Here is a 56,803-nt window from a genome sequence, read left to right on the forward strand (position 1 = left end):
CGCGCTCGCCTACGCCGATGCCGACCTGCGCGAACGCGTCGGCGAGCTGCGCGAGGCATCCCACGAGCGCACCGCGGCACTGACTCGCGTGCTGGACATCGCCGACGGCGAGTCTCTGGTTCCGGCCGCCGGCTACGAGTTCGCCGAGGGCTACACCGAGCCCGCAAATGCAGAAGAGGCCGCCCAGCTGGTCAAAACCATGCAGAGCGACCTAGTCGCTCAGTGGCGCTACGCCGCCGCGCACGCGGAATCGGCGACCTGGCGCGAAGACGCCATCAGGCTGGCCGCCCACGCCCAGCGGGTCTAGCCGAGGCGCTCGGCGACGAGCTCCTGCACCTTCGCCACGATCTCGTCGGCCGGGACCTCCAGTGTCTCGCCGCCGCGGATGCGCAGCTCCACGATGCCGTCGGCGAACGCGCGGCCGAGAATGACAATGAACGGCATGCCGAGCAGTTCGGCGTCCTTGAACTTCACGCCCGGGGAGACCTTTGGTCGGTCGTCGAAAAGCACTTCGAGCCCGGCGTCGGACAGCTCGGCCGCGATGCGGTCGCCCGCCTCGAGGGCTGCGGCGTCCTTGTTCGCCACCGCGACGTGCACCTGGAACGGGGCGATCTCCACGGGCCAGACCAGGCCCTTGTCGTCGTGGCGCTGCTCCGCGATCACCGCGAGCATGCGGGAGATGCCGATGCCGTAGGAGCCCATGGTGGGCACGGCGCGCTTGCCGTTTTCGTCCAGGATCTGCACGTCCATAGCCTCGGTGTACTTGCGGCCGAGCTGGAAGATGTGGCCCAGCTCGATGCCGCGAGCGAGTTCGACGGTGCCGTTGCCGGACGGCGACGGGTCGCCGGCCTTAATCTCGGCGGCCTCGATGAAGCCGTCGACGGTGAAGTCGCGGCCGGCGACCAGGCCCACCACGTGCTTCTGCGGGGCGTCCGCGCCGGTGATCCAGGCGGTGCCGTCCACCACGCGGGGGTCCGCCAGCACGCGCACGCCGTTGGCCGCGAGCGCGCGGGGGCCGACGTAGCCCTTGACCAAAAAGTCGTTCTTGGCAAAGTCCTCGTCGCTGGCCAGCTCGAACGTTGCGGGCTCAAGCGATGCCTCGAGGCGCTTCTCGTCCAGCTCGCGGTCGCCGGGGATGAGCACGCCGACCAGCTGCGGGCCGACCGGCTCGCCGTCCTCATCTACCTGACGCGGGTCGTTGACCTTCACCATCATGCATTTGAGGGTGTCGGCGGCTTCGGCGGAGCGGCCGTCGATAAGCACGCCAGCCCCCTGCGCCCACTCCACGAGCGCCGCGATGGTCTCGGACGCAGGGGTGTCGTGCTCGACCGCCTCCGGCAGCCCCTCAAACGGGCGCGGCTCGGGCGCGACGGTGGTCACTGCCTCGACGTTCGCCGCGTAGTCGCCCGCGGTGGAGACGACGAAGGTGTCCTCGCCGTTGTCCGAGTACGCCAAAAACTCCTCGGACGCGGAGCCGCCCATGGCGCCGGAGGTGGCCTTGCAGATCTCGTAGCGCAATCCCACGCGGTCGAAAATGCGCTGGTAAGCCGCGCGGTGGTTGGCGTAGGACTGGTCCAGCCCCTCATCCGACATGTCGAAGGAGTAGCTGTCCTTCATCACAAACTCGCGCCCGCGCAGAATGCCGGCACGCGGACGCGCCTCGTCGCGGTACTTGGTCTGGATCTGGTACAGCGTGACCGGGAAGTCCTTGTAGGAGGAGTACAGGTCCTTCACCGCGGTGGTGAACATCTCCTCGTGCGTGGGGCCAAGCAGCATGTCCGCGCCCTTGCGGTCCTTCAGGCGGAACAGGTCGTCGCCGTACTCCGCCCAGCGGTTGGTGGCCTCGTACGGCTCGCGCGGCAGCAGCGCCGGGAAGAGCAGTTCCTGGCCGCCCATGGCGTCCATCTCCTCGCGGACCACGCCCTCGATCTTGCGCAGCGCGCGCAGACCCAGCGGCAGCCAGGAGTACACGCCCGGCGCGGCACGGCGCACATAGCCTGCGCGCACCAGCAGCTTGTGGCTGGGCACCTCGGCATCGGCGGGATCTTCGCGCAGCGTGCGCAGGAACAGCGTGGACAGGCGTGTAATCATGGTTTGGAAGTTTACCGCTAGGGTTTTGCGCATGCTGATCGTGCTCCCGCCTTCTGAAACCAAAGCCCCCGGCGGCACCGACGCCACCATGTCGCTGTCGTTTCCCTCCCTCGACGCCGTACGCACATCGCTTATCGACGTCCTCACGGCCACCGACGTGAACATCCAAATGCGCGAGCTGAAAGTCCCTGCCGGCAAACGCGCGGAGGCCGAGGAGAATCTGGCGCTGCGCACGGCTCCGGTGATGCCGGCGATCCAGCGCTACACGGGCGTGCTGTACGACGCCCTCGACGCTCTGTCCCTGCCCGATGAGGCTCTGTCCCGCCTGGCCGTGGGCTCCGCGCTGTTCGGGGTGGTGCGCGCAGGCGATCTGATCCCCCGCTACCGCGTTTCCGGCGGCTCAAAGGTCGGCGGGAGAACGATGAAGGCGTGGTGGCGCACGTCGATAAGCGATGTGCTTGGTGAGCAGGGATTCGTGGTGGACATGCGCTCCGGCGCCTACCAACAGCTCGGGCCGGTGCCCGGAGCGCTGACGGTGCGCGTGGAGCAGGCCGACACCGGCAAGGTGGTTAGCCACTTCAACAAGCAGTACAAGGGCGAGCTGGCCCGCGCGCTGGCGCCTCACGACGCCACGTCCGCCGAAGATGTCGCCGACATCGCTTCCGCCGCCGGGTTCGACGTTTCGGTCGACGGCACACTGCTCACAATGCGTGTGTAGGTTGAGCTCCATGCCATCCCAGTACCGTCGCTACGCCCTGGCCGCGCTGATCTACGCCGCCGGGTTCGCCTACATCCTGCTGCGTTGGGACGCGATCCCCGACCCTGTGACGGTGCACATCGGCCCCACCGGCGAGGCGGACGGCTTCGCGCCGAAGACGCTGCTCAGCACGACCCTGCCGATGATCATCGGCATCGCGGTAACGCTGATCCTGCCGCTGTTTCTGCCGCCGAGATCGCTTGCCCGGCACACCGTCGACGTCCCGGCCGACGGCGCGTTGCCGTTTTCGGAGACGGTGGCCCGGCGCGTCGAGAAGCTTTGCGACGCCTCCGCAGACATCGTCTCCAAAATAATCCTCGCGATGGCCGCACTGTTCGCGGTGATGAACATCTCCATGGTGGTGCCGGACGTGAAACTGCCGTTCTGGCTGGAGATTGTGCTCTGGATCGGCTTCATCATCTATGTGGTGGTGATCGGCATGCGCGTGACCTCAAAAAAGGACGGGATCGAACCGGACGCGGACGAACAGGCCCGCAACGAGCAGTTGCGCTACCAGGGCGGCATGGGCACCTATTCGGCGCCGAACGACCCTATGGTCGCCGCGGTGCTGCCGTCGAACCCGGGCAAGATCGCGGTGAACACCGCCCACGCGCCGGGCAAGCGCTACTTGCGGCGGGTGGTGGTCGGCATAGCTTTGATCCCCATAGTGTGCGTGGCGCTGTCTTTTGCGGTCTAGCTCGGTCCTGCCCTCGCGCCGGCGAAATTTATCGGTTTATCGGCCGAGTGGAATTTATCGGTTTATCGGTTGCACCCCTTCTACCTGCGCTAACTCGCCGCCTTCTCAACCATCTCCGCTAACGCGAGAAGCCGGCGCACATCAGCCACAAACTCATCTTCTCTGAACAACAAATCGACCGGCGATGGGCGCAGTAGCTTGACGCCGGCCTTCAGCAGGTTCTTTTCGCGGCGGCGTTCTTTCCGCAGCGTCTCGTCGGTGGGTTTGAACGTCACTCCGTCGTATTTGTAGTCGCCGTCTATCTCCGTCACGAACATCCCGCGGCGAAGATCCACCTCATAGCCGGCAAACATGCCGTTGACGATCCAGTGCTCCGCCACCCGCTCAATCAGAATCGCTCTTCCGTACGACTCGAACGGCGAGCGCGAGTTGTCCACCGCGAACCTCACTACTTTCCGCAGCGTGTCAATGCCTCGCACCCTGCCCAGCTTCTCCATCTCGGCCTCGACCGTGTCTCTGTCCGCGTAGAACTTCAGTATCCAGTCCATGGCGACGAGCCCCTCCCGGAAACCATGTCGCAGCGCGATTTCGAACGCCGTGGTCAGTTCATCCGTGGCACGCAGTGTGTCGAAGCGCCGGATTGTCGCTGGCCGCTTCCTTGCCCGGTGATAGACCGTGTTCGCCGGCTGCTGCTTCTTCGGCGGCGCTTTGCCGTTTGGCAGAAGTAGCTCCACTGGCTCGTTGACCTCGGTCGTCACCACCCACATATCCAACGCCCTTGCAGCTGATCGCCCGGCCAGTGCTGCTTTCCTGGCGGCTTTCCCCGCAGCGATGGCCTGGATCCACCGCCTCTCATAGAACGCGAGCCCCGAGAAGTCGGCCCGCGACATGCAGTGCTTCGATGACAGGATCACTGCACCTGCGTTGTCGTTGACGTTATCCCGATGGCGTAGTTTGCGCACAATCTCTGCTTGTCTCCCCCGATCCATGCCGCGATACTGACAGAGGTTCACGCAAAATGGAAGGGCTCTTGCTCATCTGTGGATAACTCGCCGCCATCGTTATCCACAGTTCAGGTACTTGGGAACCTCTCTGTACAAAAGACGATATCGGCATTTACCGTCCCGACCCGACCGCGACCAGGGCTTTTACCGCCGCGTCAGCCCTAAATGCCGATATCGTCGTTAACACCGCCCCCTGGCCCCCGCCCCACAGGTACCGTCGCACCCATGACCGCCTCCTCCACCATCGACACCGCCCGCGCCCTTATCGCAGACGCCTCGCACATCGAGGTCTTCACCGGCGCCGGCATGAGCGCCGACAGCGGCATCGCCACCTACCGCGACGCTCAGACCGGCCTGTGGGAAAACGTGGACCCGCAGGACATGGCGTCCATCGACGCGTGGCACGACGACCCGGACACCATGTTCGCCTGGTATCTCTGGCGCGCCCACCTCGCGCAGCAGGCGGAGCCGAACGCGGGCCACGTCGCCGTCGCCAAGTCGCAGAAGACAACGGTGACCACGCAAAACATCGACAACCTCCACGAGCGCGCAGGCAGCAAGGAGGTCGTCCATCTGCACGGCTCGCTGTTCGACTTTCGCTGTACGCTTTGCGACGAAAGCTTCGCCCAGCCCATCGATCTCCCCAAAGAACCCGTGGCAGCAATTACTCCCCCGGCTTGCCCAGAATGCGGAGGACCAGTGCGCCCCGGCGTGGTCTGGTTCGGCGAAGCCTTGCCTGAAGCCGAGTGGAAGGAAGCGGAGCGCCGCATGCGCACCGCCGACGCGCTGGTGATCGTGGGCACCTCCGGGGTGGTCTACCCCGCCGCCGGCCTACCGCTGATGGCCCACGCCCGCGAGATCCCCATCATCGAGGTCACCCCCATGCGCACGGACCTGTCGCACCTGGCCGACGTCGTCATCGAGGACACCGCCGCCAACGCGCTGCCCGCCCTCCTGGGCTAGTAGTGATAGCGGGCCTGCAGTATCACTAGGTCTCCATCCGCAAGCATGTAAACTAATCGGTGTTCTTGGGTTATACGCCTCGACCAAGCACCATCCGCGCCATACTTCAACGGTTCAGGCTTACCAATCCCCTCGAAGGGATCTCGCAACACGTCGCGGAGAAGCTGGTTCACCCGCTTCAGCATCTTCCTATCAGTGGTTTGCCAATAGAGGTAGTCGCTCCACGCATCGGCAGTCCAAACGAGGCGCATTACTCATCCAGATCGAGATCATGCTCAACGAACTTGCCGTTGAGGGCATCCTCATAGGACCGAGTCAACCTGCGCCTGTTCTCCCGCGATTTAAACAGGTAAGCGGTCTCTACCCATGACTCATAATCTTCTGCTGCCATGAGCACGGCATTGCCATTGCGCGACACAATTTCAACCGCGTCGCGGTCGTTGTTCACACGCTCGATGAGCGGATATAAGGTCCGGCGAGCTTCCGATGCACTGATGGACATTTGCCCCTCCTTTATGTGGTACCACAAAACGGTACCACATTTACGAGCTGGCGCGGAGCACCGTGAAGGTCCTATCGCGCGCGACCTGCTCCACGGACGCGAAGCGACGCTCCACCTCGCCGCGGTAGCGCAAGTGCGAGTTGTGCACCAGGTACAGCGCCCCGCCGGGGGCGAGCAAACGCACGGAGGCGTCGAGGAGGTGCTGCACTAACGTGGCGTCGACGGTGGTGCCGTCGTGGAACGGCGGGTTCAGCGCGATTGTGTCGAAGGACGCGTCCGGCAATCGGGAGCCGGCGTCATCCCACGTCGCCTCCAGCCCGATGGCGCGGGCGGAGAGCACCGCATCGGCGTCCGCGTCCGTGGCGACGCCGCCCAAGCCCCGGGTGACGGAGCCGTTGCCGCAGCCCAGGTCGAGAAGCCGGCCGGGCTCGGCGGGCAGGCAGGAGCGAAGCAGCTCCCCGCCCCGGTCCGGTTTTGCGCCGGAGAAAACTCCGCCGACGGCGACGAGGCCGTCGTAAAGCTTTGGCGCATACGACACCTCGCGGGGGCCGGAGGCGACCAGGCAGCGAAACTTGCCGCGGCCGAGCGAGGCAGAAACGTCCTCGAACGACTCCCCCAACGTCGCGTTCATGCTGCGTGCGAGGTGTTTATTGTTCGCGCCGAGCACGAGGCGCACTTCGTCGAAGCCTGCGCCCGCGATAGAACGCGCCAGGTAATCCAGCCGCGCCAGGGACTTCGGCATCTCTCCGACCGCAACGGCAGCCCCGGTCGCGCCGGCGAGGTACTCGTCCAGGCGCACGTCCCCGGCCACCTCGGCGCCGAGCGACCGGGCCTGCTGGCTGCGCGTGTAGTCCGATTCGCAGAACACCACCGGAGCACCCGCAGCGACCGCCGCGCGCGTGAGATCCAGGGTCGGGTCGTGGCAGATGAGCACGGTCCTCTGACCACCGTCAGCCGCGCCGAACGCGACATCCCAGATCAAGCTATCCAGCGTGCGCAAGGCCAGCGACCTCCCCCACCACGTACACGGCCGGTGCGGCGACGCCTTCGGCCTCCATCACGTCGGCCAAGCTCGCCGCGGTGGCGAAGTACACGCGCTGCGCGTCGGTCTCGCCCTCCTGGATCACGGCGGCGGGAGTGTCCCCGGACAGCCCGGCCTCCACCAGCGCCGCCGTGATCGCGCGCACGTTGCGCACGCCCATCACCACCACGATCGTGCCACCGACGCGAGCGAGCGCACCCCAGTCCACCAGCGACTTCTCGTGCCCGGGCGGCAGGTGCCCGGAGACCACCGTGAACGCGTGCGTCACCCCGCGCTGGGTCACCGGCACCGAAGCGGCGGCCGGCACGGACACCGCAGAGGTCACGCCCGGCACCACCGAGCACTCCAGCCCGGCGGCGGCGCACGCCTGTAGCTCCTCGAAACCGCGGCCGAACACGTACGGGTCGCCGCCTTTGAGCCGGACCACCTGCTTGCCTTCGTGCGCGTAAGCGACCAGCATCTCGTTGATCCGCTCCTGCGCCACCTGCCTCGCGTACGGCAGCTTCGCCACGTCCACGACTTCCTTGCCGGTCAGGTCCAAGAAGCTCTCCAGCTCGGCGGAGGGGCCGAGGTGGTCGGCGAGGATGACGTCGGCAGCCTCGAGGGCGCGCAGTCCGCGGATGGTCAGCAGGTCCCACGCGCCTGGGCCGCCGCCTACGAGTGTGATGTGGCCGGTAGTCATAGCCAATCAGTTTAGGGTGGAGCCATGAATCAACCCCAGCTCGCCCACACGCTCGCAGAGGCCCTGCCGGAGCTCGCGCACGCAGAGCCCGGCACGGAGTTTGAGAACCCGCAGCTTGTCGCACTGAATGAGCCGCTTGCAAAGGAGCTCGGCCTCGATGTTGCGTGGCTCAAGTCTGATGACGGCCTCAAGTTCCTCTCCGGCTCCCACGGCGGCCACGCCATGGCGTACGCGGCGCACCAGTTCGGCCAGTTCGTGCCATTGCTTGGCGACGGCCGCGCCCTGCTGCTCGGCGACACCGCCGGGTATGAGATCCAGCTCAAGGGCTCAGGCTTGACCGCGTTTTCGCGCCCGGGCACGGACGGGGTGGGGGCGATCGGGCCGATGCTGCGCGAGCACCTCGTCTCCACGTTCATGCATGCGGTCGGCGTGCCTACCACCCGCTCGCTTGCGGTGCTGTCCACCGGCGGCACCGTGATCCGCCAAAACGGCGCGGTCCCCGGCGGGATCGTGGTGCGCGTGGCGAAGAGCCACCTGCGCGTGGGCACGGTGCAGTACGCGGCGACACAGTCGGAGGAGCTGACGCAGAAGGTCGTCGCCGCCGCGGGCTTCGCCGATGCCGAGGAGATGCTGCGCACCGTCACCCGCCGCCAGTTCGACCTGGTGGCGCACTGGATGCGCCTGGGTTTCGTCCACGGGGTGATGAACACCGACAACGTGGCACTGTCCGGAGAGACCATCGACTACGGCCCGTGCGCGTTCACCGAGCGCTTCGACGGCACCGCGAGTTTCTCCTCCATCGACCGCCAGGGCCGCTACGCATTTGGCAACCAGCCCAACATCATCGCCTGGAACATGGCGCGGCTGGCGGAGGCGCTCTACCCACTGCTCGGCGCGGAGAAGGTCGACGCCTACGTCAAAACTGTCCAGCCAGCCTGGGACGAAGCCTGGGCGACGTGGATCGGAGGCGACCACGACGGGCTCAACGCCGCCGCCGACATCACCACCTACAACCGCGAGCACGGCATAAACGGAAGCGAGGGTCCCGTCTTCATCCCCCGCAACCAGATGCTGCAGGAGGCTATCGACGCCGCCGAGCTGCGCGGCGACTACACCGCGTACAACGAGCTGCTCTCCGCGGTGAGCGACCCGTACAACGAAAAGGCCGGGCCCGAATGGATGGCCCGGCCTGAGGGGCAGCTGCCCTACGTCACCTTCTGCGGGACGTAAACGCTGCTACAGGGTGTTTTCGCCCGTGTCCAGCTTGAGCGTCTTCTGCGTCCACGCCCACTGCTCGTCGTAAGCGTCCTTGTCGCGCTTGAGGGACTTGCCGTAGGTGGGGAACATCTCGTGCAGCTTGTCGGCCCAGTCGATCATGTGCTCGCCGAAGCAGCGCTCGAGAAGCTCGATCATGGCGGCCGGGGTGATGGACGCACCCGGGGAGGCGCCGAGCACGCCGGCGATGGTGCCGTTCTGGTCGTTCACCAAGGCGGTGCCGAACTCCAGGGTGCCGAAGCGCGGGGCGGCAGCCGGCTTGATCACCTGCACGCGCTGGCCGGCGACCACGACCTCCCAGTCCTTGCCGTCTGCTGCCGGGTAGTACTCGTGCAGCATGTCCACCTTGCCGTCGAAGTCGCGGAAGACTTCCTGCACCAGGTACTTCACCAGGCCGATGTTGGTGGCGGCCACGCCGAGGTAGGACGGGATGTTGTCCGGGCGGATGGACTTGAACAGGTCCAGGTAGGAGCCTTCCTTGAGGAACTTCGGGCTCCAGCCGCCGTAGGGGCCGAACAGGAGGGATTCCTTGCCGTCCACGACGCGCAGGTCCAGGTGCGGCACGGACATCGGCGGGGCGCCGACCTTGGCCTTGCCGTAGACCTTGGCCTTGTGCTGCTGCACCAGTTCCTGGTTGTCGGTCTTGAGCCACATGCCGGAGATCGGGAAGCCGGCGTAGCCGTGGACCTCGGGCACACCTGCGTTGCGCAGCAGGTCGAGGGCGTAGCCGCCGGCGCCGACGAAGACGAAGCGGGCGCGCACGACCTGCTTGTCGCCGGTGTGGGCGTTTTTGACGGTGACCTTCCAGAAGTTGCCTTCGCGCTTGATGTTGGTCACTTCGCGGCCGTAGCGGATCTCGGTGCCGTTGTTCTTGGCGGCGTCGAGGAACTGCTTGGTCAGCGAGCCGTAGTTGATGTCGGTGCCGACGTTGGTCCAGGAGATGGCCACCGGCTCTGCGTCGAAGTCGCGGCCCTGGGACATCAGCGGCAGCTTCTCAGCGAAGGTGTCGCGGTCGTCCGCGAACTGCATGTTGGGGAACATGTGGTTTGCGGAGAGCTTTTCGTAGCGCTTGCGCAGGTAGTTGATCTGGTCTTCGCCCTGGGCGAAGGACACGTGCGGCACGGGGTTGATGAAGGCGCGCGGGTCGGTCAGCACACCGTTTTCCACCTGGTAGGACCAGAACTGGCGCGACAGCTGGAACTTCTCGTTGATGTTCATCGCCTTGGAGACATCAATGCGGCCCTTCTTCTCGGGCGTGTAGTTCAGCTCGCACAGGGCGGAGTGGCCGGTGCCAGCGTTGTTGAAGGGGTAGGAGGACTCCTCGGCAGGCCCGTCAAGCCGCTCGAAGATCATCTGGGACCACTCGGGTTCCAGCTCGTGCAGCATCGAGCTCAGCGTGGCGCTCATGATGCCGGCGCCGACGTGCAGGATGTCCACCTCGTCCGCGTACTTCTTACCACCGTTGTCAGACATGCGTAGTCATCCTTTGATGTTTATCGACTTTTGGGAGTGGTGACTATATTACGTCCCCTTCATCGCCAAGGTGCAAAGGCTTGTCGACGACCACAGGTCCGAACCGTCCGCAGAAAAGTATCATCGGCCGCATGAATGAGCTTGATTGGCAACCCGACCCGCTGGGCGACGGATTCGAGCAGGCAGCGCTCCCGCAGGGGAAGGACCCGGACAGTAGAACCCGCGTGGATGCGGTGCTGGTGCGGGACGTGCGCGCGTCGAGAAGCACAAAGCCCGAAAAACCTGCAGTGCTGTGGGTGCACGGCATGTCTGACTACTTCTTCCAGGCCCACGTCGCCGACGAGTTCACGCGGCACGGGTACCCGTTTTACGCGCTGGACCTGCGGCGTTGCGGGCGCGCGCTGAAGAAGGGGCAGCGCGCGCACTTCACGCTGTCGATGAGCCGGTACTTCCCCGAGCTCACCCAGGCGCTGGATATTCTCGCCGCGGAACACGGTTCGGTGGTGGTGCTGGCGCATTCCACCGGCGGGCTGATCGTGCCGCTGTGGGCGGACCACCTGCGCCGCGAGAAGCCCGCGGAGCATGCAAAGCTCGCCGGGGTGGTCCTCAACAGCCCGTGGCTGGACATGCAGTTTCCGAAGTGGCAGGTGGCAGCGCTCAAGCCGCTGCTGAACTTCTTCGGCACGATCTTCCCGTCGCTGCCGCTGTTGCAGCGCGGGGAGGGCACCTACGGCAAGTCAATCCACCGGGACTTCCACGGCGAGTGGGAGTTCAACACTGAGTGGAAGCCGATCGACGGGCACCGCAAGTACCTGGGCTGGATCCGTGCGGTGATGCAGGGACAGGAACAGATCCACGCCGGAAACGTTGACACTGGTGTGCCGACGTTGACGCTGTGCTCGTCGCATTCGTACCTCGGCGAGGAGTACTCCCCCGCCGCCGACACCGCCGACACGGTGCTGGACGTCGACCAGATCCAGCGCTGGGCGCCGACACTGTCCGACGAGACAGAAGTGCAGGTCATCGACGGTGCACGCCACGACGTGTTCCTGTCCGAGCGCCACGCCCGCGAGGCCGCATTCAAGGCTGTTTTCCAGTGGTTAGACGGCCAACATTTCGCCCAGTAACGTCGATACGCAAAACAGACATATATATATAGAGGAGAAGACCATGCCCGCTCACGGAAGCGATTTGCAGGACGCCACACGCTACGACCTGATCATTGTGGGAACGGGTTCGGGCAACTCCATCCTCACCCCGGACTTCGACGACAAGAACGTCGCGATCGTGGAGAAAGGCGCGTTCGGAGGCACGTGCTTAAACGTCGGTTGCATCCCCACCAAGATGTACGTGCTCGCCGCGGAGCAGGCGTACGCGGCGCGCGAGGCCGGAAAGCTCGGCATTGATCTCGAGTACAAGGGCGCGGACTGGCCCGGGATCGTCGAGCGCGTCTTTGACAACCGCATCGATCTGATCGCCAAGGGCGGCGAGGACTACCGCCGCAACGGTTGCCCCAACGTCACCGTCTACGACGTGGAGGCGTCCTTCCTCGGCCCGAAGACGCTGAAGACCGGCCGCGGCGGGGCCGAAGAGTTCATCACCGCCGACACGATCATCCTCGCCGCCGGCGCCCGCCCGTTCATTCCGGAGTGGGCCAACGACGTCACGTTCCACACCAACGAGGACATCATGCGCCTTGAGCGCCAGCCGAAGTCGTTGACCATCGTCGGCGGCGGCTTCATTGCCATGGAGTTCGCGCACGTCTTTGACGCCTTGGGCACCGAGGTGACCATCATCAGCCGCTCTCAGCTGCTTCGCCAGCTGGACCCGGACCTCGCGGAGCCGTTCAACAAACTCGCCGCCGAGCGCTACACCGTCCACATCGGCCGCACGGTCACTTCCGCCACCGAGAACAGCGAGGGTGTCACGCTCACGCTTGACGACGGCACCACGGTCAGCTCCGAATCCCTCCTCATCGCCACTGGCCGCATCCCCAACAGCGACACCCTCGATGTCGCCACTGCAGGGATCGAAACGCACGAAGGCGGCCGCGTCGCCGTCGACGAGTTCGGCCGCACCTCCGTGGACGGCGTGTGGTCGCTCGGCGACCTGTCTTCCCCATACCAACTCAAGCACGTGGCGAACGCAGAACAGCGAGCCGTGACACACAACGTGCTTCAGGCATGGGCGGGCAACGACGACTCCGCGATGGTGCCGATGCCGCACGATCACGTCCCGTCGGCGATCTTCACCCACCCGCAGATCGCGACGGTGGGCCTGACTGGACAGGAAGCAGCGGACGCGGGCTTCGACGTCACGGTGAAAGTGCAGAACTACGGCGATGTCGCCTACGGCTGGGGCTTGGAGGACTCCACCGGTGTGGTGAAGCTGGTGGCGGACCGCGAATCCGGCCAGCTGTTGGGCGCGCACTACATGGGTCCGCAGGCGTCCACGCTTATCCAGCAAATGATTACCGTGCTCGCATACGGGCTGGACCTGCGGGACTTTCCTCGCTCGCAGTATTGGATCCACCCGTCGCTGGCGGAGGTGACCGAAAACGCGATCCTCGGCCTCGACCTGACGTTCAAAGAAGTCTAAACCCCTACTTTACCCCCTCTTTCGGGGGACCGGGTTAAAAGGCATGACCTTTTCCGCACAGGTGCCGAAAAGAGCACGTGAGAGATATTTGGTCTAGCCCAATTTTTTCAGTGAACGCCAAGCTTTCCAACCTTTGGTTGAACTTTTGAAAAATTTTAAGCGTCAACTTGCATACGGCTGGAAGTGTTCGGCTATTGTCAGTGCAGACACCGGGACCGAGCCCACCGGGCTTGCTATCGGTCCTAGGAGCTCAATGCCCCTGGGATTCTTTGAATTCCACCCGGACGTCGTGCAAGAACTATCAGAGAAGGATTTCGTTTCATGCGTAATTTCCGTAAGGCAGCCCTCGCCGGCGCAACCGCCGTCGCTGTGGCATTCGGCTCCACCGCAGTCGCAACCGCAGCAACCGAAGGCACTGAGGCACCGGAGGCTCCGGCCTACACCGCACCGGTCCGCCCGGTTGAGGACAAGGACAGCAAGGACGGCGTCGAGCCGGCTTCCTCCAACAAGATCGTCCAGTCCGAGTGGCTCGAGTTCCGCGACAAGGACGGCAACCTGCGCGGCACCGACGGCGAGCAGATCTTCGGCAGCCAGAAGGACAACTTCGGTGACCAGCCGCGTTACGCTCGTCTCGCGTACGGCGCAACCATCTTCACCGCTGTTTCCGCAGTTGTCGGCCTCATCGTTGGCCCGCTGTACAACTACTTCGTCCACGGCGATTTCCAGTTCTAAGTTCGCGGATTCCCGCAAACCAATTCCAACTCATTTTTCGAAAGAAGGAACACGATGCGTAACTTCCGCACCGCTGCAGTTGCTACCGCAACCGCTCTGACCGTCGTTGCTGGTGGCACCGCAATCGCCTCCGCTGAGGAAGGCACCACCGAGACCAACTCCAAGGACAAGGCCGTCGTCTTCGTCGGCAAGCAGAAGGAGACCGATAAGGACTTCGGCGAGGTTGTCAGCGACGGCACCAAGGGCCTGTTCGATGGCAAGGGTTCTTCCCACTACTTCAACGACGCGAAGGATCCGTTCTACCCGACCGATGCTTTCGGTAACACCACCAACGCTGAGGACGTCCCGCAGTGGGCTCGCTACTGGATCGACGGCTCCATCGTTGCCGCCATCGGCGCCCTGGTTGGCCTGGTCATCGCTGGCTTCAACTTCGCCTTCTACAACGGCTGGCTGCAGCACCCGCTCAGCAAGTAATTCTTGCTGCTGAGACACGTAACCCCCATCTGCACGTAGCAATGGGGGTTTCGTTCTGTCTGCGGTCCGTCCGTAGACGTAAAGCGGGCCCGTACGGAATAGATCCGTACGGGCCCGCTTTACCTTCTTGCGCGGTTTACTCCCCCAGCATGTGCTGCCCGGCGGCGACATCCGCGTCCGGGATGGTGAGAATCTCGTTGCCGCTGTCGGTAATCACGATGGTGTGCTCGAACTGGGCGGTGTACTCGCCGTCGATGTTCTGCACTGTCCAGCCGTCGTCCCACACGCGGTAAGGCAGCTCGCCGAGATTGATCATCGGCTCGATGGTCAGCGTCATACCTGGCTCGAGGACGTCGGTGTAGGCGTCGGAATCGTAGTGCAGCACCACAAGGCCGTTGTGGAAGGTTGTGCCCACGCCGTGGCCGGTGAAGTCGGTGACCACGTTGTAGCCGAAACGCTTGGCGTAGGACTCGATCACGCGCCCGATCACGTTGATCTGGCGGCCCGGTTTCGCAGCCTTAATGCCGCGCATCATCGCCTGGTAGGTGCGGTCCACCAAGTCTTTGTGCTCCTGGGCTACCTCACCGGCGAAGAAGGTGGCGTTGGTGTCGCCGTGCACGCCGTTCTTGTAGGCGGTGACGTCGATGTTGACGATGTCGCCCTCCTGGATCACCGTGGTGTCCGGGATGCCATGGCAGACAATTTCGTTCAGGGAGATACAGGAGGACTTCGGGTACCCGCGGTAGCCCATCGTCGACGGGTAGGCGCCGTGCTCCACCAGGTAGTCGTGGACGATACCGTCGATCTCGTCGGTGGTCTTGCCCGGGGCCACTGCGGCACCGGCAAGCGCCAGCGCGTTCGCCGCGATCTTGGAGGCTTCGCGCATCGCCTCGATAGTCTCGCGGGTCTGGACGATCGGCTCGCCGACGTTCTCCTGGACCTCGTCCTTCCACGCGTACTCAGGGCGCTCAATGGACTTTGGCACCTTGCGCTCTGGGGTGGGTTTTCCTGGGGTAAGTAGGCCTCGGTTATTCATGTCCCCAATGGTAGACCCGCGGTCAAACAGGCCCGCGCAGCCCTCTGGGCGGCCTACTGAGCGGGCGCGTCCAGGTTCAGCAGCATTCGGTCCGAAAGCGCCACTGCGGCCTCAGAACCTCCGCCGAGGACTACCAGGGTGGCGAAGGCGATGTCGTCGTCCGCGCGGTAGCCGGTGAACCACGAATGGGAGCCGCCGTTGATCTCGGCTTCGCCGGTCTTGCCGCGGATGTCCCCGCCCGCGGTAAACGCACTCGCGGTGCCGCCCGGGCCGGTCACGGCGGCCATCATCTGGCGTAGTTCGTCCACCGCCTGCGGGTCCATGGGGGCCGCATCCTCACTCAACTTCGTCTCCTCGCCCTCCACCAGGTACGGCACGGGCAACGATCCGCGAGCGGCCGCTGCGGAGACAAGCGCCATGCCAAATGGGCTGGCCAGGTCCAAGCCCTGGCCGTAGCCGGCCTCGGTGCGGTCCAGAGGCTCCTCGCCGTCGGGGATGGAGCCGGTGATGGTCTCCACCCCGGGGATTTCCATATCGATGCCCAGGCCGAACTGTTTGCCGATGGTCTTCAACTCCCCTGGCGCCAGCTTCGTGGAAATATCCGCGAAGGTGGTGTTGCAGGAACGGGCGAACGCGGTCTCCAGCGGCACGGTGCCCAGGCCGAAGCCTGCGTAGTTGGTCACGGTGCGCCCAAAGAGGTTCATCGTGCCGGGGCACGGCACAGGCGAGCCCGGGATGAGCCCTTGCTTGGTCAGCCCGGCGAACGCGGTGAGGATCTTAAACGTCGAGCCCGGCGGGTACTGGCCCATCGTGGCCAGGTTGCCGCCTTCGTCGGCGGCAGGCGTCTGCGCAATAGCCAGAATGCCGCCCGTGGACGGACGGATGGCCACGATCATGGCCTGCTGGCCCGCAACCGGCTCCAGCGCCATCTCCGCGGCGCGCTGGATGCGGTGGTCCAGGCTGATGTGCACCGCCGGTGCCGGGGCGGCGTCCTGGCGCTTGATCTCCTCGTAGGAGGCGCCGTTTTCGTTGACCACGTCGACGCTCCACCCGGTATCGCCCTGCAGGTCGTCGCGCACCAGCTCGCCCACGCGCGCCATGATGTCGGGGGCGAAGTCCGGCTGCGCGTTGACCATCGCGGCCTCTTCGTTCAGCCGCACGCCGGGTTCCCCGGCCAGCGCCGCTTCGAACGCGTCGCGCGCCGGCGCGGGCACCACGGCGACGGAGTACGCGCCGGAGGCGTCCTGCAGCTCTTTGGCAAGGTCCTCTGCGTCGCGCAGCGGCACGCCGCGATCCACCTCGTGCGCCTTCGCCAGCGCCGCGCTGATACCCGCGGCCGTCGAGCTTGCGCTGCGCATCTCGTCCGTGTCCACGAGCACTCGGTACGCGGTGCCGGGCTTGAGCAGCTCCACCCCGTCGGAGGAGACCACGCTTGCCTGCGAGGGCGCCACCGAGCGCAGCTCCAGGTGCTGGTTCGCGCCCAGCCGCGGATGCAGAACGGACGGCTGCCAGCGCACGTTCCACGTATTGCCGCTCTGCGTCAGCGTCATCTGCGCCTGGTACGTCAGATCCCGCTCGCGGGGCAGGTCCCAGCGCAGCTCATAGGTGGCGGTGGCCAGGTTGTCGTCCTGGTTGACGTCGATAAGCGATGCGCTCAAGCTCTCCGCCTGCAGCCCACCCCACGTCTCGTTGAGAGAGGTTTCGGCGGCGGACGCGTCGTCGATAAGCGCAGAGTTCACCTCACGCTTTTCCAGCGCGCTCAGAAAATCCGATGCGGCGGGTTCGGCGTCGTTGGGGCGCGGGGTGCAACTGCTAATCGACGCCGCCAGCGCCACCACCGCAACCCCCGCGACACGGCGACGCAGCATATTAGCGGGTGACCTTGACCTCGGCCTTGGCGCCCTCGACCTCCTCGAGGCCCTCCTCCTCGGCGATGCGCTGCGCGTAATCGATCAGCGTCTCCACGATCTTGGACTCCGGCACGGTCTCCACGACCTCGCCCTTGACAAAGATCTGGCCCTTGCCGTTGCCGGACGCCACGCCGAGGTCGGCGTCGCGCGCTTCGCCCGGGCCGTTGACGACGCAGCCCATCACGGCCACGCGCAGCGGGAACTCCATGCCGTCCAGGCCAGCGGTGACCTCCTCGGCGAGCTTGTACACATCCACCTGTGCGCGGCCGCAGGACGGGCAGGAGACAATCTCCAGCTTGCGCGGGCGCAGGTTCATCGACTGCAGGATCTGGTCGCCGACCTTGATCTCCTCCACCGGGTCCGCGGACAGGGACACGCGGATGGTGTCGCCGATGCCCTGCGACAGCAGCGCACCGAAGGCCACGGAGGACTTGATGGTGCCCATGAACTTCGGGCCCGCCTCGGTCACGCCGAGGTGCAGCGGGTAGTCGGTCTTTTCCGCGAGCTGGCGGTAGGCCTCCACCATCAGCACCGGGTCGGAGTGCTTCACGGAGATGGCGATGTCGCCGTAGCCGTACTCCTCAAACAGGCCGGCCTCGTAGATCGCGGACTCCACCAGAGCCTCCGGGGTGGCCTTGCCGTACTTCTCCAGCAGGCGCTTGTCCAGGGAGCCGCCGTTGACGCCGATGCGGATCGGGATGCCCGCGTCGCCCGCCGCCTTGGCGACCTCCTTGACGCGGCCGTCGAACTCCTTGATGTTGCCGGGGTTCACGCGCACGGCCGCGCAGCCGGCGTCGATGGCCGCGAAGATGTACTTCGGCTGGAAGTGGATGTCCGCGATCACCGGGATCGGCGACTTCGCTGCAATCGCCGGCAGGGCCTCCGCGTCCACCGTCTTCGGGCAGGCCACGCGCACAATGTCGCAGCCTGCGGTGGTCAGCTGCGCGATCTGCTGCAGCGTGGCGTTGATGTCGTGCGTCTTCGTGGTGGTCATGGACTGCACAGAAATCGGGTGATCCGAGCCGACGCCGACATCTCCCACCATCAGCTGACGGGTCTTGCGGCGCGGAGCCAAAGTCGGTGCCGGGCCTTCGGGCATGCCTAATCCGATGGGGGTGTTCATGGTGGCTAACTTTAGCACCGTCAGCCAAAAATTCGGACGGGGTTGACCACGTCCGCGGCCATTACCAACACACCGACGCCGAGCAGCAGCGCAGCCATGGCGTATGTCAAGGGCATGAGCTTTTCGTAGTTCGCGGGAGCGCCCGGGCCGAGGCCACGGAGGCGTCGTAAAGCATCGCGAATCTTTTCGTACAGCACCACCGCAATGTGCCCGCCGTCGAGCGGCGGCAGCGGCACAAGGTTGAACAGGGCGAGGAAGAAGTTCAGGCTGGCCAGCATCATCCAGAACGCGGACCACATGTCCTGTTCAACCAGCTCGCCGCCGGTGCGCGAGGCTCCGATGACACTGACCGGGCCTTCGATGTCGCGCTCCGCGCCGAAGATGGAGGCCACAACGCCCGGGATCTTCGCGGGGAACGACGCGATGCCGTCCACAGTCGCGCGCAGCATCTCGCCGGTGAACCGGAAGGTCGCGGGCACGGCCTCTGCAGGACCGTACTGCTTCACCGCGTCCGTCACAGGCGCGGGACCGATGCCGACCGCGCCCTGTGTGACGCGCTCGCCAGTGGCCGGATCGATGCGCTCGACGGCGGCGACAGGCACGTCGAGGGTGACGGTCTCACCGCCGCGCAGTACCTCGAGGCTCACCGTTTCGCCGGGCTGCTTGGCGACGGCATCGCGCAACTGCCCGAACTGCTCAATCTTCTGCCCGTTGAGCGCCACCAGCGTGTCGCCTGCTTGGACACCGGCCTCGCCGGCCGGGCCCGCGCCGGAGCACTCCCCCAGCGTCTCAGCGTCCACCTGGTCGGCCACGCACACCGTCTTGCCCACGCGCGGGGTGAAGTCCGCGTCCGGGTTCGGGATGCCGGAAAAGATGGCGACAAAGTAGATGATCACCACGCCGATGAGCAGGTTCATCGCAATGCCGCCGGCGAGGACCGCGATACGCTGCCACGCCGGCTTGTTCACCATCGCGTGCGGCTCCTCCTCGGGCGTGAGGGGATCCATCGCGGTCATACCCGCGATGTCGCAGAACCCGCCGAACGGCAGCGCGGCAAGGCCGTACTCGGTGTGGCCCTTCGTAGTCGACCACACCGTCGGCCCGAAACCAATGAAGTAGCGCCGCACGCGCATGCCGAAGGCGCGAGCAGTGAACATGTGCCCGGCCTCGTGCAGCGCAATGGACGCGGCGATCGCAAGCGCGAACGCCAGAATGCCTAGCGCACCCACAAAATCCCTAGTGCGCTACGCGCTGGCGATGCGTTCGACAACAGCCTGCGCGCGCTCGCGGGCGCGGGACTCGGTGCGCAGGACCGCGTTGACGTCGGCAGGCGCCTCCGCGAAATCGCCCGCGCCGTTGAGGACCTCGGTGATGATGTCCACGATGTGCGGGAACTTAATGCGGCCCTCGACGAACGCGTCGACGGCAACCTCGTTGGCCGCGTTGTAGATCGCCGGGTGCGGCTCACCCTTCGCCGCGGCCTCGCGGGCCAGCTTCACCGCTGGGAACGCGTCTTCATCCAGCGGCTCAAAGGTCCACTCGAAGGACTTGGAGAAGTCCAGCGCGGGCTGCGCGTCCGGAATGCGGTTCGGCCAGTTCAACGCGTGGGAGATCGGCAGCATCATCGACGGCGGGGACGCCTGGGCGATGGTCGCGCCGTCGGTGAACGTCACCATGGAGTGGACGATGGACTGCGCGTGGACGGTCACATCGATGTCGTCCGGGTCCACGTCGAAAAGCAGCGATGCCTCAATGAGCTCGAGGCCCTTGTTCACCATCGTCGCGGAGTTCAGCGAGTTCATCGAGCCCATGGACCACGTCGGGTGGTCCACGGCCTGCTCGTAGGTGACGTCCATGAGCTCCTCGCGGGACTTGCCGCGGAACGGGCCGCCGGAGGCGGTGAGCACGAAGCGGGCCACCTCGCCACGGTCGCCGGAGCGCAGCGCCTGGGCCATCGCGGAATGCTCCGAGTCCACCGGGATAATCTGTCCGGGTTTCGCAGCCTCGAGCACGAAACGGCCGCCGGCGACGAGCGACTCCTTGTTCGCCAGCGCCAGCGTCGCGCCGGACTTCAGCGCCGCGAGCGTTGCCGGCAGGCCTGCGGAGCCGACGAGCGCGTTGAGCACCAGGTCCGCCTTCTGCGACTCCACGAGCGCCGCCGCGCAGTTATCGCCGGTGATGACGAAGCCGCCGATCTCCTTGGACACCTTCTTGGCCCCCTCCAGATCGCGCACAGCAATCTGGTCGGCGCTGAGGCCGAATTCGCGGGCTTGCTCGATAGCCCGGTCGGGGTTGGTTCCGCCGGTGGCAATGCCGACAATGTTGAACTGGTCTCTATGTTCGCGAACTACATCAATCGCCTGAGAACCGATAGAACCTGTCGAGCCCAAGATGATTACATTCTTCACGCACCTATTGTGACATGAAACAGCACATTCTGGCACTGTGCGGGCGTAATCCCGTGGACTGTGGTGCGAAAGTTTGAACACATTGGGGGTGAGAAGTCCCCTTTGCCCCACCCGGTGTGCGATGATAGGCGCTGAAAGTTTTACCGATCTTGGCAACCGCTAAGCAGGCTTTGAAGGAGCATTCCAGTGGCCCACGCGAAGGACAACGCACCCCAGGTGTACAACGGCGTTTCTGAGGCGGATGTTCCGTCCGCCCGTTTCGGCTGGAGCGCCTTCACCGACCGCACTATTCAGATCGCCGGTTGGATCTCCGTCCTGTTCCTTATCGCCTACAACTTTGGCAACCACCAGGGCCACGTCGAGACCATCTGGCTCATCGCCCTCGCGGTGCTGATCGCGCTCGGCCTGATCCTGCACGCCACCAAGCCGAAGCTGAACCAGGTGCGCACCGTCACCGCCCACAACAAGCCGGTGGGCCACCAGGAGCCGGACTGGATCTACGACCAGGCCACCCTCTCCGGTGACGTGTACGAGAACCTCTCCGACTCTCAGCTGCGTTCCCTGAACATCGAGCCGGGCCGCGTCGCCCACCTGCGCCCGGCTCGCGGCCAGGAGCGCGTGGTCGAGCGCACCGCTGCCCGTCCGGTGGACGCGGCGCAGCAGCGCGAGGACGTTGAGGTCATCACCGTCGAGTCCCGCGGCAAGCACGAGCGCATCTAAGCTTCTCGACGCCACCGTCACCGCCAGCCCCGCCGCTGGCGGTTTTTTCGTGCCCGTTGGCTCGCGACGGCTCCCCCCAAACACCAACTGCCAGCCCGTCCCGGCTTGAATCCGCAGACCCCGAGCAAGAGACCCCTAGTATGGCCCTATTTTGGGCATACTAGGGGTCCTGTACTGGGGGTCTGTGCGCGGAGGCGTGCTCGGGAGGGTTGCGGCGTGGGCTGTAGCGCCGCAGGTAAACGCGAAAAGTGAGCTCGGCAGAAGCTAAGCGGCTAGCTGGCGTCCTCGTCGGCGGCGAGCTGGCCGCAGGCCGCGGCGATTTCCTGGCCCTTGGTGTCGCGCACCGTGCACGGCACGCCCTGGGCGGCCACGCGGCGGACGAACTCGTCCTGGCGGGCCTTCGGCGAGGCGTCCCACTTCGAGCCCGGCGTCGGGTTGAGCGGGATCACGTTGACGTGCACGCGCGAGCCCAGCGCCGAGTGCAGCTTCTTGCCCAGCAGGTCCGCGCGCCAGTCGTGGTCGTTCATGTCGCGGATTAGCGCGTACTCGATGGACACGCGCCGGCCGGTCTGGTCCGCGTAGTAACGGGCGGCGTCCAGCACTTCGGACACTTCGAAGCGGTTGTTGACGGGGACGAGTTCGTCGCGGAGCTCGTCGTCAGGCGTGTGCAGGCTGACAGCCAGGGTGCAGGACAGGCCCTCGTCCGCGAGCATGCGGATCTGCGGGGCGAGCCCCACCGTGGAGACGGTGACGTTGCGCTGGGAGATGCCGAAGCCGTCCGGCGACGGCTGGGTGATCTGGCGCACGGCGTTGACCACGCGCTTGTAGTTGGCCAACGGCTCCCCCATGCCCATGAACACGATGTTGGACAGGCGCGAGCCCTCGGCGGCCATCATCGCGGCGGCGGCTCGGACCTGGTCGACGATCTCCGCCACGGACAGGTTGCGGTCCAGCCCGCCCTGGCCGGTGGCGCAGAACGGGCAGGCCATTCCGCAGCCGGCCTGCGAGGAGATGCACAGGGTTGCGCGGCCCGGGTAGCGCATGAGGACGGACTCCAGCAGGGTGCCGTCGTGAAGCCGCCACAGCGTCTTCGTCGTGTCGCCCTCATCGGTCTCCACCGTGCGCACCGGCGTCAAAAGCGTGGGAAACAGCGCGTCCTTGACGGTTTGACGCTGCGCTTCCGGCAGGTCCGTCATGGTCAGCGGGTCGGCCTCGAACTTGCCGTAGTAGTGGCGCGCGATCTGGTCGGCGCGGAACTTGGGCAGGCCGAGTTCCTTGAGCGCGTCGATGCGCTCGTCTTTGCTCAAGTCCGCGAAGTGCTTCGGCGGCATGCCGCGCTTCGGCGCGAGCAGCTGGATCTGGGGGAAATCGCTCATAGTGCGCCCCATCTTGGCACGTCGCGCCGCGAGTTTCGAATCTGGCGCGGGCGCAGACCTAGGGGTTCATCAGCGCGATGGTGGTGAGAAGGATGTAGGTCGCCGCCGCGGCTGGCAGCATGCCGTCGAGGCGGTCCATGATCCCGCCGTGGCCCGGCAGCAGGTTGGACATGTCCTTGATGCCCAGCTCGCGCTTGAACTGGCTTTCCACCAAATCACCCATGGTCGCGCAGATGACCAGGGCGATGCCGAGCACGATGCCCATCCACCACGGGCCAAGGATGAGGAAGTGCACCACCAGTACTCCGGTGATGATGCCCGCGGTCATGGATCCAGCGAAGCCCTCCCAGGACTTGTTGGGGCTCACCGCCGGGGCCATCGGGTGGGAGCCGAACATCACGCCCGCGGCGTAGCCGCCGACGTCGTTGGCCACCACGCACAGCATGAACGCCACGATGTACGCGGAGCCGTCCACGCCAGCCTCGGTGATCCGGGAGATCATGGCGGCGAATGTGCCGAACAGCGGGATCCACGCGAGCACGAAGATCGCCACTGCGGTGTCGCGCAGGTAGTTCTCTGGTTGGTGGTGCCTGCCCTGGTGGAACATGCCCCAGAACATCACCACCAGCACGGTGAAGGCGAATCCGGAGACCAGACCTGTGGTGCCGTAAGGCGCGGACAGCCAGAGCATGGCCTGGCCGAGGATGATCATCAGCGTGCGCGGCTGGACGTAGCCGGCTTCGCGCAGGCGCGTCATCACTTCCCACATCGCCAGCGCCACAGCGACGGCGACCAGCGGGTACCAGGCCACAGGCCCGATCCACACCGCTGCAATCACCAGCGCTCCGAGCACCACGCCCGTGGTGATCGCCGCCGGCAAGTCGCGCCCCGCCTTGTTCTTCGGCTTCGGGGCGTGGGCGGGCCAGCGGCTCGGGTTGGCCTCGCGCTCCTCCGGCGCATCATTCACCGCCGCACCCATCTCAGTGGTTTCCGTCTGCGCCTTCGACACGTCGGCTTAGACCTCCAGCAGCTCGTTTTCCTTGCGCTGCACGATCTCGTCGATCTGACCGACGTAGTCCTGAGTGGTTTTGTCCAGCGACTTCTCAGCGGTGATGACCTCGTCTTCGCCCGCGTCGCCGTCCTTCTGGATCTTCTTCAGCGCTTCCATGCCCTGGCGGCGCACGTTGCGGATGGCGATCTTGCCGTCCTCGCCCTTCTGCTTGGCCTGCTTGACCAGCTCTTTGCGGCGCTCCTCGGTCAGCTGCGGGACGGACACGCGGATGACCTGGCCGTCGTCGGTCGGGTTCACGCCGAGGTCGGAGTTGCGGATGGCGTTTTCGATCTCGCCCATTGTGGACATGTCGTACGGCTTGATCAGAAGCATGCGCGGCTCCGGCACCGAGATGGTTGCCATCTGGTTGATCGGGGTGGGCGCGCCGTAGAAGTCGGCCATCACGCCGTTGAACATGGCCGGGTTCGCGCGGCCGGTGCGGATGGTGGCCAGCTCGTTTCGGGTGTGCTCAACGGAGGCGGTCATGCGCTCTTCGGCGTCCAGCAAAACGTCATCAATCATGGTTTTACCCCTATCGTTTCTCGGGTTTGCGTCACCCTTAACTTACCAGCGCCTGCCGAGTGCCTAGACTGTCGCCATGCCGCACCCAGCCTTCACGTTCGTCGCGCCGCCCGGCGCCGCGCTCACGGGCCCGCTCGGCGGGCGGCTTTCCGGCTGGAGCGTCCCGATCAAAGACGGCACCGACGTCGCAGGCTGGCCCACCACGCACGGCAACCCCGCGCGCGCCTACACCGCGAAGGCAACGGACCCGTTTGCGCAGATGCTTATCGACGCCGGAGCGCGCGTCGCCGCCAAAACCCTGACATCCGAGCTGGGCGCCACCTGTTACGCGGAGCGCCCCGGCGTGGCCGTGCTGGAATCGCCCGCCTTCCCCGGCTGCACACCCGGCGGCTCTTCCGCGGGCGCCGCAGTGGTGGTGGCGGACGGCACGGTGCGAGCTGCCCACGGCACCGACGCCGGCGGCTCAATCCGTGTGCCGGCCGCAGCCTGCGGGGTGGTGGGGCTGAAACTTGCCAGCCGCAACCTGTCCGCCCACGGGTTTTTCACCCGCAACGTCGGCGACCTGTTCAGGCTCACCGGTTGGACGCCGCCCGCGCGCAGGAGGCTGCGCATCGGTGTCCTCACCCGGGGCGTGTTCGCGGACCCTGAGGGGTCGGAGGGGCGCGGAGCTGACGTCGAGAAGCTTGCTGCTGCTTTGGGACGCACCCACGAGGTGGTGGAGATTTCCCCCTACGCCGAGTCAAAGGAGACGTACGCGCACTTCAGCACCACAATCACCCGTTCATTCAAGGACGTGAACCCGCTGGACAGCGGCTACATCGCGTGGCTGAAAGATCAGGCGCACCGCCTGCGGCCAGAGCAGGTCGCCGCGGCGAAAGCGCACACGCGCGCACTGCCCGCGCTGCTCGCGGCGCAGTGGGGCGTGGACGCAGTACTCTCCCCCACCATCGCGTTCGATCCACCCCCGCTCGGCTATTTCCCTGCGCTGCACCCCGAAGCAAGCTTCCACGCGCAGACCGAATGGTCGCCGTGGTGCTCGGTATTCAATATGCTGCGCACCCCCGCAATCGCGCTCGCGGGGGTGCACCTGGGCAGCCTGACACTCAGCGGCCCGGAGTTGCTCGGCCTGGCGGCGCAGGCCGAGCTGTTGCGCACTTAGGCCACCAGCGTGCCCACCTGCTCGCCGGAGACGGCGCGGGCGATGTTGCCCTCCTGCAGCAGGTTGAACACCAAAATGGGCATGTTGTTGTCCATGCAAAGGCTAAACGCGGTGGCGTCGGCGACCTTCAGCCCGTTTTCGATGACCTCGCGCGGGGAGATCTCGGAGTACAGCTTCGCGTCCGGGTTCTCGCGCGGGTCGGAGTCGTACACCCCGTCGACGGCCTTGGCCATCAGCAGCACCTCGCAGCCGATCTCGAGTGCGCGCTGGGCGGCGGTGGTGTCCGTGGAGAAGTACGGCATACCCATGCCAGCGCCGAAGATGACCACGCGGCCCTTCTCCAGGTGGCGGGCGGCGCGCAGCGGCAGGTACGGCTCGGCGATCTGGGCCATGTTGATGGAGGTCTGCACGCGGCAGTCCACGCCCATCTGCTGCAGGAAGTCCTGCAGCGCCAGGCAGTTCATCACCGTGCCCAGCATGCCCATGTAGTCGGAGCGCGCGCGATCCATGCCGCGTTGCTGCAGCTCGGCACCGCGGAAGAAGTTGCCGCCGCCGATGACCACGGCCACCTCGGTGCCTGCGCGTGCCACGTCCGCGATCTGGCGTGCGACGGACTCGACCACGTCCGGGTCGATGCCGACCTTGCCTCCGCCGAACATTTCACCGCCCAACTTCAGCATCACTCGCTTGAAACCTGTGCGGCTGGGATTGAGGTCAGTCACCGAAATTCGCTCCTTTTGCGCGGCGGGATGTGCAGATGTTCGCAGACGATTCTAGACGTGCTTTAATGCGCACACCGAACCGTGCAATTGGGGGCATCATGCTTCACGACGAAGCCCCGCACACGCCACCGGCCCAACTGGGCGGAAGCGGTGCGGGGCTTGGCTGTTAGCGCAGCTTACGCCTGTGACTTAAGCCTGGCCGACCTCGAAGCGGACGAAGTCCAGAACCTCGATGCCGTTCTCCTCGGCGTACTGCTTGACGGTCTTCTTGGAGTCAGACAGCGCCGGCTGATCCAGCAAAACAACGTCCTTGAAGAAGCCGCCCATGCGGCCCTCGACGATCTTGGCGATGGCAGCTTCCGGCTTGCCCTCGTTGCGGGTGATCTCTTCCTGGACCGCGCGCTCCTTCTCAACGACGTCCGCCGGGACGGACTCCTGGTTGAGGTAACGAGCCTTCATCGCGGCGATCTGCAGAGCGACCTGGTGCGCTGCCTCGGCGTTGTCGCCGGTGTAGGACACCAGCACGCCGACTGCCGGCGGGAGGTCCGCAGCCTTCTGGTGCAGGTACGCCTCGACACGCTCGCCCTCGATGGTGGCGGCGCGGCGCAGCTCGAGCTTCTCGCCGATCTTGGCGGAGAGGCGCTCCAGGACGTCGTGCGCGGTCTCGCCGTTCACGTCTGCGTTCGCCAGCTCCTCCTGGGAGTTCGCCTTCGCTGCGGCGGCTGCGTCAGCGATCTGGGCTGCGATGTCCTTGAACTCCTGGTTCTTGGCCACGAAGTCGGTCTCGGAGTTGATCTCGATGATGGTGTTGCCGGAAACGGCGACCAGGCCCTCGAGGGCGTTGCGCTCAGCGCGCTTGCCCACGTCCTTCGCGCCCTTGATGCGGAGGTTCTCGACGGCCTTATCGAAGTCGCCGCCGGTCTCCTCGAGTGCCTTCTTGCAGTCGAGCATGCCGGAACCGGTGGTCTCGCGGAGCTTCTTGACGTCAGCAGCAGTGTAGTTCGCCATAGTGGGCGATCCTCCTCGTGAATGTGTTGCTAAAAGTGTTCAAACCGTTTCAAGCGTAGCCGACAGTACTCGCTGTGGCACGGCTTGGAGCGGGGCGCACACAAAACACCCCGCGCCCGCACTGTCCCGGGCGTGAAAGCCGGCGGGCGTGAGCGGAACGCGGGGTGCGCGTGCAGGTGGCGTGAGCCGGAAAGCTTACGCCTGGGTTGCAGACTCGTCGCCGGACTCGTTCGCCTTGGCCTCAGCCTGCTCAGCTGCGCGGACAGCGTGCGGCTGCTCAACCTCGGCAACTTCCTGCGGAGCTGCGGACTCAGCTGCGACGGCAGCCTTCGCTGCGTCAGCTGCGGACACTTCCTCGGAAGCTGCAGCCTGGGCAGCGGCCTCTGCGGCCTCTGCCTGACGCTTCGCGTTGGTGTCGCCTGCGGCGTCGCGTGCGGAAGCGAGCTGGCGCTCCTCGCGCTGCTGCTTACCGGCGATGACAGCCTCGCCCACGATGTGGGTGAGCAGCTTCACGGCGCCGATTGCGTCGTCGTTGCCCGGGATCGGGAAGTCCACGACGTCCGGGTCGCAGTTGGTGTCCAGCACAGCCACAACGGGGATGCGCAGCTTCTGCGCCTCATTGACGGCGATGTGCTCCTTGTTGGTGTCCACGATCCACAGTGCGGACGGGGCCTTGGTCATGTCGGCGATGCCGCCCAGCACGCGCTCGAGCTTGATGCGCTCGCGGGTGAGCATGAGGACTTCCTTCTTGCCGCGGCCTGCGTAGCCGTCCTCGGCTGCGTCCATGGCCTGCAGTTCCTTCATGCGGCCGATGCGCTTGGACACGGTCTGGAAGTTGGTGAGCATGCCGCCCAGCCAGCGGTGCGTCACGTACGGCATGCCGACGCGCTGCGCCTCTTCCTGGATCGGCTCCTGTGCCTGCTTCTTGGTGCCGACGAACAGGACGGTGCCGCCGTGTGCGACGGTCTCCTTGACAAACTCGTAGGCCTCATCGATGTAGGTCAGCGTCTGCTGCAGGTCGATGATGTAGATGCCGTTACGGTCGGTGAAGATGAAGCGGCGCATCTTCGGGTTCCAGCGACGCGTCTGGTGGCCGAAGTGCACACCGGCGTCGAGGAGTTCACGCATGGTTACAACTGCCATGGTTTTGTCTCCTTCGGAGAAAGTAGTTCGGTTACATTGCGTATCTCACGTGCGGGTTTTTATCCCGCACCCTGGCACCGTGCTCGCCCTGCACCCTGTGAGAGGGACCGTCGCTGAGCAGGCATTATCCGGCGCGCGTAGTCAGCCCATAAAAGCTGCCCGTGCAACACTACCCGCTTACGTCCGCATAACCTAATCTCATCTGCACATTCTGTGGATAACACCGCAGCAGGCACCGGGTTATCCACAGATTTCCGCAACCAGGCTAGTTTTCTTGCGTCCTGCGTGCTCCTATTCACGCATGCGCCTATCGACGATCCTCCGGTCCACCACCGCCCTCATCCTTGCCGCCGCCACCTGCGCCGCCCCGGCCGCCGCCTGGGTCGATCCCGCCGCCGGCACCCCGCACCCGGCAGCGGTGGCGCGGCCCGCGGACATCCCGGAGCAGAACTGGAAGCCCGGCCACCGCGGCGTGGACCTGCCTCTTCGCATCGGTGCTGACGTGTTGGCCGCCGGCGATGGCGTGGTGGCGTTTGTTGGCGCGGTGGCCGGCACCCCAGTAGTCTCCGTCGACCACGCCGGCGGGATCCGCACCACGTACCAGCCGGTGCGCTCCCCGCTGACTGTCGGCGACAAGGTGAAAGAGGGCGAGCCGATTGGCACGCTCGCGCACGCCCCGGCGGGGTTTTCCGGCTCCCACGACGGCCTGCACTGGGGCGCGCTTACGGGCAAGGACGCCTACATCGACCCGCTCACACTGTTGGAGGCGCCGCGGATCCGGCTCAAACCCCTGGACGGCTCCCCTACGCGCGCGGGTGCGCCTGGTCGTAGACGCGCTTGAGCCGCTGCGCGGAGACGTGGGTGTAGATCTGCGTGGTTTGCAGGCTGGAGTGGCCGAGCATCTCTTGCACCACGCGCAGGTCCGCCCCGCCTTCCAGCATGTGGGTGGCAGTGGTGTGGCGCAGTGTGTGGGGGCTGACGTGTTCCACCCCGGCACGCTGCCCGGCGCGCTCGACGATGCGGCGCACCTGGCGCTGGTCGATGCGCCCGCCGCGGGAGCCGACGAACATCGCCTGCGTGTCGCCCGCAAGTTCTGCACGGCCGAACTCCAGCCACTCGGAGACGGCCGCCGCGGCTTCGTCGCCGAACGGCACGACGCGTTGCTTATTGCCCTTGCCGGTGACGTGCGCCAGGCCGCGGGCTAAGTCCACGTCGCCGAGATTTAAGCCCGTCAGCTCCCCGACGCGGATGCCGGTGGCGTAGAGCAGCTCGAGCATGGCGCGGTCGCGCAAAAACTCGGCCGGGTGGGCGTCGTCGGCGGTGCCCGCCTCAACGAGCTCCCCGGCGCGCTCGCCCTTGACCACCGTGGGCAGCGGGCGGTTGACCTTCGGCGCTTTCAGCCGCGCCGCGGCATCGGTGCTGATGTATCCCTGGCGGTAGGCCCAGGTGGAAAAGGCGCGGGCGGCGGCGGTGCGGCGCGCGAGCGTGGCGCGGCTCTTGCCAGCACTCATCGCGTCCGCCAGCCAGCGCCGCAGCGCGTCGAGGGTGAACGCGTCGAAGGTATCTGCGTAGCCCGCGAGCCCTTTGAGATCTGCGACGTAGCCCTTGACCGTGTTCGGGGAGCGGCCGAGGACAAGTTCAGCGTATTCGGCGAAGTCTTCCACCGCCGCCTGCACTTGCCCCAGATGTTTACTCATGTCACGGCAGTGTACTCGCTCCCCTTACCCAGGCTGTTCCACCCGCGACCAGAGCCGCTTGTCGCGCTCCACCAACCCGCGCTTGGACAGGTCCATCAGGATGTGCACCGTCAGCGCGATGGAAAGCCCCGAATCCGCCGCCACAGCCTCGGCTTCCCGGCCGGCGCGGCCGGCGGGCGGAAGGGCGTCGTAAATGCGCAGCTCGTTGCGCGAGAGCTGCTGGGTCACGCTTGGTGGGTACTCCATCTCCATCTGCTCTTCGGTGCTGAACTCGCCGACGGCGGAGAGCTGCTCGTGGATCTGGCCGGCGTTGAGCACCATCTCCGCCTCGTTGTTCTGGATGGCCAGGTTGGCGCCGAGGGATTGGGCGTCCGTGACCGGCCCCGGCACCGCCATGGCGGTGCGGTTGAACACGTTGACCCACTTCAGGGTGTTCAGCGCCCCGGAGCGAAACGGCGCTTCCACCAGCACGGTGCCCAGCGTTAGCGCCGCCACGAGTCGGTTTCTGGTGAGGAAGCGGTGCCTGTCCGGGGTGACCGAGGGCGGATACTCCGTCATCAATGCGCCGCCCGTGGCCACCACGCGCTCGAAGAGCGCCTTGTTGGAGCGCGGGTAGTGCTCACCAGGCCCGCAGGCCGCCACCACCACGGTCGGGGTGTGCACGTCCATGGCCGTCGTGTGGGCGACCGTGTCGATGCCCAGCGCGCCGCCGGAGACCACCGTGTAGTTGTGCCCGCCCAGGCCGGCGACCAGATCCTTTGTTGCCATGTGGCCGTACTTGGTGGCGTGGCGGGTGCCCACCACGCCCACGGACTGGGCGAACAGGCCCGCCAAGTTCGTGTTTCCCGCAACCCACAGCGCGTGCGGCGCAATGCCGTCCGGCTGGTGGCTGGCCTTGCTCGCCGCCCCCGTCTGCTTACGGCCAAACGAGCACTGGATCGCCTCCGTCGGCCACTGCGGCGACTCCGGGGTGATAAGCGTGTAGCCGAGCTCCGCCGCGAACTCGAGGTCTTCGGCCGGGCGGTCCCAGGTGTATCGGTTCTCGGTCTGCGACAGCAGGCCACCGATCCAGGTGGCGCGGGTGCGCACACCGTCGGCGATCTCGTCCGCGGTCTTGCCCACCCGCAGAAGCGCCTGGATGTGGTGCGACGGCCCCTCCACCACCCGTGAGAGGTAGGCCCAGGATTCCAACGACGACATCTACGCCACCTCCTGCTGCTGCAGCTGGTGCTCGCGCATCTCCACCGCGCGGCAGACATGGTGGATGTCCGGCTGGTCCATCTCTTCCAAGTCCGCGAGCGTCCAGGCCAGCTTTAAGCATTTATCCACCCCGCGCTGCGTGATCTTGCCGTGGACCAGCTCCGCCTGCAGCATCGCCATCGCCGATTCCTTGGCGGGGAAATGCCTGCGAATCAGCGTCGCGGGCACACGTCCGTTGATGTCCTCGTCGCAGCCCGCTTTCGCCCACCGGGCTGCGGCGCGCTCGCGGGCGGCCGCCACACGCTGGGCGATACTTCTCGACGGCTCCGCGTCCCTCGGGCTGAGCACCGCCGCGTCGCCAGAGGTGGTCACGAACACGTCCAGCCTGTCCTTCAACGGTCCGGAGACGTTGCTTAAGTGCCGCGCCCGCTGCGGGGACCTGCACGAGCACTGCCCGTTGATCCGTTGGCACGCACACGGGTTCGCCGCCAGCACCAGCTGAAAGTCCGCCGGGTAGACCACTTCCCTTTTCGCGCGGGTCAGCCGCACCTCGCGTTTTTCCAGCGGGATGCGCAACGCGTCGAGCACCGGCGCCGGGATCTCCGAGGCTTCGTCCAAAAACAGCACCCCGCGGTGCGCCTGGCTCACCACGCCTGGGGTCGGGGTGCCGCCTCCCCCGCCGATCAGCGCCGCGCGCGTCAGCGAGGGGTGCGGGGCGATAAACGGGCGCGTTGCCACAACCCCGCCGCCGGACACCCCGGCCGCGGAGTGGATGGCGGTGACCTCGACCATCTCCTGCACATCCATCGGCGGCAGGATCGACGGGATGCGCTCCGCCAGCATGGACTTGCCCGAGCCCGGCGGGCCGATCATCATCACGTGGTGCCCGCCGGCCGCCGCCACCTCGAGGGCCTCGCGCTCCTCGGACATCCCCGCCAGGTCCTGGAAATCCGGCACCGCACGCTGCGGCGCGTCAGCTTCCGGTGCCGTGGCGGGCTCGAGCTCCACCTCGCCGGCGATCCACTGCCACACCTGCGCAAGCGAATCCGCCACCAGCACCTCCCGGCGGCCCAGCAACGCGGCCTCGGCGGCGTTAGCCCTGGGCACGACGACGGTGCGGATCGGGTCTGCCGCGTCGAAAGCTGCGATGAGCATCGGCAGCACGCCTTCGGCCCGTCGCAAAGTCCCGTCCAGGGCCAGCTCCCCGCAGAACATCGTGGACGCGAGCGTGCGTTCCACCCGCGGATCCAGGCTGCCCAGCACCGCCAGGGCAATCGGCAGGTCGAAGTGCGAGCCGGCCTTCGGCAGGTGCGCGGGCGAGAGCGACACCATGATCTTCGTGCGCGGCCACGGCAGGGAAGAATTCGAAATCGCGGTGCGGATGCGATCGCGCGACTCTTTCACAGCCGCGTCGCCCAACCCCACCATGTGCATGCCGGGCAACCCGGCGCCAACGTTTGCCTCCACCGTGACCAGGCGGGCGGTGACCCCCTCCACGGTCGCGCTCATCGTGCTAGCAAGCGCCATCTTCCACCCCCGGGAACCGGCGCAGGATGTAATCCTCCCCATCGAAGACCACCTCCACCACGTCGAAGCGGATCGGGCGGTACTGGCCCTGCGAATGCTTGTCCAGCCACTGCGCCGCGCACCGGCGCATGGTGTTCAGCTTCTTCGTGGTCACCGCCTCCGCGGCGCCGAACGCGGTGCCGCGGCGGGACTTCACCTCCACGAAGACGACGGTGCCGTCCTCGTCCTCGACGACGGCGTCGATTTCGCCCGCCCGCATGCGCTGCCGGTGGCCCAAGAGGGTGTAGCCCTCGTCCTCGTACCACCTGATGGCGGCGTGCTCGCCTGCCCTGCCCAGCTCCCACTGGTCCTGATAGTTCACCTGCACGGTGCCTCCCCGTTTCATAGAGTTGCCAAAAATGTTGGTCCTCTATCAGACGCGGAAGGCCCCGCCGCGGTTCCATGGCGCGGGCAGTTTTGTAAAACTCGGCGACCGCACCGGAATTTGGCCAGGTGAATCCCTGACGCAAAGCGCGACACGCCGAGTTTTACAAACGGTTCGCGACAGCCCTATTCCGGGAAGGTCAGATCGGGCTTGTCCAGCTCCTCGATGTTGACGTCCTTGTAGGTGATCACACGCACGTATCGCACGAAGCGCACGGCGCGGTACATGTCCCACACCCACGCGTCCGACATCAGCACCTCGTAGTAGACGTCGCCGCCGTCGGTGTGCGGGATGAGTTTCACGGCGTTGGCCAGGTAGAACCGGCGCTCCGTTTCCACCACGTAGGAGAACTGGCTGGCCACGTCCCGGTACTCGCGGTAGAGGGAAAGCTCGACGTCAGCCTCGTAGTTGTCAAGATCCTCGGCGCTCATGCGTGCCCCTTCTTGCTGGACTGCCAATAGAAGTCGTCAGCGTCCCTGACGTTCGCATAACTATAACGGTGCTCGGGGCTCGCACCGTGGCGGCGCACCGCGTCCATGTGCACCTTCGTGGAATAACCCTTGTGGCCCTCCAGCCCGTACTGGGGAAACTTCTGGGCCATTTCGCACACCAGCCGGTCCCGGCTCACCTTGGCCAGCACGCTTGCCGCGGCAATGCAGCGGGCGGTGTAGTCGCCTCCCACCACCGGCAGTTGGGGTGAGGGAAGGCCGGGGATACGGAACGCGTCGATAAGCACGTAGCCCGGCTGCACCGAAAGCCCGGCGACGGCGCGGCGCGCGCCGTCAATGTTGGCGTGCTGGATGCCACGGCGGTCAATCTCTGCCGCAGGGATGTGCACCACGGAGTACGCCACCGCGATGTCTTTCACAGCGTCGAACAGCACGTCGCGCTTGCGAGCGGTGAGCTTTTTGGAGTCCGTGAGCTCCGCCAGTGCCGACTGCGGCTTTGGCGGCAGCACGCACGCGGCGATGGTGATGGGGCCGAAACACGCGCCCCGGCCGGCTTCGTCCACCCCCGCCACCGGACCGAAACCCGCCTTGTCCAAGGCGACCTCGTAGGTGCGCAGCTGTTTTAAGCGCCGCACGGGCCTACTGCTGGATGTCCGGGTCGCTCACGCCCTGCATGCGGTTGACCGGGAAGACCACAGCCTTGACCTTGCCGCGGATGTTCTCCTCCGGGATGGTGCCCTGGAACTGGTCGCCCATGTGCGCGCGCGAGTCCAGTGAATTGGTGCGGTTGTCGCCCATCATGAAGTAGTTGCCCTCCGGCACCGTCACCGGGCCGAAGTACGGCCCGCCGCAGGCGTCGGAGCCTGTGGATTTATCCACCGGGTAGAAGTTCGGCTGCAGAATGTAGGACTGGTCGATGGGCTTGCCGTCCACCATGATCGCCGGGTCCCCCGCCTGGCAGGACACCGTCTGCCCGCCGGTAGCGATGATGCGCTTGACCAGGGTGTTTTCGTCCTTCGGCACCAGGCCCACCCAGGAGCCAACCTCCTGCATGCCCCGGATGACCGGGTTGGAGGAACGGTTGGAGTCGAAGCCCGTGTTCCAGGAATCGGTGCCGGCGAAGACAATCACGTCGCCCGGCTCCGGGTCGGAGAAGTAGTAGCTGACCTTCTCCACGAAGATGCGGTCGCCGGAGCCGGACTCGCCGTGCAGCGTGGGCTCCATGGAGGCGGACGGGATGACGTAGAGGCGGCCGATGAACGTCTGGATCACAAACATGATCAGAAGCGTCAGCACCACCACGACCGGGATCTCCACGTACCAGGGAAGCTCCTTCTTCTCCTCCGGCTCGTCCGCGGCCGGCTGCTGCGCCACCGGGGCGGCCTCATAGCGCGGCTCGGCGGCGTACGGGTTGTGGGGCTGTGCAGGCTTCGAGGCAGAGGGCTCGCCTGCGGGTCCGTTCACGTTGGTCACCCGGGATACGTTAGCACCGCGGGAGCCGTCGACAAGCAAAGTGCCCCGCCCGAGCGAACTCGGACGGGGCACTTGTGCGCGCTGAAACTAGCGGCGCTCCTTGATGCGGGCAGCCTTGCCGCGCAGGTCGCGCATGTAGTACAGCTTCGCGCGGCGGACGTCGCCCTTGCGGACAACCTCGATCTTCTCGATGTTCGGGGAGTGCACCGGGAAGGTACGCTCAACGCCGATGCCGAAGGAGACCTTGCGCACGGTGAAGGTCTCGCGGATGCCCGCGCCCTGGCGGCGGACCACAAAGCCGGTGAAGACCTGGGTACGGGTCACAGAACCCTCGATAACCTTGACGTGGACGTCGAGGGTGTCGCCCGGGCGGAAGTCCGGGATGTCGTCGCGCAGCTGGCCTGCGTCGACAAGATCAATGATGCCGTTGCTCATGAAAGCAATCCTTTACGTGTTCGGACAGAGGACCCTGGCGGCACTTCCCCACCTGGGGCGCTCGGCCGGTTCATGTCGATTACAAGAACCTGCAGCATTTTACATATGCGCCGGTCACTTCCCAAATCCGGCGCGTTTCAACGCGTCGGCCATCGAGCCGGATGCTTCTCGACGTCCCTCCGGCCTACCCCGCTTCCGACCCTTGCCCGAAGTCTTGCCCTGCTGCTTGCGCTGCTTCATCTGCGCCGGCTGGCCCGGCTCGTCGTCAAGCCGCAAGCTCAGCCCGATGCGGTTGCGGGCGACGTCGACATCCATGACCTTGACTTTCACCACCTCGCCGGAGCGCACCACCTCGTGCGGGTCCGAGACGAACTTGTGGCTCATGGCGGAGACGTGGACCAGCCCGTCCTGGTGCACGCCCACGTCCACGAACGCGCCGAAGGCGGCGACGTTGGTCACCGTGCCTTCCAGGATCATGCCGGGTTTGAGGTCCTTGACCTCGTTGACGCCTTCCTTGAACTCGGCGGTCTTGAATTCCGGGCGCGGGTCGCGGCCCGGCTTGTCCAGCTCGGCGAGGATGTCGGTGACGGTGGGCACGCCGAACTGTTCGTCGGCGAAGTCTGCCGGGGCGAGCTTGGTCAGCACCGCGGTGTTGCCGATGAGCTGCTCGGTGCTCAAACCTGTGGCCTGGGCGACGCGCTCGACCACCGGGTAGGCCTCCGGGTGCACCGCGGAGCCGTCGAGCGGGTTGGCCCCGCCCTGGATGCGCAGGAAGCCGGCGGCCTGCTCGAACGCCTTCGGGCCGAGGCGCGGCACCTTGCCCAACTCCTTGCGGGTGGTGAACCGGCCGTTTTCGTCGCGGTAGGCCACGATGTTCTTCGCCACCGTGCCTGACAGGCCGGCCACGCGCTCGAGCAGCGGCGCCGAGGCGGTGTTGACGTCCACGCCGACGGAGTTCACCGCGTCCTCCACCACTGCGTCCAGCGTCTGGGCGAGCGCGGTCTGGTTCACGTCGTGCTGGTACTGGCCCACGCCGATGGATTTCGGGTCCACCTTGACCAGCTCCGCCAACGGATCCTGCAGGCGTCGCGCGATGGAGACCGCCGAGCGCAGGGAGACGTCCATGTCCGGGAACTCCTCCGCCGCGATCTGGCTGGCGGAGTACACCGAAGCGCCGGACTCGGACACCACCACCGGGGTCGGCCGCTTTCCGCCGGCCTGGGCGATCAGGTCCGCCACCTCGCCGGCGAGCTTTTCACTCTCGCGCGAGGCGGTGCCGTTGCCCACGGCGATGAGCTCCACGCCGTGCTGCGCGGCCAGCGACGCCAGCTCCGCGCGGGAGGCGTCCCAGCGGTTTTGCGGCTGGTGCGGGTAGACGATGGTGGTGGCAAGCACCTTGCCGGTCTCGTCCACCACGGCGCACTTCACGCCGTTGCGGTAGCCCGGGTCCAGGGCCAGCGTGGCGCGCTGGCCGGCGGGTGCGGCGAGCAGCACGTCGCGCAGGTTGGTCTTGAACACCTGCAGCGCGCCCTCCTCCGCCTTTTCCTTCAGCCGCATGCGGGTATCCAGGTTCGCGGAGACCTGCAGCTTGGTGCGCCAGCCCCAGCGCACCGCCTTGGCCAGCCACTCGGAGTCTTTGACCGGCAGGTCGAAGCGCTCCGCGATCATGCCCTCGTAGACGGCCTCCTCGCCCGGGTCCATGTCCAGGGTGAGCACGCCCTCGGCTTCGCCGCGCAGCAGCGCCAAGATGCGGTGGCTGGGCAATTTCTCAAAGGGCTCGGAGAATTCGAAGTAGTCCGCGAACTTCGCGCCCTCGGTTTCCTTGGCCTCCACCACGGCGGAGCGCATTGTGCCTTGGGAGTACACGCGGTCGCGCACCTCGCCGACCAAGTCCGCGTCCGTGGCGAAGCGGTCCACCAGGATCGCGCGGGCGCCTTCGAGCGCGGCCTTCGTATCCGGGAATCCCTCCGAGAGGTGGGCCTCGGCCAGGGTTTCGGGGTCGGCCGAAGGGTCGTCGATAAGCTTTTGCTCCAACGCCTCAAGGCCGGCCTCGCGCGCGATGTCCGCCTTGGTTTTGCGGCGCTTCTTGTAGGGCAGGTAGAGGTCCTCCACGCGCGCCTTGGTGTCGGCGGCGAGGATCGCCTGCTTCAGCTCGTCGGTGAGTTTGCCCTGCTCCTCGATGCTTTCCAGCACGGCCTGCTTGCGCTCGGCGAGCTCGAGCAGGTAGGTGTTGCGCTCCTCGATGTGGCGCAGCTGCGCGTCGTCGAGGCCGCCCGTGGCCTCCTTGCGGTAGCGGGCGATGAACGGGACGGTGTTGCCCTCGGCGAGCAGCTTCAGCGCCTGCTCGACCTGGTTGTCCCGCACATTGATTTCGTTCGCGATGGTGGCTGCGATTGATGTCATTCGGGCGAGTCTAGTCGCGCCCGTTTCGCGCGAGTTTTACAGCAGCACCTGCGCCAGTAGCGACCCCACCACACACGAGGTGAACACCGAGATCGCGCCCGGAACGAGGAAGGAGTGGTTGATCACGAACTTGCCAATCCGCGTGGTGCCGGTGGTTGCCCACCAGATAGGTTAAACCTCTACAGTCTCGCCCGACTGATAAGCCCCAGGTGGCAGCGCATTTTCCACCGCACGCGTGGCCTCCTCGAGCGCGAGCGCGGTGCGCCCGGCGACGGTGAGCGTATCCCCCTCCAGCGTGATCTCGGGGTCGCGGTAGCCAGCCTTCTTCAAGGCCCTGCGCACTTGCTTGACGACGACCCGCTCCGCCCCGTCCACCTTGACCGTCGTGACCACGTCGCGTGCGTCCAAGATGAACCGGTCGTCCTCGCTCAGATGAGTTTGCTCCAGCAGCTCTGGGCGCACCTCGCGGGTGCGCTTCAAAGACTGCTCCCTGCGCCAGGCCTCCACCTTGGCGTGGTCGCCGGAGGTCAGCACCGCCGGCGCCTCAAGTCCTCGCCACACGCGCGGCTTGGTGTAGCTCGGGCCTTCGAGCAGACCGTCGGAGAAGCTGTCGTCCTCGTGGCTTTCCGTGTTTCCCAGCACGCCCGGGATCAGGCGCGTGACCGCCTCCGCGATGACTAGGACGGCAACCTCGCCGCCGATCAGCACGTAGTCGCCGATGGACACCTCGCGCACGCGGTAACGCTTTTTCGCGTCCTCGAAGACTCGCTGATCGATGCCCTCGTAGCGCCCGCAGGCGAACACAATGTGCTCCTCGCGCGACCACGCCTGCGCATCCTGCTGGGTGAAGGGCTTGCCCGCTGGGGTGGGCACGAGCAGCAGCGGCTTGCCGCTGTCCTCGCCGCCCTCGTACGGACGGGGTGCCACCTCGTGCACGTCGTCGTGGCGCAGCTTGTCGTTGCGGTGCGCGGCCGCGGTGTCGAGGGATGTTCCGGGGCGGCCTTTGGCGACGTCGTCAAGCGCAGGCCCCCACACCTCCGGCTTCATCACCATGCCCGGCCCCCCGCCCAGCGGCGGGGCGTCCACGGACTTGTGGTTGCCGGGGGCCCAGTCGCGCAGGTCGTGCACACCGACCGACAGGATCCCCTGCTCGATCGCCCTGCCCAGCAGCGCGTGGCGCAGCGGGTCGAGGTACTCGGGGAAGATGGTGACAACGTCGAGGCGCAGCTTAGACATCCAGCAGGCCCTCGGGCGGGGTGATGGTGAGGTAGCCCGCATCCGTGTCGAGCTCCGGGACGAAGTCCATCACAAACGGGACCATGACGTCCTTGCCCTTGTAGTCGATCTCCAGGATCTTCCGGTTCGGCGCGTCCATCACGCCGGTGACCTCGCCGACCTCAGCGCCGTCGTGGCGCACCTTCAGGCCGATGAGCTCGTGGTTGTAGTACTCGTCCGAGTCCTCCTCACGCTCCAGCGGCTCGGCGAAGAACTTCATGCCGCGCAGGCTGTCAGCGGCAGTGCGGTCCGGCACCTCCTCGAAGCTGACCAGCAGGCGCTTCTGGTGCGGGCGCACCGTCTTCACGGTCAGCTCCCGCTCCTTGCCCGCCTGGCGGCCGGTCAGCACAGCGCCGACGACGATGTGCTCCTCCGACTCGTCCGCCAGCAACTCGACGGCAACTTCACCTTTCACGCCGTGGGACTTGACCACGCGGCCGATCTGCAGCTCCATGGGAGCCAAGACTATCAGCGCACAATCTGCTTACACTGCGACAGTATGAGGATCTACGAAGGCCCAACCGGCACCTCCAATGATTTGAAGTATCCCTTCGACGAATTCACTACACGCCCCTCAATCCGGTTCGAGGCCAGCGAACGTCCGGATAGCCCCACAACCTCCAAGGTGTGTGGGACCCCGTACCTCCCCGAATACGCGCCGTACCCGTATCGCAGTGGTGAGCCTATGTACTTCATCGCTCAGTTCAATTTTTCAGAATTCGATCCTCTCCCTGGTTTTCCAACCACCGGAATACTTCAACTGTTTGTCTCAGATGATGACATGTGGGGCGATAATTACCGGGATACGGTGAGAGAACCATCGAACCCCGAGCCAACTCAAAACGCTCGATACCTTCCGGACACGACGGAACCGCACGTTGGTGAGGTGCCCGAAAGTGTCCTGGATTCTGGTGATCACCCCGCGATTGATCCGCTCGAGGCCACCACTATTTCTGGTGTGCGCACCGAACAATTTGTGACTCTAGGGTCCAAAGAATTCAACACTTACGCTTTTTCACCCCACAAACCCCACGTCCTTCTTAGAAGAGACAGCGATCTGCAAACACTACATGTATTCCGTGGGCGGATCGTGTCACGCAGAGTAATCGGGGATCAAGAAGAAATTTGCACGACGCGAGCGTGGACAGATGACAAAAGCGAACTTCAAGCTATGTTTGATTCCGCTGTCGCACAGGCGGAACAAGAAGGATTCGTTCTCGACCCCTCAGCTGACCAGCTACTACAGCCAGCACCATACTTTTGGAAGGACAGCACCCGGCTCGGGGGATACTCCCAGTGGATCAATGACTGCATTCTGACACCCGGAGACCCGCGCGTGTCGCTTGCATCTGTAAGTCACGACGGCAATCTGATGTTTGGCGACTGCGGCTGCGGCAATTTCTTCATCCACCCTGACGATCTCGCCGCACGCAACTTCGACCGGGTCATCTTCGGCTGGGACTGCGGATAGTAAAAGCTCATCCACCAACACGAAACCCCCGTTCCGCGCGCAATGTGCGGGAACGGGGGTGGCGTCGATAAGCGAAGAGTGCTTAGTTCTCCTCAGCCGGAGCGTCCTCGGAAGCCTCGGACTCAGCCTCTGCGGACTCGCCCTCAGCCTCAGCAGCCTCAGCCTCGGCGGCAGCGGCGGCCTCAGCGGCCTCCTTTGCCTCAGCCTCTTCCTTGGCCTTCTTGCGCTTCTCGGTGATGGCCTCGGCGGTCGGGCCGTTCTTGGCCTCCTCCAGAGCCTGGTTGAACAGGTCGAGCTTGGACGGCTTCTCCTCGGCCACCTTCAGGGTGCCCTCGGCGCCGTCGAGGCCCTTGTGCTTCTGCCAATCGCCGGTCACCTTCAGCAGTGCCAGCACCGGCTCGGTCGGCTGCGCGCCGACACCCAGCCAGTACTGAGCGCGCTCGGAATCGATGCGGATGAGCGACGGCTCTTCCTTCGGGTGGTAGATGCCGATGTTCTCGATAACGGCACCGTCGCGGCGGGTGCGGGCGTCAGCGATGACGACGCGGTACTGCGCGTTGCGGATCTTGCCAACGCGCTGCAGCTTGATCTTTACAGCCATGGTGTACTTCCTTTAGGTCACTGGGCAGTGCAGACACTCGCCACTTATCGACGAGCCGGTTCAACCCTTCTTATTTACCCTGCGCGTGCCTGGCCGGGCGACCTCCCGTGCTTTAAAGCACGGGCAAGACGGATCCGGCGCGTACGCAGTTATGGACTTGTCGTGCCTGGCGAACAAACACGCCGGACAACCCGTGATACCTTACGCGCGCTTTGGCCAGGCTCCAAAACACGCGTCCGCTTTTGCCCGGTCATGCCCGCGCGAGTCTGGTTCGGTCTCGCGAACACGGAACGGTATTGTCCTTAACCGCTTGTGACGATAGTCGGCACAGCACAGAAGCACACACGACAAGACGGTTTGGAGAAACGGTTGAGTACGACGGCAGGGCACCCACCACAGCCGACGAAGGGCTCCACCGTCTACCGCGTCGACCTGGACGGACTGCGCGGGTTCGCGATCGCGCTCGTGGTGATCTTCCACGTGTTCGTCGGCCGCGTCTCCGGCGGCGTTGATGTGTTCCTGCTGCTGTCCGGCTACTTTTTCCTCGGCGGCCAGCTGCGCTACGCGCTGCGCCCGAACCCGAACCTGAATCCGTGGTGGCCACTGTGGCGCACAATCCGCAGGCTGGTGCCAGCGCTCGCGCTGGTGGTGGTTGCAGTCGTCGGCCTGGTCATGGCGTTCACCCCGGAACTGATGGGCGTGGAGCTGTCGCGCCAGGTCACCGCGTCGATGCTGTACTTCCAAAACTGGGAGCTGATGGCGCAGAACGCGGACTACGCCGCGGCCAGCCAGGAGACCTCTCCCCTGCAGCACCTATGGTCCATGTCCGTGCAGGGGCAGTTCTACGTCTTCGGCATTCTTATGGGCTGGGTCGTTGCCGTGGCCGTCGTGAAGCTGCACGCGAAGCCTGAGCACGCCCGCCGCGCCGCGATTGCGCTGCTGGCTGTGATCACCGTGGCGTCGTTCGCCTGGGCCTCTCGTTTCGGGCTGGAGGGCACCGGCGAGAACTACTACTCCACGTTCTCCCGCGCGTGGGAGCTCTCCCTCGGCGCGCTGCTGGCGTTCGTGCCGAGGAACCGGTTCCTACCGCAGACCACCGCGTGGCTCACCGCGCTGCTCGGCGTGGTGCTCATCGCCGTCACCGGTCTGATCGTGCCCACCTCGCTGGCCTTCCCCGGCCCCGTCGCCCTGATCCCGCTCACCGGTGCGGCGCTGGTGATCCTCTCCGGCAACGCCAACGGCGTGTCCAGGGTGCTCGCCTCCGCCCCGATGACCTGGCTAGGCAGCGTGGCCTACTCGCTGTACCTGTGGCACTGGCCGCTTTTGATCATCGTCACCGTCATCGGCGGCTACGACACCCCTCCGGCCTGGCTGGGCGCACTTGTCATCGTGGTGTCGCTGTGCCTGGCACACGTCACCCACACGCTCGTGGAGGACCCGCTGCGCCAGCACCGCCCGCGCCCGCGTGGCGACGACCATCCGGTGGCGGACGCGAGAGCGTCGCTACGCACCTTGCCCGGTGCCGCGCGTGCGGTAGGTGGCGTGCTGGCGACAGCGCTTTTTGCCGTGGCGCTGGCCGTGCAGCCGTACTGGGACAACCGCGTCGACAGCGCGGAAAAGGCCCTCGACCCGGTCAACTACCCCGGCGCCCGCGCCATCCAAGGCGCGCAAGTGCCGAACGTGAAACCGCAGCCAAACCCGAACCTCATCGCCGGCGTGTTCCCGCCCATCGGGCTCGACGACTGCATGATCTTCCTCCCCGAAGCCCCCGACGCCATGCCGGGCCCTGACTGCACCTACGGCGACCTCGCGGCGGAGACGACGGTCGTGCTCGCCGGCGGCTCCCACATCGAGCCGTTTATCGTCCCCCTGGACAAACTGGGCAAGGAGCACCACTTCAAGGTCGCCACCTTCGTGCGCCAGGAATGCCCGCTGGTTGTCGGCGGGCCTCTGGATCCGGCCAACGAGATCGTCTCCCCCGAGTGCGCCGAGTGGGGCGAAAACGCCATGCAGGAGATCATCAACCTGCAGCCCGCCATGGTCATCTCCACCTCCACCCGCCCCGCGGGCCACGCCGGCGACGGCCGCGTCTCCGCCGACTACGTGCCGGAAGCCTACGCCAACCTCTGGCAGCGCCTGGCCGAGCTAGGCATCCCGTTCGTGGGCCTGCGCGACAACCCGTGGATGTTCACCCCCACCGGCGAGCCAATGGACCCGAACCTGTGCATCGTGGCGGGCTACTCCGAGCACGACTGCTCCATGGCCGCGGACATGGTCTACGCTCCCGAGGACCCGGCGGCGGAGCTGATCGACGCCGCCTTCGCGCAGTGGGAACTCGACACCGCCAGCTGGTACTGCGTGGACGGTCTGTGCCCACCGCAGATCGGCAACGTGTACATCTACCGCGACCAAAACCACATCTCCAACGCCTACGCCGAGTCGCTGGCTCCGGTTCTGTGGGAGCGCCTCGCGCCGATCTTCGAGGAGCTTTCGCTTCTCGACGCCCCTCCGGCCACCCCGTAGCCCCCCTCGTTCGGGGCGCTCGCGTCGGCTCCCCAGCGGTTCGGCCCGCTCGTTCCCCGTCACCGCGCGCTCGTCCCCGCACGCTCGTCCCCCTCCCCGGCGCGCATACCCTGGGATCAAGACCCTGGCAACGCGCGATTTTTGCGCGATCCCAGGCTTTGCCTCCCAGGGTCTATGCCCCGGAGCCCCACCCACGCCCACAGCCCCACCGCCGAGCCCCGCCGCCGGAGCCCCACCCCACAGAACCAGAGCGAGAAACCCCTAGTACGGCCGAAAACTGGCCATACTAGGGGTCCTCCGCTCGGGGTCTGCGGGAGAGTGCCGCCGGTTGGCAACAACGCCCGGGCAGACCGCGGCGCGGCTTAGAAGAACTTGCCCTTCTGCATGCGCTTCATCGCCTCGTTGAAGTCCAGGTTGTTCAGGTCCATGCCCTGCATGCCTGCGGGCAGCTGCTCCTGGAGCTTCTCCAGCTCCTTCGGATCCGGCATCCCACCGGGCATCCCCGGCATACCGCCGCCCATGCCCGGCATGCCCGGCATCTTGGGCATGCCGCCTCCGCGCTTCGGCGCCTTGCGCTTGCCGTTCTTGCCCTTGCGGCCCTTCGGCTTCTTCTTCGTGGCGGATCGGCCGCCGCCCATGCCCGGCATGCCCGGCAGGCCGAACTGGCTGGCCATCTGTCCCATCATCTTCTTGGCTTCGAAGAAGCGGTCGACGAGCTGGTTGACGTCGGAGACTTTCACGCCGGAGCCGTTGGCGATGCGCTTGCGTCGGGAAGCGTTGAGGATCTTCGGGTCCTGGCGCTCCTCGGGCGTCATGCCGCGGATGATGGCCTGGATGCGGTCGAGCTGCTTCTCGTCGACCATGTCGGCCATCTGGTTCATCTGCTTGCCGCCCGGCATCATCTTCAGCAGGTTGCCGATGGGCCCCATGCGGCGGATCATCAGCAGCTGGTCCAGGAAGTCCTCCAGGGTCAGCTCGCCGGACGTGAGCTTGTTCGCGGCAGCCTCGGCGTCCTGCTCGTTGTAGGTCGCCTCGGCCTGCTCGATCAGAGAGAGCAGATCGCCCATGCCGAGGATGCGGCTGGACATGCGCTCCGGGTGGAAGACGTCGAAGTCCTCGAGCTTCTCGCCTGTCGACGCGTACAGGATCGGCTTGCCGGTGACCTCACGGATGGACAGAGCCGCACCGCCGCGGGCGTCGCCGTCGAGCTTGGTCAGCACCACGCCGGTGAAATCTACGCCCTGGGCGAACGCCTCGGCGGTCTTCACCGCGTCCTGGCCGATCATGGCATCGATGACGAAGAGGACCTCGTCGGGGTTGACGGCGTCGCGGATGTTGCGCGCCTGGGTCATCAGCGTCTCGTCGATGCCGAGGCGACCCGCGGTATCGATGATGACCACGTCGTTCTTGTGGTGCTTGGCGTGCTCGATGCCCTGCTGCGCCACGGCGACCGGGTCGCCGTGGGAGGTGCCCATCTCGTGCTCATAGGAATCCAGGGACGTGCCCGGATCCGGTGCGAAGGTGGGCACGCCGGCGCGCTCGCCGACGATCTGCAGCTGCTGCACCGCGCCCGGGCGCTGCAGGTCGCAGGCCACCAGCATCGGGGTGTGGCCCTGCTTGGCCAGGTGGTGTGCCAGCTTGCCGGCCAGCGTCGTCTTACCGGCGCCCTGCAGACCGGCCAGCATGATCACGGTCGGCGGGTTCTTCGCCATGTTCAGCCGGCGCGTTTCGCCGCCGAGGATGTTAGTCAGCTCCTCGTCGACGATCTTGATCACCTGCTGCGCAGGGTTCAGCGCCGCTGAGACATCGGCGCCGAGCGCGCGCTCCTTGACGCGCTTGATAAACGCGCGCACGACGGTGAGCGAGACGTCCGCCTCAAGCAGGGCGAGACGGATCTCGCGCGCGGTGGCGTTGATGTCTTCCTCGGTGAGCTTGCCCTTGCCGCGCAGGCCACCGAGGGCTGATTGGAGGCGGTCGGACAGTGACTCGAACACGGTGTGCACGCTCCCTTGTGCTGCTAGCGGAAAATAATCCCCACAAGACTAGCGCGCGCCCCGGGCGACTAGCACATCACTGTGCCGTCAGCCGGGGCGCGTGGGCGTCGATAGGCAAATGCTTAGCCGAGCAACGCGTCGACGAAGCTTTCCACCTCAAACGGCGCGAGGTCGTCCGCGCCCTCGCCCAGGCCGACGAGCTTGACGGGCACGCCGAGCTCCTCCTGCACCTGGAAGACGATGCCGCCCTTCGCGGTGCCGTCGAGCTTGGTCAGCACCACGCCGGTGATGTCCACGACGTCGCGGAACACGCGCGCCTGCATGATGCCGTTCTGGCCGACGGTGGCGTCCAGCACCAGCAGGACCTCGTCGACGTTGCTCTTCTTTTCCACCACGCGCTTGACCTTGCCCAGCTGGTCCATCAGGCCTGTGGAGGTGTGCAGGCGGCCCGCGGTGTCCACGAGCACGACGTCCGCGCCCTCGGACACGCCGGTGGCCACGGCGTCGAAGGCGACGGACGCCGGGTCCGCCCCCTCCTTGCCGCGCACGGTGGAGGCGCCGACGCGCTTGCCCCAGGTCTCCAGCTGATCCGCGGCGGCCGCGCGGAAGGTGTCGGCCGCGCCGAGGACCACGGAGTGGCCCATGGACACCAGCACACGCGCGAGCTTGCCGGTGGTGGTGGTCTTGCCGGTGCCGTTCACGCCGACGACCAGGATCACGGCCGGCTTGCCGTCGTTCGGCATCGCCTTGATGGAGCGGTCCATCTCCGGGCGCGCGGCCTCGATGAGCGTCTCGCGCAGCATCGCGCGGGCCTGGTCCTCGGTCTCCACGCCGCGCTCGGCGATCTTCTCGCGCAGCGAGTCGGTGACCTTCATGGTCAGCTCGGCGCCGAGGTCCGCCATGATCAGCGTGTCCTCGATCTCCTCCCAGGCGTCCTCGTCCAGGTCGCCCGCGGTGAGGATGCCGAGCAGCCCCTGGCCGATCGCGTTCTGGGAGCGCGACAGGCGCCCGCGCAGCTTGCCCATGCGGCCGGCGGCCGGCGCGATGTCGTCCAGCGGCTCCTCCGTCGGCGCCTCTACAACGACGGCGTCCTCGGAGACCTCGGCACCGTCCTGGCGCGCCTCGTCCGCACTCTCCTGCGCGGCCGCCGCAGCCGCCGCGGCTTCCTCGGCCTCAGCCTCAGCAGCAGTCTGCTTATCGACGGGCTCCGCCTCGACCTCGTCAACCTGTTCCACGGGCTCAGCCGGTTCGACGGGCTCGACAGGTTCGACGGGCTCAGCGGGTTCCACGGGCTCGGCCGGTTCCGCGGGTGCAACTGGCTTTTCCTCCGCAACCAGTTCAGAGGGCTCCACCGGCTGCTCCACCGGCGCCTCCGACTCAGCCTTCGCGGGCTGGGTGGTTTCGGTGGGGACCTGTGGTTCGTCGTCACGCGAAATTGCGCGTTCGACCACGGTCTCCTCTTCCTCCTGCTTCGGAGGGACAAAAGCCGCGGCTGCTTCCTGCTTCGGCGCGGGCTTCTCACGGCGAACCGGCTCCGGCTGCTTCGGTTGCGCGTCCGCCTGTGCGAAGTTGAAGCCGCCCTTGGCCTGGTAGTTGCCCGACTTCTCCTGCTGGGTCAGCTCCTTGGGCTCTTCGACCTTGTCAAAGGAGATGGTCTTCGATTCCCTGCGCTTCTTACCGGCGACGACAACGCCGATGAGGATCAGCGCAATGACGATGACTGCGAGAACAATCCAAAACGCAGTGCTGTTCACTAAAGCATTGAGATCCATGCGCTCTAGTGTGCCAGCACCGCCGACATCACGCGGGGACGGGCATCAAGAAGGCCCTAGTGGCTCTTTTGGTAGAGCTCCCCGTCACCAAGTCCGATCCGCAAGTCCCCATTGTCCGATTGAGTGACCGGTAACCGTGTTTCCGCGCCATCCGCGGTGAAGATGAGGTTATCCTCATCGACGGTGCACGACTCGTCAGCCTCCACATTTTCGGGCTCGGCGACGTGGTGCAGCGTGCAGTCGCCCCCGTCGATGGTGAGGGTACTGGTCAGACTCTCCTCACCAGCTGATTCAACCTTGGCGTAGGTGCCGTCCAGGTCCGCTGAGGTGGAGCATCCGCCAACTACGAGAGCCAGTGCGAAAACACCTACCACCGCCGAGGTACGCGATACAGACATAGTCATCCTTTCTCCAACTTTCGGATGATATTACACTGCGGGCGCAGCCCCGGCAGGTTGCATGCGCTGCGAGAGCACGCGGGTGACACCGTCGCCGCGCATGGTCACGCCGTAGAGCACGTTCGCCACGTCCATGGTGGGCTTCTGGTGCGTGATCACGATGAGCTGGGAATCCTGCCGCAGCTCCTCTAACAGGGCGATGAGTCGGCGGAGGTTGACGTCGTCGAGTGCTGCCTCGACCTCGTCGAGCACGTAGAACGGGCTGGGGCGCGCGCGGAAGATCGCCACCAGGAAGGCAAGCGCCGTCAGCGACTTCTCGCCGCCGGAAAGCAAGGACAGACGCTTGACTCGCTTGCCCGGCGGGCGGGCCTCGATCTCGATGCCGGTGGCGAGCATGTCATCCGGCTCGGTAAGCACGAGGCGCGCCTCGCCGCCGGGGAACAGGGTCTGGAACACGCGCGGGAACTCGGCCTCCACGTCCGCCCACGCGTCGGTGAACAGCTGCAGGATCTGCGCGTCCACGTCCTCGATCACGTTCGTGAGGTCCTTGCGGGCCTGGATCACGTCGTCGAGCTGGGTGCTCAAGAACGTGTAGCGTTCCTCCAGCGCCTTGAACTCCTCCAGCGCCAGCGGGTTGACCTTGCCCAGTGCGCGCAGGTCCTTCTCCGCCTGCTTGAGCCGCTTCTGCTCCGCCTCGCGGTCGAAGTCCTCGCCCGGGGTGTATTCCGCGAGCAGGTCGGACACCGCGATGCCCAGCGAGGAGGGGATGTTGGCCTCCGCCTCGTCGATGCGCACCTGCGCCTGCGAGCGTGCGATGTCGGACTGGTGCGCATTGTCCGTCAGCCGCGCGAGCTGCTGGCGGGTGGCGCCCACCTGCTGGCGCGCCTGCTGCACCTTGCCCTGCAGTGAGCTGACCTGCGCGTTCAGCTCGTCACGCTGGGCGGTGGCGCGGGCGAGCGCGTCCTCGATGCGGGCTGCCAGGTCGCGCGCGTGCTTCTCGACGGCACTGGCCAGCTCCCCTTCCGCCCTCCGGCGAGCCATCGCCGCCTCATGGCGGGCCTTCGCCTGCCGCTCCTGCTCCGCCTGCCGGCGCAACGCATCGCCCTTGCCAGCCTCCGCTTCCGCACGCTGCTGCGCGGTGCGCGAGGCGAGCGTGGCCTCCATTTCCAGCGACTTAGCGTGGTTGAGCGCGTTTCTGGCCTGGTCGCGCTGCTCCGTCGACGGCTCCTCCGGCGACTCGGCGACGTCCGTGTCCACGCGGGTGAGGCGGTCGCGCGTCTCCTCCAGCTCGGCCTTGCGCTGCGCCAGGCGCGCGTCCGCGTCGTTCGCCCTTGCTGCCGCGCGCTCGTGCTCTGACTTGTTCGCCTCGGCCTGTTTGACCAGTCGGGCGAGGTCGCGGCGCCAGGATTCCACCTCGGTGTCGTGCTCGCGCAGCGCGGCCTTGGCGGACGCGGCGCTCACGCGGGCCTCGTCGGCCGCGACGGTTGCGCCTTCGAGGGTGCCCGCGAGCTCCTCGAGCAGCTGTTGTGCTTCGGCCAACTCGGACTTCGCTGCCTCGATGCGGGCGGAGACCTCCACCGTGGAGGTCTGCCCCGTGCCGGCGGCGACCCACCCTTCGCCCACGAGCACGCCTGCAGGCGTCACGGCGCGCAGGCGCGGATCCTGCTCCACCGCGGCGCGTGCGGCGGCGAGATCGTCCGCCACCACCACGTCCGCGAGCAAGCGCGTGACCGGGCCGGTCACGCAGGGGTCAAGTGTGATGTGGTCGAGCAGCCAGTCCATCTCGCCGTCGGTGTCCAGGCGCCACGACGACCCGCCGCGCGCGTCCACCACCACGGTGCGCGCGGCCGACTCCAGCGCGCCGACCGCGTCGTCGGAGACCTCACCCGCAAGTGCCTCAGCGTGCTCGCCGAGTGCGGCGGCAAGCGCGCGGTCTAGCCCGGGCTCCACGGTGACTAAGCCCGCAAGCGCGGTAAAGCCTTCCAGCACGTCCTCCGCCGAACGCTTCGGCGCCTGCTCCGCCAGGGTGTCGATGCGCGACTGCAGGGTTGCCACCGCCCGCTCGTGCTCGCGCTGCTTCGCCCGCAGCTGGTCCAGGCGCTTGTCGGCGGCGTCGGATTCGGTGTGGGCGCGGGCGAATGCGTCGTCGAGAGGCGAGCGCTCCGAGCCGAAGCCCGCGATGCGCTCCTCGACGGACGCGACCTCCGCATCGGCCTCGCGGGCGCGCCGCTTCGTCTCCGCGAGCGTCTCCTCCAGGCGGCGCACCTCGTCCTCGGCTGCCTCCACGGCCGCTGCCTGGGATTCCTCCTGCGCGATCAGGCGCACAACACCCTCACGGCGGTCCGCGATCGCGCGCACCTGCGCCATGTGCTCGCGCTCGGCGGCGTCGAATGCCTCCTGCCGCTCGGCAACTTCCTCGCGGATGGTCTCGAGCTTCTCGGCAGCCTCCCCGGCGGCTTCGAGGGCCTCGGCGTAGCGTTCGTCGGCAAGCGAAGCCCTCGCCTCCAGGTCCTCCGGATCCTGACCGGCGTAGGGCGCGAACGAGTTGGAACTGCGGGCGCGTTCCGACGCGATGCGCTGGGTCGCGCTCACCCGCTCAGCCAGCGTGGACAACGCAAACCACAGCTGCTGCGCCTCCTGGGCCTGCGGCTGCAGTTCTTGCTGACGCGCCTCCACGGCCTCCTGCTCCTCCACCGCAGTCTCCAGCGTCGCGGTGACGGTCTCCACCTGCTCAGCCAGCATCTCGGCGGCGCGCTCGGCGTCGGCGTACTTCGCGCGTAACCGCACCACCTGGTCGCCGGCGAGCTTGAGCTTCGCGTCGCGCAACTCCGCCTGCACCGCAGCGCCACGCTTGGCGGCCTCTGCCTGGCGTGCCAGGGGTTTGAGCTGCTTGCCCAGCTCATCGGTGAGGTCGGTGAGGCGGTCCAGGTTCGCCTGCATGCCGGTGAGCTTGCGCTGCGCCTTCTCCTTGCGACGGCGGTGCTTGAGCACACCCGCGGCCTCCTCGATGAACGCGCGGCGCTCCTCCGGGCGCGAATCCAGGATCTCAGAGAGCTTGCCCTGGCCGACAATGATGTGCATTTCGCGGCCGATGCCGGAATCGGACAACAGCTCCTGGATGTCCATCAGGCGCGCTTTCGAGCCGTTGATCTCGTACTCGCTCGCGCCGTCGCGGAACATGCGGCGGGTAATGGCCACATCTGTGTAGTCGATGGGCAGGCGCTTGTCCGTGTTGTCGAAAGTGAGGGTGACCTCCGCGCGCCCGAGCGGCTTGCGTCCGCCCGCGCCGGCGAAGATGACGTCTTCCATCTTCCCGCCGCGCAGGTTTTTCGCGCCCTGCTCGCCCATCACCCACGCGAGCGCATCCACCACGTTGGACTTGCCGGAGCCGTTGGGCCCCACCACGGCGCAAATGCCGGGCTCGAATTTCATCGTCGTCGCCGACGCGAAGGACTTGAATCCTTTGAGCGTCAGCGATTTCAGGTGCATTTTGTGGATGTTACCGCGCGTTGGCTAACGCGCCTGCATGACCACGATGTAGCCCCAACCGTGCCCCGCCGCGTAGCCGTGGGCCGCACCGATGCCCACCGCACGCGCGTTGGACAGCATGTTGCGGTTGTGCCCCGGCGAGGTGCGCCACTGCTCAAACGCCGCCTCCGGGCTATGCGAGCTGAACGCGATGTTTTCGTACACGTTGGCGTCCGAGTGGCGGAAGCTGTTCGTGCGGCTGAGCTCCTCGGCCCACGCCTGCGCCTGCGCGTCCAACTGGCCGCTTCGCAGCCACGGCAGGCGGCCGTTTTGGAAGCGGTAGAAGTTGATGTTGCGGTAGGTCTTCGCTCGCGATGCTTCCGCCACGTCCCACGGTAGACCGGGATCGTATTGCCTGTTAGGCAGGCTGCTCATAGACGCGAAGCTGGAAGATAAGTCCTGCGCTTGCGCGGATGCCGGGACCGCTGCAAGTGCCACTGCCGCAGCGGTTGCCGCAATTCGCTTCTTCATCGCTCCTCAAACCCCTCCGCGCCCTTGGGCTCCCCGAACTGCGCCTGAACGTGCTCCACATTGCCCGGGCGCTTCGCCGTCGAAGGCTGCTCTTCAAGAAGGGCTTTCAGCTTCTCGACGTCACCTTCGGCCCCCTCCGCAACCACCTCTACCCTGCCATCAGAAAGGTTCTTCGCGTAGCCAGCCAATCCCAGCTCAAGGGCGCGGGAGCGGGTCCACCAGCGAAACCCGACCCCCTGGACGGTGCCGCGGACGTGGGCGGTCATGCGTGTCTCTGCCATGCCACCCAAGCGTAGCGGGGTTTAACCCGTCTGCGGGCTGAGTCCCTTCTCTTCCGCGTAGCGAATCGCTTTCCGCACCGCGGCGAGCTTCCGATCCGTGTCCTTTAGCCTCGGCGCATTTTTATCGCTGAACCGTTCAAGCTTCGACCGTAGGCGAATAAGGTCACGCTCCGATTCAGTCCACACGTGCCACACTGACTCATCGCACGGCATTCTCCATGTTTTCCGCAGAATCAGCCGGGCCAATTGAATGTAGATTACTCCCTCGAATTCCTCTGCGGTACTGCCTGCGGTCATCATCCCCACTGCAATAGTCCCTGACCCAGCAGAAACGAGGGCTCCGGCGGTGAGAAGGCCTCCCACCATGCCGCCGGGGCCAAAGGATGCCAGTGCGCTTGTAACCGCCGCTGCCCCAGCCAGACCTGACGCAGCTGGCAGCAAAATTCCTCCCGAGGCAACTACGGCGAGCGCGCCAGCCCCCAGTAGTCCCCACTTCATGAACCGCGTCTTACCAGCCAACGCCTTGGAAGCTTCTTCAAGTGCGTCGAAAGCGTCCTCCCCTTGCTGCGGTGTCAGCAACATTTCGGCTGCAAGCTGTCGCATAGCCGCAACACGAACTGATTCTTTGACTTCGATCTCATATGGGGCGAGGGGATTCTGAAGGGCAAGTGCGATGAGGTCTTTCGCGGCTTGGTCGCGGTCCGGGAACAAGTGCACCACCGGAATGCTGAGGTTGTCGGGGTCACAAACTTCATTCGTCTGCAGAACAGAAAGACCACCAGGTATGGCGCGTCGCTCCATTGTGCGTTTAGCAATGAGGTCGTTAATCACCTGAAACTGCGTATCAGCGAGCGCTCCGCCGAGTCGCTCTTTTGTGTCACCCTTCAGGCTTTCCCGGATCAGGTGCGACAAACGTAGACCCGCAAGAACTAGCATTTCCTCGTGGTCCATCTGAACATCCACGCCTGTTTCAATCACCGCGAGCTCAGACGACTGCGCCCCGAATAGTGCGTATCCAACTGCTTTACCTACGAGCTCTTGTTTCAAGTACTCGTGTGACGAGTGTGCAGAGTGCGGAATAACTGGGGTCGACACGCGAAGATCCAGCAACCACGGCACAACTGACGAGGCTCCGCGCAGAGCAGCAACCGGATCCCAATGACTCCAGAAGTTAATCCACCATGCGAGATTCGTCGGCGGTTCCTTGAGGTTGGTCTCGAGCTTGCTCAAATCAAAGTTGCCCTGCGCCAGCGGGCTCCCAATGGTGACCATGCCTGCAATTTTGAGGTTGTGCGGTATGCGGGGCAGCAAGTCAGCCGCGACCACGCTGCCCAGGCTGTGGCCGATAACCACAATTGACCCCTCGGCCGGCAACTGCCGGATAACCCGGTTAAGCACATCGCGCCGAACTTTGTCATCGTTCATGTAATGGCTGGCTTCTCGGAACTTATTGAACCTGAAGGCCGCTGCAGCAGCCATTTCCGCAGCGTTGGCTAGGGGTTTAGGTCCGAGAGCAGCTGTGTCGGCGAGACGACGCTCCATCGCAGCCATGCGCCAATCGAACTCGCTTCTGTTCTGGCGACGCTCCGAGGACGACTGCTTCGGCTGCGTTATCGGAGGAATCGGGGCGTCGACTTTGTCAGGGTCGCCGTTGAGCTTTTTAAGGAGATCAGCATAGGAGGGCGCGACGATGCTGACGCCCTCTAACCCCGGGTACCCCGCAGCGTGAAGCCCTCGGGCAAGCCCTTCCTTCCATCTTGAAGAGGAAGGCGCCTCCGGCCCCTTGCTATTCACTCCATGCAGAAAAACCAGGGCGGGGGTAGTTTTCTCAGGCCGATTCATAGCACCTGAATTTACAGCTGTCTACCGCCCGTCGTTGCCCTCGCTGATAGTGATGCGGTCGTCTGCGCTGCGGCGGGTCACCGGGTCGGAGCCGTCCCAGTACTCTACGTTCTTCAGCTCCGGCAGCATCTCGCGGTGGAACACCGGGTCGATGCCCTTGCGGCGCTGGTCGTTGAAGTTCTTCAGCAGCTTCAGCGCCACGCCACCGAGCGGGACGATGGCGACGATGTTGAAGATGGCAAGCATTCCGGCCATGGTGTCGCCAAGCGCCCACACCAGCGGAACGGAGCCGAACGCGCCGAAGATGACAAAGCCGATGACCACCAGGCGGAACACCGTCATCGCGGTCTTCGAGTCGGTGAGGTATTGCAGGTTCGCCTGTGCGAGGTAGTAGTTGCCGATCACGGAGGAGAACGCCAGGAAGAACAGGATGAACGTGATGGCGTGCGCGCCCCATGCGCCGACGGAGTCAGCCAGCGCGGACTGAGTCAACGACGCGCCCTGGATGTCATCGCGGCCGTAGGTTACGGCCGGGCCGAGCAGCACCACGAACGCGGTGATGGAGCAGACCAGCAGGGTGTCGAAGTAGACGCCGAGGGTCTGCACGAGGCCCTGCTTGACGGGGTGGGACACCGTGGCGGTGGCGGCGGCGTTCGGGGCAGAGCCCATACCGGCCTCGTTGGAGAACAGGCCGCGGCGCATGCCTTGCATGAACGCGGCACCGACGCCAGCGCCGACAACCTGCTCGAGGCCCAAGGCGTGGCCGACGATCATCTCGATCATGCCCGGGATCTCGCGCCAGTTGATCACCAGCACGGCCAGGCCGATGAGGATGTAGGCACCGGCCATGAACGGCACGATGACCTGGGTCCAGGAGGCGATGCGGGTCACGCCGCCGAAGATGACCAAGGCGGTCAGCACAGCAATCACGCCGGCGACGACGGCCTTGAGCGCGACGGAGTCGGTGCCCAGGGAACCGCCGACCGCCTCGACGATGGAGTTGGTCTGGATCGCGTTGTAGACGAAGCCGTAGGTGACGGCCAAGAACGCGGAGAAGATCACGGCCAGCGGCTTCCAGCCCAGGCCGCGCGTCATGTAGTAGGCCGGGCCGCCGTGGTAGTTGCCCTCGGCGTCCTTGGTCTTCCACAGCTGCGCTAGGGTGGACTCCACAAATGCGGTTGCGCCGCCGAGCAACGCCAGCATCCACATCCAGAACACCGCGCCCGGCCCGCCGATGGAGATCGCCAGCGCCACGCCGGCGATGTTGCCGGTGCCCACACGCGAGGCGGCGGAGATGGTGAAGGCCTTGAATGCGGACAGGCCGCCGTACTCTTCATCGAGGTCGCGCCCCTCGCGGTCCTTGCCCTTCGGGGTTTCGGCGACCGCCTTGAGCATCTCCGGGAACAGGCGGATTTGAACGAACAGTGTGCGCACGCCGAAGTAGACGCCGGCGAGGACGAGGAACACGGGGACGACGTTCCAGATCACGCCGTTGAGAGTGTCCTCGACGAATGAGGTAGCGGTTTCCATGGCGGGCAGTGTATCGCCAGGTTGCCCACATCACACAACGACGGGTCTTTGAGCTACCCCTCCACCTCTGGTGTGCACACCTCGCCAGGCTGAATCGCGCCGTGGGTGCCAAACTCGCGTTGCCAGTACAGCAGCGGGCAGTTGGTGTTGACGTCGGCGGCGGCAACGTCGACAAGCACGAGCACAGGGTCGCCCGCCTCAATCCGCTGCGCCACACTCCCGGCCACCCAGGTGTGGTTGCCGGCCAGCTGCGGCGCGCCGTCCGCCATCTGCCACTCCACCCCCGCGAAGCGGTCCACCCCCTTCGAGGCGAAGCGCCGCGCGAGCAGGTTCTGCTCGGTGGAGAGCACATTAATGCCTATCGACGCACCTTCGGACAACAACGCCAACAGCGATGACCTCTTGTCCAGAGACACCAGCACCATCGGCGGATCCAGCGACAGGGACATAAACGCGCTGACGGTGGTGCCGTGCGGGTCTGTTGCGGAACCGGTGGTCACGATCGCCACCGCGGCAGCCAGCTGGCTCATTGCGTCTTTGAATGCTGACTGATCAACCATGTCGCACCACCGTACTCGCGCGCTAGCGCACTTGGCAGACCGGGCAGAAGTAACTAGAGCGCCCGCCGACCGTCACGCGCTCGATCGGGGCACCACATCGCGCGCAGGGCTTGCCCGCCTGCCCGTAGGCGTTGAGCGAGCGGGAGAAGTACCCGGACGCGCCGTTGACGTTGACGTACAACGAATCAAAGCTGGTGCCGCCCTGCTCCAGCGAGCGGGCCATCACCTCGCGCGAGGCGTCCAGCACGGCCTCCGCGTCACGCTGGCGCATGGTTTTCGCGCTGCGCCAGGGTTTCAGGCGCGCGGCCCACATCGCCTCGTCGGCGTAGATGGAGCCGATGCCGCTGACCACCTCCTGGTTCAGCAGGACATTCTTCAGCGGCGACCGTCTGCGCCGCATCGCACGCGCGGTCTCGCGCAGGTCGAAGTCGTCCTCGAACGGGTCGGGGGCGATGTGGACGGCGGGCTGCGGAATGCCGTC

Annotated in this window: 54 protein-coding genes (2 of these 54 cut by a window edge); 14 read left to right on the top strand and 40 right to left on the bottom strand. The window is 65.9% G+C overall.

Features of this window, described 5'->3' with window-relative positions; translation table 11 throughout:
• Positions 1 to 307 carry the 3' end of a DUF4439 domain-containing protein gene (locus H0193_RS03835; RefSeq protein ID WP_338026585.1) on the top strand. Its footprint begins 500 nt before the window's first position, so 307 of the gene's 807 nt are visible here — the last part of the coding sequence; its start codon lies off the left edge, out of view; its stop codon occupies positions 305 to 307.
• Here H0193_RS03835 and H0193_RS03840 read toward each other — a convergent pair.
• Entirely contained in the window at positions 304 to 2,091 is a 1,788-nt protein-coding gene (locus H0193_RS03840) for a proline--tRNA ligase (protein WP_181888632.1), read from the bottom strand. The genes H0193_RS03835 and H0193_RS03840 overlap by 4 nt on opposite strands.
• Before the next feature lie 31 nt (positions 2,092 to 2,122).
• Here H0193_RS03840 and H0193_RS03845 point away from each other — a divergent pair, with 31 nt between their 5' ends.
• Positions 2,123 to 2,809 carry a YaaA family protein gene (locus H0193_RS03845; RefSeq protein ID WP_181888633.1) on the top strand — a complete coding sequence of 229 codons (687 nt, stop codon included), beginning with the start codon at positions 2,123 to 2,125 and terminating at the stop codon, positions 2,807 to 2,809.
• 10 nt (positions 2,810 to 2,819) lie between these two features.
• On the top strand, positions 2,820 to 3,545 hold the full coding sequence (locus H0193_RS03850) for a DUF1648 domain-containing protein (protein WP_181888634.1): 726 nt from the start codon (positions 2,820 to 2,822) through the stop codon (positions 3,543 to 3,545).
• A gap of 89 nt (positions 3,546 to 3,634) precedes the next feature.
• On the opposite strand, the gene H0193_RS03855 is transcribed toward H0193_RS03850, so the two are convergent.
• Entirely contained in the window at positions 3,635 to 4,507 is an 873-nt protein-coding gene (locus H0193_RS03855) for a hypothetical protein (protein WP_181888635.1), read from the bottom strand.
• Between the two features lie 267 nt (positions 4,508 to 4,774).
• On the opposite strand from H0193_RS03855, the gene H0193_RS03860 reads away from it, so the two are divergent.
• Positions 4,775 to 5,512, top strand: a complete 738-nt coding sequence (locus tag H0193_RS03860) for an NAD-dependent deacylase (protein ID WP_181888636.1) — start codon at positions 4,775 to 4,777, stop codon at positions 5,510 to 5,512.
• Here the strand turns inward: H0193_RS03860 and H0193_RS03865 are convergent.
• The 4 genes from H0193_RS03865 to cobA are packed head-to-tail and all read right to left on the bottom strand — an operon-like array spanning position 5,509 to position 7,738.
• Positions 5,509 to 5,763, bottom strand: coding sequence for a Txe/YoeB family addiction module toxin (locus H0193_RS03865; protein ID WP_181888637.1), 255 nt, complete (start codon positions 5,761 to 5,763; stop codon positions 5,509 to 5,511). The genes H0193_RS03860 and H0193_RS03865 overlap by 4 nt on opposite strands.
• On the bottom strand, positions 5,763 to 6,014 hold the full coding sequence (locus H0193_RS03870) for a type II toxin-antitoxin system Phd/YefM family antitoxin (protein ID WP_181888638.1): 252 nt from the start codon (positions 6,012 to 6,014) through the stop codon (positions 5,763 to 5,765). The genes H0193_RS03865 and H0193_RS03870 overlap by 1 nt, the downstream gene beginning before the upstream one ends.
• A 40-nt stretch (positions 6,015 to 6,054) precedes the next feature.
• A complete protein-coding gene (locus tag H0193_RS03875; protein WP_181888639.1) occupies positions 6,055 to 7,014 on the bottom strand; it encodes a class I SAM-dependent methyltransferase in 960 nt (319 codons plus the stop codon).
• On the bottom strand, positions 6,998 to 7,738 hold the full coding sequence (gene cobA, locus H0193_RS03880) for a uroporphyrinogen-III C-methyltransferase (protein ID WP_181888640.1): 741 nt from the start codon (positions 7,736 to 7,738) through the stop codon (positions 6,998 to 7,000). Before cobA ends, H0193_RS03875 begins: the two co-directional genes overlap by 17 nt.
• 24 nt (positions 7,739 to 7,762) lie before the next feature.
• Between cobA and H0193_RS03885 the strand changes: the two genes are divergently transcribed.
• Positions 7,763 to 8,968: a protein adenylyltransferase SelO family protein gene (locus tag H0193_RS03885; RefSeq protein ID WP_181888641.1), complete on the top strand. Its 1,206-nt coding sequence runs from the start codon at positions 7,763 to 7,765 to the stop codon at positions 8,966 to 8,968.
• 6 nt (positions 8,969 to 8,974) lie between these two features.
• On the opposite strand, the gene mqo is transcribed toward H0193_RS03885, so the two are convergent.
• A complete protein-coding gene (mqo, locus tag H0193_RS03890) occupies positions 8,975 to 10,486 on the bottom strand; it encodes a malate dehydrogenase (quinone) (protein ID WP_181888642.1) in 1,512 nt (503 codons plus the stop codon).
• A gap of 131 nt (positions 10,487 to 10,617) precedes the next feature.
• Between mqo and H0193_RS03895 the strand changes: the two genes are divergently transcribed.
• From H0193_RS03895 to H0193_RS03910, 4 genes are all read left to right on the top strand, one after another.
• Positions 10,618 to 11,613: an alpha/beta hydrolase gene (locus H0193_RS03895; RefSeq protein WP_181888643.1), complete on the top strand. Its 996-nt coding sequence runs from the start codon at positions 10,618 to 10,620 to the stop codon at positions 11,611 to 11,613.
• A 43-nt stretch (positions 11,614 to 11,656) separates the two neighbouring features.
• Entirely contained in the window at positions 11,657 to 13,084 is a 1,428-nt protein-coding gene (mtr, locus tag H0193_RS03900; RefSeq protein WP_181888644.1) for a mycothione reductase, read from the top strand.
• 321 nt (positions 13,085 to 13,405) lie between these two features.
• Entirely contained in the window at positions 13,406 to 13,816 is a 411-nt protein-coding gene (locus H0193_RS03905) for a hypothetical protein (protein WP_181888645.1), read from the top strand.
• A 54-nt stretch (positions 13,817 to 13,870) separates the two neighbouring features.
• Complete coding sequence (locus H0193_RS03910; protein WP_181888646.1) at positions 13,871 to 14,290, top strand: hypothetical protein; 420 nt, start codon at positions 13,871 to 13,873, stop codon at positions 14,288 to 14,290.
• A 136-nt stretch (positions 14,291 to 14,426) separates the two neighbouring features.
• On the opposite strand, the gene map is transcribed toward H0193_RS03910, so the two are convergent.
• Genes map through dxr form a run of 5 tightly spaced genes read right to left on the bottom strand, consistent with a single transcriptional unit; the run spans position 14,427 to position 20,767 of the window.
• The gene (gene map / locus H0193_RS03915; protein ID WP_181888647.1) at positions 14,427 to 15,326 is read right to left on the bottom strand and encodes a type I methionyl aminopeptidase; all 900 of its coding nucleotides are present in this window, start codon (positions 15,324 to 15,326) and stop codon (positions 14,427 to 14,429) included.
• Between the two features lie 53 nt (positions 15,327 to 15,379).
• Entirely contained in the window at positions 15,380 to 17,194 is a 1,815-nt protein-coding gene (locus H0193_RS03920; RefSeq protein WP_181888648.1) for a penicillin-binding transpeptidase domain-containing protein, read from the bottom strand.
• A 1-nt stretch (position 17,195) separates the two neighbouring features.
• Positions 17,196 to 18,359, bottom strand: coding sequence for a flavodoxin-dependent (E)-4-hydroxy-3-methylbut-2-enyl-diphosphate synthase (gene ispG, locus H0193_RS03925; RefSeq protein WP_070844337.1), 1,164 nt, complete (start codon positions 18,357 to 18,359; stop codon positions 17,196 to 17,198).
• Between the two features lie 20 nt (positions 18,360 to 18,379).
• Positions 18,380 to 19,588 (bottom strand): site-2 protease family protein, encoded by a 1,209-nt coding sequence (locus tag H0193_RS03930; protein WP_181888649.1) that lies wholly within the window; start codon positions 19,586 to 19,588, stop codon positions 18,380 to 18,382.
• Positions 19,589 to 19,603: 15 nt separating this feature from the next.
• Positions 19,604 to 20,767 carry a 1-deoxy-D-xylulose-5-phosphate reductoisomerase gene (dxr, locus tag H0193_RS03935; RefSeq protein ID WP_181888650.1) on the bottom strand — a complete coding sequence of 388 codons (1,164 nt, stop codon included), beginning with the start codon at positions 20,765 to 20,767 and terminating at the stop codon, positions 19,604 to 19,606.
• A gap of 186 nt (positions 20,768 to 20,953) precedes the next feature.
• On the opposite strand from dxr, the gene H0193_RS03940 reads away from it, so the two are divergent.
• Positions 20,954 to 21,487, top strand: coding sequence for a DUF2631 domain-containing protein (locus H0193_RS03940; protein ID WP_269510422.1), 534 nt, complete (start codon positions 20,954 to 20,956; stop codon positions 21,485 to 21,487).
• 272 nt (positions 21,488 to 21,759) lie between these two features.
• Here the strand turns inward: H0193_RS03940 and rlmN are convergent, their stop codons facing one another.
• From rlmN to frr, 3 genes are read right to left on the bottom strand one after another with little or no spacing between them, the layout of a single operon-like run.
• A complete protein-coding gene (rlmN, locus tag H0193_RS03945) occupies positions 21,760 to 22,863 on the bottom strand; it encodes a dual-specificity RNA methyltransferase RlmN (RefSeq protein ID WP_181888651.1) in 1,104 nt (367 codons plus the stop codon).
• A 58-nt stretch (positions 22,864 to 22,921) separates the two neighbouring features.
• Positions 22,922 to 23,842 carry a phosphatidate cytidylyltransferase gene (locus tag H0193_RS03950; RefSeq protein ID WP_181889603.1) on the bottom strand — a complete coding sequence of 307 codons (921 nt, stop codon included), beginning with the start codon at positions 23,840 to 23,842 and terminating at the stop codon, positions 22,922 to 22,924.
• Between the two features lie 36 nt (positions 23,843 to 23,878).
• Positions 23,879 to 24,436, bottom strand: coding sequence for a ribosome recycling factor (gene frr / locus H0193_RS03955; RefSeq protein ID WP_181888652.1), 558 nt, complete (start codon positions 24,434 to 24,436; stop codon positions 23,879 to 23,881).
• A 76-nt stretch (positions 24,437 to 24,512) separates the two neighbouring features.
• On the opposite strand from frr, the gene H0193_RS03960 reads away from it, so the two are divergent.
• Positions 24,513 to 25,595, top strand: a complete 1,083-nt coding sequence (locus H0193_RS03960; protein ID WP_181888653.1) for an amidase family protein — start codon at positions 24,513 to 24,515, stop codon at positions 25,593 to 25,595.
• On the opposite strand, the gene pyrH is transcribed toward H0193_RS03960, so the two are convergent.
• The 3 genes from pyrH to rpsB all read right to left on the bottom strand — a co-directional run bounded on the left by pyrH (position 25,592) and on the right by rpsB (position 28,468).
• Entirely contained in the window at positions 25,592 to 26,275 is a 684-nt protein-coding gene (gene pyrH, locus H0193_RS03965; RefSeq protein ID WP_070474098.1) for a UMP kinase, read from the bottom strand. The two genes, H0193_RS03960 and pyrH, sit on opposite strands and share 4 nt — an antisense overlap.
• A 231-nt stretch (positions 26,276 to 26,506) precedes the next feature.
• Entirely contained in the window at positions 26,507 to 27,325 is an 819-nt protein-coding gene (tsf, locus tag H0193_RS03970) for a translation elongation factor Ts (RefSeq protein ID WP_181888654.1), read from the bottom strand.
• Positions 27,326 to 27,520: 195 nt separating this feature from the next.
• The gene (rpsB, locus tag H0193_RS03975) at positions 27,521 to 28,468 is read right to left on the bottom strand and encodes a 30S ribosomal protein S2 (protein WP_181888655.1); all 948 of its coding nucleotides are present in this window, start codon (positions 28,466 to 28,468) and stop codon (positions 27,521 to 27,523) included.
• Between the two features lie 301 nt (positions 28,469 to 28,769).
• Between rpsB and H0193_RS03980 the strand changes: the two genes are divergently transcribed.
• Positions 28,770 to 29,309 carry a M23 family metallopeptidase gene (locus H0193_RS03980; RefSeq protein ID WP_181888656.1) on the top strand — a complete coding sequence of 180 codons (540 nt, stop codon included), beginning with the start codon at positions 28,770 to 28,772 and terminating at the stop codon, positions 29,307 to 29,309.
• Here H0193_RS03980 and H0193_RS03985 read toward each other — a convergent pair.
• From H0193_RS03985 to rimM, 11 genes are all read right to left on the bottom strand, one after another.
• Positions 29,272 to 30,165 carry a tyrosine recombinase XerC gene (locus H0193_RS03985; protein WP_181888657.1) on the bottom strand — a complete coding sequence of 298 codons (894 nt, stop codon included), beginning with the start codon at positions 30,163 to 30,165 and terminating at the stop codon, positions 29,272 to 29,274. The two genes, H0193_RS03980 and H0193_RS03985, sit on opposite strands and share 38 nt — an antisense overlap.
• Positions 30,166 to 30,189: 24 nt before the next feature.
• Positions 30,190 to 31,365, bottom strand: coding sequence for a DNA-processing protein DprA (locus H0193_RS03990; protein WP_181888658.1), 1,176 nt, complete (start codon positions 31,363 to 31,365; stop codon positions 30,190 to 30,192).
• Positions 31,366 to 32,892, bottom strand: a complete 1,527-nt coding sequence (locus H0193_RS03995; RefSeq protein WP_181888659.1) for a YifB family Mg chelatase-like AAA ATPase — start codon at positions 32,890 to 32,892, stop codon at positions 31,366 to 31,368.
• Positions 32,879 to 33,259 (bottom strand): YraN family protein, encoded by a 381-nt coding sequence (locus H0193_RS04000; RefSeq protein ID WP_239306807.1) that lies wholly within the window; start codon positions 33,257 to 33,259, stop codon positions 32,879 to 32,881. The genes H0193_RS03995 and H0193_RS04000 overlap by 14 nt, the downstream gene beginning before the upstream one ends.
• A gap of 182 nt (positions 33,260 to 33,441) precedes the next feature.
• Complete coding sequence (locus tag H0193_RS04005; protein WP_181888661.1) at positions 33,442 to 33,747, bottom strand: DUF2469 domain-containing protein; 306 nt, start codon at positions 33,745 to 33,747, stop codon at positions 33,442 to 33,444.
• Positions 33,744 to 34,400, bottom strand: coding sequence for a ribonuclease HII (locus H0193_RS04010; protein WP_181888662.1), 657 nt, complete (start codon positions 34,398 to 34,400; stop codon positions 33,744 to 33,746). The genes H0193_RS04005 and H0193_RS04010 overlap by 4 nt, the downstream gene beginning before the upstream one ends.
• A gap of 4 nt (positions 34,401 to 34,404) precedes the next feature.
• Entirely contained in the window at positions 34,405 to 35,139 is a 735-nt protein-coding gene (lepB, locus tag H0193_RS04015; protein WP_239356951.1) for a signal peptidase I, read from the bottom strand.
• 186 nt (positions 35,140 to 35,325) lie between these two features.
• Positions 35,326 to 35,673, bottom strand: coding sequence for a 50S ribosomal protein L19 (gene rplS, locus H0193_RS04020; RefSeq protein WP_181888664.1), 348 nt, complete (start codon positions 35,671 to 35,673; stop codon positions 35,326 to 35,328).
• Positions 35,674 to 35,787: 114 nt separating this feature from the next.
• Entirely contained in the window at positions 35,788 to 38,076 is a 2,289-nt protein-coding gene (locus H0193_RS04025; protein ID WP_181888665.1) for a Tex family protein, read from the bottom strand.
• 171 nt (positions 38,077 to 38,247) lie between these two features.
• Positions 38,248 to 39,303: a tRNA (guanosine(37)-N1)-methyltransferase TrmD gene (trmD, locus tag H0193_RS04030; RefSeq protein WP_181889604.1), complete on the bottom strand. Its 1,056-nt coding sequence runs from the start codon at positions 39,301 to 39,303 to the stop codon at positions 38,248 to 38,250.
• A 1-nt stretch (position 39,304) separates the two neighbouring features.
• A complete protein-coding gene (gene rimM, locus H0193_RS04035; RefSeq protein ID WP_181888666.1) occupies positions 39,305 to 39,805 on the bottom strand; it encodes a ribosome maturation factor RimM in 501 nt (166 codons plus the stop codon).
• A gap of 45 nt (positions 39,806 to 39,850) precedes the next feature.
• Here rimM and H0193_RS04040 point away from each other — a divergent pair, with 45 nt between their 5' ends.
• Positions 39,851 to 40,822 carry a DUF1963 domain-containing protein gene (locus H0193_RS04040; protein WP_181888667.1) on the top strand — a complete coding sequence of 324 codons (972 nt, stop codon included), beginning with the start codon at positions 39,851 to 39,853 and terminating at the stop codon, positions 40,820 to 40,822.
• An 82-nt stretch (positions 40,823 to 40,904) separates the two neighbouring features.
• On the opposite strand, the gene rpsP is transcribed toward H0193_RS04040, so the two are convergent.
• Positions 40,905 to 41,423 (bottom strand): 30S ribosomal protein S16, encoded by a 519-nt coding sequence (rpsP, locus tag H0193_RS04045; RefSeq protein ID WP_181888668.1) that lies wholly within the window; start codon positions 41,421 to 41,423, stop codon positions 40,905 to 40,907.
• 369 nt (positions 41,424 to 41,792) lie between these two features.
• Here rpsP and H0193_RS04050 point away from each other — a divergent pair, with 369 nt between their 5' ends.
• Positions 41,793 to 43,946: an acyltransferase family protein gene (locus H0193_RS04050; RefSeq protein ID WP_236883407.1), complete on the top strand. Its 2,154-nt coding sequence runs from the start codon at positions 41,793 to 41,795 to the stop codon at positions 43,944 to 43,946.
• A gap of 362 nt (positions 43,947 to 44,308) precedes the next feature.
• On the opposite strand, the gene ffh is transcribed toward H0193_RS04050, so the two are convergent.
• The 10 genes from ffh to mutM all read right to left on the bottom strand — a co-directional run.
• Positions 44,309 to 45,940: a signal recognition particle protein gene (ffh, locus tag H0193_RS04055; RefSeq protein WP_181889606.1), complete on the bottom strand. Its 1,632-nt coding sequence runs from the start codon at positions 45,938 to 45,940 to the stop codon at positions 44,309 to 44,311.
• Between the two features lie 122 nt (positions 45,941 to 46,062).
• A complete protein-coding gene (ftsY, locus tag H0193_RS04060; protein WP_181888669.1) occupies positions 46,063 to 47,712 on the bottom strand; it encodes a signal recognition particle-docking protein FtsY in 1,650 nt (549 codons plus the stop codon).
• Between the two features lie 56 nt (positions 47,713 to 47,768).
• The gene (locus H0193_RS04065) at positions 47,769 to 48,110 is read right to left on the bottom strand and encodes a hypothetical protein (RefSeq protein ID WP_181888670.1); all 342 of its coding nucleotides are present in this window, start codon (positions 48,108 to 48,110) and stop codon (positions 47,769 to 47,771) included.
• A 30-nt stretch (positions 48,111 to 48,140) separates the two neighbouring features.
• Entirely contained in the window at positions 48,141 to 51,599 is a 3,459-nt protein-coding gene (smc, locus tag H0193_RS04070; protein WP_181888671.1) for a chromosome segregation protein SMC, read from the bottom strand.
• Between the two features lie 24 nt (positions 51,600 to 51,623).
• Positions 51,624 to 52,013 carry a CAP domain-containing protein gene (locus H0193_RS04075; protein WP_181888672.1) on the bottom strand — a complete coding sequence of 130 codons (390 nt, stop codon included), beginning with the start codon at positions 52,011 to 52,013 and terminating at the stop codon, positions 51,624 to 51,626.
• A 92-nt stretch (positions 52,014 to 52,105) separates the two neighbouring features.
• Positions 52,106 to 52,390 (bottom strand): acylphosphatase, encoded by a 285-nt coding sequence (locus H0193_RS04080; RefSeq protein WP_181888673.1) that lies wholly within the window; start codon positions 52,388 to 52,390, stop codon positions 52,106 to 52,108.
• Positions 52,391 to 52,411: 21 nt separating this feature from the next.
• Positions 52,412 to 53,941: an alpha/beta hydrolase family protein gene (locus tag H0193_RS04085; RefSeq protein WP_338026587.1), complete on the bottom strand. Its 1,530-nt coding sequence runs from the start codon at positions 53,939 to 53,941 to the stop codon at positions 52,412 to 52,414.
• A gap of 312 nt (positions 53,942 to 54,253) precedes the next feature.
• Positions 54,254 to 55,762: an alanine/glycine:cation symporter family protein gene (locus H0193_RS04090; protein ID WP_181888675.1), complete on the bottom strand. Its 1,509-nt coding sequence runs from the start codon at positions 55,760 to 55,762 to the stop codon at positions 54,254 to 54,256.
• Positions 55,763 to 55,815: 53 nt separating this feature from the next.
• Complete coding sequence (locus H0193_RS04095; RefSeq protein ID WP_181888676.1) at positions 55,816 to 56,322, bottom strand: flavin reductase family protein; 507 nt, start codon at positions 56,320 to 56,322, stop codon at positions 55,816 to 55,818.
• A gap of 22 nt (positions 56,323 to 56,344) precedes the next feature.
• A protein-coding gene (gene mutM, locus H0193_RS04100; RefSeq protein ID WP_181888677.1) for a bifunctional DNA-formamidopyrimidine glycosylase/DNA-(apurinic or apyrimidinic site) lyase crosses the window boundary here: on the bottom strand, positions 56,345 to 56,803 show its 3' portion. The gene runs 363 nt beyond the window's last position; 459 of the gene's 822 nt are visible here — the last part of the coding sequence; its start codon lies off the right edge, out of view — the gene reads right to left on this strand; its stop codon occupies positions 56,345 to 56,347.

The organism is Corynebacterium haematomassiliense (assembly GCF_013978595.1).
Classification (GTDB): Bacteria; Actinomycetota; Actinomycetes; order Mycobacteriales; family Mycobacteriaceae; genus Corynebacterium; species Corynebacterium lehmanniae.

Coding starts and splice junctions, on each gene's coding strand:
- mqo (WP_181888642.1), bottom strand. CDS start 10,486: ATGTCTGACAACGGTGGTAAGAAGTACGCGGACGAGGTGGACATCCTG.
- rpsP (WP_181888668.1), bottom strand. CDS start 41,423: ATGGCTGTAAAGATCAAGCTGCAGCGCGTTGGCAAGATCCGCAACGCG.
- rimM (WP_181888666.1), bottom strand. CDS start 39,805: ATGGAGCTGCAGATCGGCCGCGTGGTCAAGTCCCACGGCGTGAAAGGT.
- pyrH (WP_070474098.1), bottom strand. CDS start 26,275: ATGCTGAAGTTGGGCGGTGAAATGTTCGGCGGAGGCAAGGTCGGCATC.
- H0193_RS04085 (WP_338026587.1), bottom strand. CDS start 53,941: ATGGCTGCGATGGAGCGTCGTCTCGCCGACACAGCTGCTCTCGGACCT.
- H0193_RS03885 (WP_181888641.1), top strand. CDS start 7,763: ATGAATCAACCCCAGCTCGCCCACACGCTCGCAGAGGCCCTGCCGGAG.
- H0193_RS03860 (WP_181888636.1), top strand. CDS start 4,775: ATGACCGCCTCCTCCACCATCGACACCGCCCGCGCCCTTATCGCAGAC.
- H0193_RS03980 (WP_181888656.1), top strand. CDS start 28,770: ATGCGCCTATCGACGATCCTCCGGTCCACCACCGCCCTCATCCTTGCC.
- H0193_RS03990 (WP_181888658.1), bottom strand. CDS start 31,365: ATGTCGTCGTTGGAATCCTGGGCCTACCTCTCACGGGTGGTGGAGGGG.
- H0193_RS03920 (WP_181888648.1), bottom strand. CDS start 17,194: ATGCTGCGTCGCCGTGTCGCGGGGGTTGCGGTGGTGGCGCTGGCGGCG.
- H0193_RS04025 (WP_181888665.1), bottom strand. CDS start 38,076: ATGACATCAATCGCAGCCACCATCGCGAACGAAATCAATGTGCGGGAC.
- frr (WP_181888652.1), bottom strand. CDS start 24,436: ATGATTGATGACGTTTTGCTGGACGCCGAAGAGCGCATGACCGCCTCC.
- ispG (WP_070844337.1), bottom strand. CDS start 18,359: ATGAACACCCCCATCGGATTAGGCATGCCCGAAGGCCCGGCACCGACT.
- cobA (WP_181888640.1), bottom strand. CDS start 7,738: ATGACTACCGGCCACATCACACTCGTAGGCGGCGGCCCAGGCGCGTGG.
- H0193_RS04040 (WP_181888667.1), top strand. CDS start 39,851: ATGAGGATCTACGAAGGCCCAACCGGCACCTCCAATGATTTGAAGTAT.
- mtr (WP_181888644.1), top strand. CDS start 11,657: ATGCCCGCTCACGGAAGCGATTTGCAGGACGCCACACGCTACGACCTG.
- rplS (WP_181888664.1), bottom strand. CDS start 35,673: ATGAGCAACGGCATCATTGATCTTGTCGACGCAGGCCAGCTGCGCGAC.
- H0193_RS03840 (WP_181888632.1), bottom strand. CDS start 2,091: ATGATTACACGCCTGTCCACGCTGTTCCTGCGCACGCTGCGCGAAGAT.
- H0193_RS03995 (WP_181888659.1), bottom strand. CDS start 32,892: ATGGCGCTTGCTAGCACGATGAGCGCGACCGTGGAGGGGGTCACCGCC.
- rlmN (WP_181888651.1), bottom strand. CDS start 22,863: ATGAGCGATTTCCCCCAGATCCAGCTGCTCGCGCCGAAGCGCGGCATG.
- H0193_RS03950 (WP_181889603.1), bottom strand. CDS start 23,842: ATGGGTGCGGCGGTGAATGATGCGCCGGAGGAGCGCGAGGCCAACCCG.
- H0193_RS03910 (WP_181888646.1), top strand. CDS start 13,871: ATGCGTAACTTCCGCACCGCTGCAGTTGCTACCGCAACCGCTCTGACC.
- rpsB (WP_181888655.1), bottom strand. CDS start 28,468: ATGGCAGTTGTAACCATGCGTGAACTCCTCGACGCCGGTGTGCACTTC.
- H0193_RS03870 (WP_181888638.1), bottom strand. CDS start 6,014: ATGTCCATCAGTGCATCGGAAGCTCGCCGGACCTTATATCCGCTCATC.
- H0193_RS04095 (WP_181888676.1), bottom strand. CDS start 56,322: ATGGTTGATCAGTCAGCATTCAAAGACGCAATGAGCCAGCTGGCTGCC.
- H0193_RS04090 (WP_181888675.1), bottom strand. CDS start 55,762: ATGGAAACCGCTACCTCATTCGTCGAGGACACTCTCAACGGCGTGATC.
- H0193_RS03905 (WP_181888645.1), top strand. CDS start 13,406: ATGCGTAATTTCCGTAAGGCAGCCCTCGCCGGCGCAACCGCCGTCGCT.
- H0193_RS04005 (WP_181888661.1), bottom strand. CDS start 33,747: ATGAGCGCCGAGGATCTTGACAACTACGAGGCTGACGTCGAGCTTTCC.
- H0193_RS03850 (WP_181888634.1), top strand. CDS start 2,820: ATGCCATCCCAGTACCGTCGCTACGCCCTGGCCGCGCTGATCTACGCC.
- smc (WP_181888671.1), bottom strand. CDS start 51,599: ATGCACCTGAAATCGCTGACGCTCAAAGGATTCAAGTCCTTCGCGTCG.
- H0193_RS04080 (WP_181888673.1), bottom strand. CDS start 52,390: ATGGCAGAGACACGCATGACCGCCCACGTCCGCGGCACCGTCCAGGGG.
- H0193_RS03895 (WP_181888643.1), top strand. CDS start 10,618: ATGAATGAGCTTGATTGGCAACCCGACCCGCTGGGCGACGGATTCGAG.
- H0193_RS03845 (WP_181888633.1), top strand. CDS start 2,123: ATGCTGATCGTGCTCCCGCCTTCTGAAACCAAAGCCCCCGGCGGCACC.
- H0193_RS04075 (WP_181888672.1), bottom strand. CDS start 52,013: ATGAGCAGCCTGCCTAACAGGCAATACGATCCCGGTCTACCGTGGGAC.
- ftsY (WP_181888669.1), bottom strand. CDS start 47,712: ATGGATCTCAATGCTTTAGTGAACAGCACTGCGTTTTGGATTGTTCTC.
- map (WP_181888647.1), bottom strand. CDS start 15,326: ATGAATAACCGAGGCCTACTTACCCCAGGAAAACCCACCCCAGAGCGC.
- H0193_RS03960 (WP_181888653.1), top strand. CDS start 24,513: ATGCCGCACCCAGCCTTCACGTTCGTCGCGCCGCCCGGCGCCGCGCTC.
- H0193_RS03865 (WP_181888637.1), bottom strand. CDS start 5,763: ATGCGCCTCGTTTGGACTGCCGATGCGTGGAGCGACTACCTCTATTGG.
- H0193_RS03985 (WP_181888657.1), bottom strand. CDS start 30,165: ATGAGTAAACATCTGGGGCAAGTGCAGGCGGCGGTGGAAGACTTCGCC.
- H0193_RS04065 (WP_181888670.1), bottom strand. CDS start 48,110: ATGTCTGTATCGCGTACCTCGGCGGTGGTAGGTGTTTTCGCACTGGCT.
- tsf (WP_181888654.1), bottom strand. CDS start 27,325: ATGGCGAACTACACTGCTGCTGACGTCAAGAAGCTCCGCGAGACCACC.